At 67.7% G+C, this 57,671-nt stretch carries 48 protein-coding genes, 2 tRNA genes and 1 pseudogene (1 of these 51 running past the window's edge); 21 read left to right on the top strand and 30 right to left on the bottom strand.

The genetic code is table 11. The annotated features are described in order from the left end of the window. The 3 genes in view from gltX to U1701_RS13575 are tightly spaced (at most 23 nt apart) and all read left to right on the top strand, a layout consistent with a single transcriptional unit that may run on beyond the window. Positions 1 to 948: the 3' portion of a glutamate--tRNA ligase gene (gene gltX / locus U1701_RS13585; protein ID WP_443026057.1), read on the top strand. 483 nt of this gene lie to the left of the window's left edge; only the last 948 of its 1,431 coding nucleotides appear in the window; its start codon lies off the left edge, out of view; the stop codon is at positions 946 to 948. Positions 949 to 971: 23 nt separating this feature from the next. Then, complete coding sequence (locus U1701_RS13580; protein WP_332783106.1) at positions 972 to 2,255, top strand: citrate synthase; 1,284 nt, start codon at positions 972 to 974, stop codon at positions 2,253 to 2,255. Then, a complete protein-coding gene (locus U1701_RS13575) occupies positions 2,255 to 2,458 on the top strand; it encodes a hypothetical protein (protein ID WP_332783105.1) in 204 nt (67 codons plus the stop codon). Before U1701_RS13580 ends, U1701_RS13575 begins: the two co-directional genes overlap by 1 nt. On the opposite strand, the gene U1701_RS13570 is transcribed toward U1701_RS13575, so the two are convergent. The 4 genes from U1701_RS13570 to U1701_RS13555 all read right to left on the bottom strand — a co-directional run bounded on the left by U1701_RS13570 (position 2,420) and on the right by U1701_RS13555 (position 6,515). After that, positions 2,420 to 3,817: a sensor histidine kinase gene (locus U1701_RS13570; protein ID WP_332783104.1), complete on the bottom strand. Its 1,398-nt coding sequence runs from the start codon at positions 3,815 to 3,817 to the stop codon at positions 2,420 to 2,422. The genes U1701_RS13575 and U1701_RS13570 overlap by 39 nt on opposite strands. Next, positions 3,814 to 4,872 carry a DUF2336 domain-containing protein gene (locus tag U1701_RS13565; protein ID WP_332783103.1) on the bottom strand — a complete coding sequence of 353 codons (1,059 nt, stop codon included), beginning with the start codon at positions 4,870 to 4,872 and terminating at the stop codon, positions 3,814 to 3,816. Before U1701_RS13565 ends, U1701_RS13570 begins: the two co-directional genes overlap by 4 nt. A 74-nt stretch (positions 4,873 to 4,946) precedes the next feature. Then, entirely contained in the window at positions 4,947 to 6,128 is a 1,182-nt protein-coding gene (locus U1701_RS13560) for a hypothetical protein (RefSeq protein WP_332783102.1), read from the bottom strand. 93 nt (positions 6,129 to 6,221) lie between these two features. Continuing rightward, the gene (locus U1701_RS13555) at positions 6,222 to 6,515 is read right to left on the bottom strand and encodes an Hpt domain-containing protein (RefSeq protein WP_332783101.1); all 294 of its coding nucleotides are present in this window, start codon (positions 6,513 to 6,515) and stop codon (positions 6,222 to 6,224) included. 261 nt (positions 6,516 to 6,776) lie between these two features. On the opposite strand from U1701_RS13555, the gene U1701_RS13550 reads away from it, so the two are divergent. Next, the gene (locus U1701_RS13550) at positions 6,777 to 8,909 is read left to right on the top strand and encodes a coiled-coil domain-containing protein (protein ID WP_332783100.1); all 2,133 of its coding nucleotides are present in this window, start codon (positions 6,777 to 6,779) and stop codon (positions 8,907 to 8,909) included. 142 nt (positions 8,910 to 9,051) lie between these two features. On the opposite strand, the gene U1701_RS13545 is transcribed toward U1701_RS13550, so the two are convergent. The 3 genes from U1701_RS13545 to recR all read right to left on the bottom strand — a co-directional run bounded on the left by U1701_RS13545 (position 9,052) and on the right by recR (position 12,800). Beyond that, entirely contained in the window at positions 9,052 to 11,481 is a 2,430-nt protein-coding gene (locus U1701_RS13545) for a TonB-dependent receptor plug domain-containing protein (RefSeq protein WP_332783099.1), read from the bottom strand. A gap of 146 nt (positions 11,482 to 11,627) precedes the next feature. Further along, positions 11,628 to 12,164 carry a peptide deformylase gene (gene def, locus U1701_RS13540; RefSeq protein ID WP_332783098.1) on the bottom strand — a complete coding sequence of 179 codons (537 nt, stop codon included), beginning with the start codon at positions 12,162 to 12,164 and terminating at the stop codon, positions 11,628 to 11,630. 39 nt (positions 12,165 to 12,203) lie between these two features. After that, positions 12,204 to 12,800 carry a recombination mediator RecR gene (gene recR, locus U1701_RS13535; RefSeq protein WP_332783277.1) on the bottom strand — a complete coding sequence of 199 codons (597 nt, stop codon included), beginning with the start codon at positions 12,798 to 12,800 and terminating at the stop codon, positions 12,204 to 12,206. A gap of 52 nt (positions 12,801 to 12,852) precedes the next feature. Here recR and fmt point away from each other — a divergent pair, with 52 nt between their 5' ends. Next, a complete protein-coding gene (fmt, locus tag U1701_RS13530) occupies positions 12,853 to 13,779 on the top strand; it encodes a methionyl-tRNA formyltransferase (protein ID WP_332783097.1) in 927 nt (308 codons plus the stop codon). Further along, positions 13,776 to 14,534: a tRNA pseudouridine(38-40) synthase TruA gene (gene truA, locus U1701_RS13525; RefSeq protein WP_332783096.1), complete on the top strand. Its 759-nt coding sequence runs from the start codon at positions 13,776 to 13,778 to the stop codon at positions 14,532 to 14,534. Before fmt ends, truA begins: the two co-directional genes overlap by 4 nt. A 65-nt stretch (positions 14,535 to 14,599) precedes the next feature. On the opposite strand, the gene U1701_RS13520 is transcribed toward truA, so the two are convergent. The 13 genes from U1701_RS13520 to U1701_RS13460 form a co-directional block, all read right to left on the bottom strand. Beyond that, positions 14,600 to 15,793 (bottom strand): class I SAM-dependent RNA methyltransferase, encoded by a 1,194-nt coding sequence (locus U1701_RS13520; protein WP_332783095.1) that lies wholly within the window; start codon positions 15,791 to 15,793, stop codon positions 14,600 to 14,602. After that, positions 15,790 to 17,373 (bottom strand): NAD(P)H-hydrate dehydratase, encoded by a 1,584-nt coding sequence (locus U1701_RS13515; RefSeq protein ID WP_443026056.1) that lies wholly within the window; start codon positions 17,371 to 17,373, stop codon positions 15,790 to 15,792. The genes U1701_RS13520 and U1701_RS13515 overlap by 4 nt, the downstream gene beginning before the upstream one ends. Continuing rightward, a complete protein-coding gene (locus U1701_RS13510) occupies positions 17,370 to 17,729 on the bottom strand; it encodes a hypothetical protein (RefSeq protein ID WP_332783094.1) in 360 nt (119 codons plus the stop codon). Before U1701_RS13510 ends, U1701_RS13515 begins: the two co-directional genes overlap by 4 nt. A gap of 7 nt (positions 17,730 to 17,736) precedes the next feature. Next, a complete protein-coding gene (gene ilvD / locus U1701_RS13505) occupies positions 17,737 to 19,458 on the bottom strand; it encodes a dihydroxy-acid dehydratase (protein ID WP_332783093.1) in 1,722 nt (573 codons plus the stop codon). 82 nt (positions 19,459 to 19,540) lie between these two features. After that, complete coding sequence (locus tag U1701_RS13500) at positions 19,541 to 19,891, bottom strand: response regulator (RefSeq protein WP_332783092.1); 351 nt, start codon at positions 19,889 to 19,891, stop codon at positions 19,541 to 19,543. Between the two features lie 49 nt (positions 19,892 to 19,940). Next, entirely contained in the window at positions 19,941 to 22,322 is a 2,382-nt protein-coding gene (locus tag U1701_RS13495; protein WP_332783091.1) for a hybrid sensor histidine kinase/response regulator, read from the bottom strand. A gap of 183 nt (positions 22,323 to 22,505) precedes the next feature. Continuing rightward, positions 22,506 to 24,533 (bottom strand): M13 family metallopeptidase, encoded by a 2,028-nt coding sequence (locus U1701_RS13490; RefSeq protein WP_332783090.1) that lies wholly within the window; start codon positions 24,531 to 24,533, stop codon positions 22,506 to 22,508. A gap of 175 nt (positions 24,534 to 24,708) precedes the next feature. After that, on the bottom strand, positions 24,709 to 26,829 hold the full coding sequence (locus tag U1701_RS13485; protein WP_332783089.1) for a M13 family metallopeptidase: 2,121 nt from the start codon (positions 26,827 to 26,829) through the stop codon (positions 24,709 to 24,711). Positions 26,830 to 26,942: 113 nt separating this feature from the next. After that, on the bottom strand, positions 26,943 to 27,512 hold the full coding sequence (locus U1701_RS13480) for a DUF2062 domain-containing protein (RefSeq protein WP_332783088.1): 570 nt from the start codon (positions 27,510 to 27,512) through the stop codon (positions 26,943 to 26,945). A gap of 4 nt (positions 27,513 to 27,516) precedes the next feature. After that, a complete protein-coding gene (smpB, locus tag U1701_RS13475) occupies positions 27,517 to 27,999 on the bottom strand; it encodes an SsrA-binding protein SmpB (RefSeq protein WP_332783087.1) in 483 nt (160 codons plus the stop codon). Between the two features lie 92 nt (positions 28,000 to 28,091). Further along, a complete protein-coding gene (locus tag U1701_RS13470; RefSeq protein ID WP_332783086.1) occupies positions 28,092 to 28,856 on the bottom strand; it encodes an NYN domain-containing protein in 765 nt (254 codons plus the stop codon). 10 nt (positions 28,857 to 28,866) lie between these two features. Continuing rightward, a complete protein-coding gene (gene greB / locus U1701_RS13465) occupies positions 28,867 to 29,367 on the bottom strand; it encodes a transcription elongation factor GreB (RefSeq protein ID WP_332783085.1) in 501 nt (166 codons plus the stop codon). A 58-nt stretch (positions 29,368 to 29,425) separates the two neighbouring features. Beyond that, complete coding sequence (locus U1701_RS13460; protein ID WP_332783084.1) at positions 29,426 to 31,435, bottom strand: lytic transglycosylase domain-containing protein; 2,010 nt, start codon at positions 31,433 to 31,435, stop codon at positions 29,426 to 29,428. Positions 31,436 to 31,523: 88 nt separating this feature from the next. On the opposite strand from U1701_RS13460, the gene dapA reads away from it, so the two are divergent. Next, positions 31,524 to 32,417, top strand: a complete 894-nt coding sequence (gene dapA, locus U1701_RS13455; RefSeq protein WP_332783083.1) for a 4-hydroxy-tetrahydrodipicolinate synthase — start codon at positions 31,524 to 31,526, stop codon at positions 32,415 to 32,417. On the opposite strand, the gene U1701_RS13450 is transcribed toward dapA, so the two are convergent. Together U1701_RS13450 and ettA are read right to left on the bottom strand one after the other, a co-directional pair. Further along, positions 32,409 to 33,071: a hypothetical protein gene (locus U1701_RS13450; protein ID WP_332783082.1), complete on the bottom strand. Its 663-nt coding sequence runs from the start codon at positions 33,069 to 33,071 to the stop codon at positions 32,409 to 32,411. The two genes, dapA and U1701_RS13450, sit on opposite strands and share 9 nt — an antisense overlap. A 118-nt stretch (positions 33,072 to 33,189) precedes the next feature. Next, positions 33,190 to 34,869 carry an energy-dependent translational throttle protein EttA gene (gene ettA, locus U1701_RS13445; RefSeq protein WP_332783081.1) on the bottom strand — a complete coding sequence of 560 codons (1,680 nt, stop codon included), beginning with the start codon at positions 34,867 to 34,869 and terminating at the stop codon, positions 33,190 to 33,192. 123 nt (positions 34,870 to 34,992) lie between these two features. On the opposite strand from ettA, the gene U1701_RS13440 reads away from it, so the two are divergent. The 7 genes from U1701_RS13440 to U1701_RS13410 all read left to right on the top strand — a co-directional run bounded on the left by U1701_RS13440 (position 34,993) and on the right by U1701_RS13410 (position 40,428). After that, positions 34,993 to 35,253, top strand: coding sequence for a hypothetical protein (locus U1701_RS13440; protein WP_332783080.1), 261 nt, complete (start codon positions 34,993 to 34,995; stop codon positions 35,251 to 35,253). Positions 35,254 to 35,259: 6 nt separating this feature from the next. Beyond that, on the top strand, positions 35,260 to 35,673 hold the full coding sequence (locus U1701_RS13435) for a type II toxin-antitoxin system VapC family toxin (protein ID WP_332783275.1): 414 nt from the start codon (positions 35,260 to 35,262) through the stop codon (positions 35,671 to 35,673). 10 nt (positions 35,674 to 35,683) lie between these two features. Beyond that, complete coding sequence (locus tag U1701_RS13430) at positions 35,684 to 37,090, top strand: M20/M25/M40 family metallo-hydrolase (RefSeq protein ID WP_332783079.1); 1,407 nt, start codon at positions 35,684 to 35,686, stop codon at positions 37,088 to 37,090. A 142-nt stretch (positions 37,091 to 37,232) separates the two neighbouring features. Next, positions 37,233 to 37,499: a hypothetical protein gene (locus U1701_RS13425; protein WP_332783078.1), complete on the top strand. Its 267-nt coding sequence runs from the start codon at positions 37,233 to 37,235 to the stop codon at positions 37,497 to 37,499. 110 nt (positions 37,500 to 37,609) lie between these two features. Further along, positions 37,610 to 37,685: transfer RNA gene (locus U1701_RS13420), tRNA-Ile, on the top strand. Between the two features lie 94 nt (positions 37,686 to 37,779). Beyond that, positions 37,780 to 38,049, top strand: coding sequence for a DUF1488 family protein (locus U1701_RS13415; protein ID WP_332783077.1), 270 nt, complete (start codon positions 37,780 to 37,782; stop codon positions 38,047 to 38,049). 141 nt (positions 38,050 to 38,190) lie between these two features. Continuing rightward, on the top strand, positions 38,191 to 40,428 hold the full coding sequence (locus U1701_RS13410) for a glycoside hydrolase family 3 N-terminal domain-containing protein (RefSeq protein WP_332783076.1): 2,238 nt from the start codon (positions 38,191 to 38,193) through the stop codon (positions 40,426 to 40,428). Positions 40,429 to 40,518: 90 nt separating this feature from the next. On the opposite strand, the gene U1701_RS13405 is transcribed toward U1701_RS13410, so the two are convergent. The 5 genes from U1701_RS13405 to lepA all read right to left on the bottom strand — a co-directional run bounded on the left by U1701_RS13405 (position 40,519) and on the right by lepA (position 48,161). Beyond that, on the bottom strand, positions 40,519 to 41,115 hold the full coding sequence (locus tag U1701_RS13405; RefSeq protein ID WP_332783075.1) for an ATP-binding cassette domain-containing protein: 597 nt from the start codon (positions 41,113 to 41,115) through the stop codon (positions 40,519 to 40,521). Continuing rightward, a complete protein-coding gene (gene modB, locus U1701_RS13400; RefSeq protein WP_332783074.1) occupies positions 41,105 to 41,791 on the bottom strand; it encodes a molybdate ABC transporter permease subunit in 687 nt (228 codons plus the stop codon). The genes U1701_RS13405 and modB overlap by 11 nt, the downstream gene beginning before the upstream one ends. A 1-nt stretch (position 41,792) precedes the next feature. Beyond that, positions 41,793 to 42,542 carry a molybdate ABC transporter substrate-binding protein gene (gene modA / locus U1701_RS13395; RefSeq protein ID WP_332783073.1) on the bottom strand — a complete coding sequence of 250 codons (750 nt, stop codon included), beginning with the start codon at positions 42,540 to 42,542 and terminating at the stop codon, positions 41,793 to 41,795. 304 nt (positions 42,543 to 42,846) lie between these two features. Then, entirely contained in the window at positions 42,847 to 46,200 is a 3,354-nt protein-coding gene (locus tag U1701_RS13390) for a polysaccharide deacetylase family protein (protein WP_332783072.1), read from the bottom strand. A gap of 137 nt (positions 46,201 to 46,337) precedes the next feature. Next, a complete protein-coding gene (lepA, locus tag U1701_RS13385) occupies positions 46,338 to 48,161 on the bottom strand; it encodes a translation elongation factor 4 (protein ID WP_332783071.1) in 1,824 nt (607 codons plus the stop codon). Positions 48,162 to 48,301: 140 nt separating this feature from the next. Here lepA and U1701_RS13380 point away from each other — a divergent pair, with 140 nt between their 5' ends. The 3 genes from U1701_RS13380 to U1701_RS13370 all read left to right on the top strand — a co-directional run bounded on the left by U1701_RS13380 (position 48,302) and on the right by U1701_RS13370 (position 49,936). Then, a complete protein-coding gene (locus U1701_RS13380) occupies positions 48,302 to 49,246 on the top strand; it encodes a CsgG/HfaB family protein (protein WP_332783070.1) in 945 nt (314 codons plus the stop codon). A gap of 84 nt (positions 49,247 to 49,330) precedes the next feature. Continuing rightward, positions 49,331 to 49,407: transfer RNA gene (locus tag U1701_RS13375), tRNA-Pro, on the top strand. Between the two features lie 286 nt (positions 49,408 to 49,693). Further along, entirely contained in the window at positions 49,694 to 49,936 is a 243-nt protein-coding gene (locus U1701_RS13370) for a hypothetical protein (RefSeq protein ID WP_332783069.1), read from the top strand. An 85-nt stretch (positions 49,937 to 50,021) separates the two neighbouring features. Here U1701_RS13370 and U1701_RS13365 read toward each other — a convergent pair whose 3' ends face one another. Then, entirely contained in the window at positions 50,022 to 51,083 is a 1,062-nt protein-coding gene (locus U1701_RS13365; RefSeq protein ID WP_332783068.1) for an SDR family oxidoreductase, read from the bottom strand. An 88-nt stretch (positions 51,084 to 51,171) separates the two neighbouring features. Further along, on the bottom strand, positions 51,172 to 52,575 hold the full coding sequence (locus U1701_RS13360) for an FAD/NAD(P)-binding protein (protein ID WP_332783274.1): 1,404 nt from the start codon (positions 52,573 to 52,575) through the stop codon (positions 51,172 to 51,174). A gap of 155 nt (positions 52,576 to 52,730) precedes the next feature. Here U1701_RS13360 and U1701_RS13355 point away from each other — a divergent pair, with 155 nt between their 5' ends. The 4 genes from U1701_RS13355 (at position 52,731) to U1701_RS13340 (ending at position 57,557) form a co-directional block, all read left to right on the top strand. Then, a complete protein-coding gene (locus U1701_RS13355) occupies positions 52,731 to 55,157 on the top strand; it encodes a DUF3772 domain-containing protein (RefSeq protein WP_332783067.1) in 2,427 nt (808 codons plus the stop codon). 269 nt (positions 55,158 to 55,426) lie between these two features. Next, on the top strand, positions 55,427 to 55,672 hold the full coding sequence (locus U1701_RS13350; protein ID WP_332783066.1) for a hypothetical protein: 246 nt from the start codon (positions 55,427 to 55,429) through the stop codon (positions 55,670 to 55,672). A gap of 407 nt (positions 55,673 to 56,079) precedes the next feature. Then, a complete protein-coding gene (locus U1701_RS13345) occupies positions 56,080 to 57,387 on the top strand; it encodes a UDP-glucose dehydrogenase family protein (RefSeq protein ID WP_332783065.1) in 1,308 nt (435 codons plus the stop codon). 23 nt (positions 57,388 to 57,410) lie between these two features. Continuing rightward, positions 57,411 to 57,557 (top strand): hypothetical protein, encoded by a 147-nt coding sequence (locus U1701_RS13340; protein WP_332783064.1) that lies wholly within the window; start codon positions 57,411 to 57,413, stop codon positions 57,555 to 57,557. A gap of 31 nt (positions 57,558 to 57,588) precedes the next feature. On the opposite strand, the pseudogene U1701_RS13335 reads toward U1701_RS13340, so the two are convergent. Beyond that, positions 57,589 to 57,671 (bottom strand): annotated as a pseudogene (locus U1701_RS13335) (integrase catalytic subunit); the annotation flags it as partial.

The raw sequence follows: 57,671 nt of genomic DNA, 5'->3' as shown, positions 1-57,671 counted from the left end.
GTGACGATCCAGGACCAAGTCCAGGGCTCGGTCACGGTGCAGAATGCCGAGATCGACGACATGATCCTGCTCCGGTCGGACGGCACGCCGACCTATATGCTCGCTGTGGTGGTGGACGACCACGACATGGGCGTGACGCACGTCATCCGCGGCGACGATCACCTCAACAACGCGTTCCGCCAACTGCCGATCTACCGCGCGATGGGCTGGCCCGAGCCGGTGTACGCGCACATCCCGCTGATCCACGGCCCCGACGGCGCCAAGCTGTCGAAGCGTCACGGCGCGGTCGGGATCGAGGCGTATCGCGACGAGATGGGCATCCTGCCCGAAGCGTTCGACAATTATCTGCTCCGGCTGGGTTGGGGGCATGGCGACGACGAGATCATCAGCCGCACCCAGGCGGTCGAATGGTTCGATTTGGCACATGTCGGCAAGAGCCCGTCGCGGTTCGACCTGAAGAAGCTCGAAAATCTCAACGGTCATTACATCCGCGAAGCGGACGACGCGCGTCTGGCGGCATTGGTCGCCGACCGACTCGGCCATACGCTTCCGGACGGCGGTCTGGCGCTGCTCACCCGCGCAATGCCGTCCCTGAAGCCCCGCGCGGCGAATCTGAACGAGCTCGCCGACGGTGCCGGATTCCTGTTTTCCGTGCGTCCGATCGCGATGGATGACGGTGCACGGGGGCTTTTGAGCGACGAAGCGAAAGTGCTTCTGTCCAATCTCCACGCTGCCCTTGACGCGGTGCACAACTGGGATACGGAGGCGCTCGAAGACGCGGTACGGCGTGTGGCCGAGGAGCGGGGCGTCAAGCTCGGCCAGGTCGCACAGCCGCTTCGCGCCGCGCTCACGGGACGCAAGACGTCGCCGGGCATCTTCGATGTGCTCGATCTGCTCGGGCGCGAGGAAAGCCTGGCACGCATCGCCGACCAAAGCGCGTCGGCCTGAAGATTCCAAGGAAGGATAACAGCATGAGCGAGACCGCAACCCTGGCCGTCGACGGCAAGGACGTCGACCTTCCGGTCATGTCCGGTACCGTCGGCCCCGACGTGATCGACATCCGCAAGCTCTATGCGCAGACCGGCGCCTTCACCTACGATCCCGGCTTCACCTCGACCGCGAGCTGCAAGTCCGACATCACCTATATCGACGGCGATGAAGGCGTGTTGCTGCACCGCGGCTACACGATCGGTGAGCTGGCCGAGCAGTCGAACTTCATGGAAGTCTGCTATCTGCTGCTGAACGGCGAACTGCCCAGCGCCGCTGAGCTCGACACATTCACGCACACGATCACGCGCCACACCATGGTGCACGAGCAGCTCGCGACCTTCTTCCGGGGCTTCCGTCGCGATGCGCATCCGATGGCGATCATGTGCGGCGTCGTCGGCGCGCTCAGCGCCTTCTACCACGACTCGACCGACATCCACGATCCGGCCCAGCGCGTCATCGCGTCGCACCGCCTGATCGCCAAGATGCCGACGATCGCCGCGATGGCGTACAAGTACAGCGTCGGACAGCCGTTCCTGTATCCGGACAATTCGCTCAGCTACACGGGCAACTTCCTGCGGATGACGTTCGGCGTTCCGGCCGAGCCCTATGTCGTCAACCCGATCGTCGAAAAGGCGATGGACCGCATCTTCATCCTGCATGCGGATCACGAGCAGAACGCGTCGACCTCGACCGTCCGTCTCGCCGGTTCGTCGGGCGCCAACCCGTTCGCGTGCATCGCCGCCGGCATCGCCTGCCTGTGGGGTCCCGCGCATGGCGGCGCCAACGAAGCCGCGCTCAACATGCTGCGCGAGATCGGCACCGTCGACCGGATTCCCGAGTTCATCGCGCGCGCGAAGGACAAGAACGATCCGTTCCGCCTGATGGGCTTCGGCCACCGCGTGTACAAGAACTACGATCCGCGCGCGGCCGTCATGCAGACGACGGTCAAGGAAGTGCTCGGCGAGCTCGGCGTTACCGATCCCGTGTTCGACGTCGCGATCGAGCTCGAGCGTCTGGCTCTCAGCGATCCGTACTTCATCGAGAAGAAGCTGTTCCCGAACGTCGACTTCTATTCGGGCGTCATCCTCTCGGCGATCGGCTTCCCGACCTCGATGTTCACCGTGCTGTTCGCGCTCGCGCGCACGGTCGGCTGGGTCGCGCAGTGGAACGAGATGATCACCGATCCCGACCAGAAGATCGGCCGCCCGCGCCAGCTGTACAACGGTGCCGGCCCGCGCGACTACACGCCGATCGACGCGCGCTGATGCGTCGCCTCCGGCCGATCCTGATCGTCGTCGGCGTGCTGTGCGCGCTGATGGGGATGCTGTGGATCGGTCAGGGGCTGGGCTACGTCCATTGGCCGCAGTCGAGCTTCATGCTCGATCAGCGGCCATGGGCGGATCGCGGCGCAGTCCTGGCCGTGCTTGGACTAGCGCTGATCCTCGCCGCGCGGCGCATCCGTCGGTAACGTCAGCTTGAACCGCGCGCCCTGCCCGGGCGTGCTCTCGACCGTCAGGTCTCCTTGCATCGCCCGCGCAAGCCGCCGTGCAATATAGAGCCCCAGGCCGTTACCGCCGGCCTCGGATGGATCGACCCGCTCGAACTTCTCGAAGATCCGTGCCTGGTCCTCGGGGGCAATGCCCTTCCCCTGGTCGGCAACGACGACGGATACCGCGCGGTCGCGCGGTTCGACCGCTACGGTCACCTGCGATCCGGCTGGCGAATACCGCACCGCATTGCCGATCAAGTTGACGAGTATCTGCAGCACGCGGCGGAAATCGCCCTGCGCCCATGTGAGTTCGTCCAGGGCCGGTCGTGCGATCGTTACGTCCGCGTTGCCAGCCCGCACGCTCAACAACCCCGCCGCGCGCCGCGCGACGTCGGCAATGTCGATCCGTTCGACAGAGATCGTAAAATCCGGTCGCTCGACCGCCTGCAGATCGACCAGGTCGTTGACGAGCTCGAGCAGATGCCGTCCCGCGCTCGCGATATCGGCGGCATAATCGGCATAATCGGGCTGCACGGGGCCGTCGGCCTGTGCGTTGATGCTGTCGGCATTGGCGACGATCCGCGCGAGCGGCTTGCGCAGCGCGCGGTCGAGCCCGCCGGTAAACGTGGGTGACAATGGCGCCTCCACCGGGGCCGCCGCCGGGACCGCTTCCGGATGTACCATCCGCGCCGCGCCGACGAAGCCCGCGAACGCGCCCGTCCTGTCGTGTCGCACCTCGGCGCTCAGGATTACGGGACGGTCGGACCCGCGCAGTCGCGCCGGTTGCGCGGTCATCGCCCGGCGCCGCGCCAGCGAATCGAGGATCGGCAACGCGCCGTCGGTGCCGCTGTCGAGCGCGAACATCGCGGTCAGCGGCTGGCCGAGCAGCGCGAACGCGTCGAACCCGTGCCGCGGTCCGGCATCGAGCGATACGAAGGTCAGGCACAGCGATGCATCGGTTTCCCACCGCCAGTCGGAATCGCTCAGCAGGAACGCCGCACGTGCCTCGTTCGCGGGGCCGATCGGCCGCCACAGCTGCACCTCGCGCCAGCCGCTCACCGCCAGCCGGATCGTGTCACCATCCGGTTGCGCGCGAACCCACAAATCGATGTCTGCCTCATCGTCCGCGATCACCACGCCGCGCGAGACGATCACGCCTAACCGGCGCGCGAGCCGCGTGATCGTCGCCAGCTGCGGGACCGCGAGCCGCTGCCCCAGTTCGCCCCCGGCACGCTGGTTAAGCGCGATCAACGCCGGATCGGCGGACTGCAACACGCCGTTGGCCCCAACCACCGCATGCGCGACGGGACTCTCGGCAAAAGGATCGAACGCGTTCATCGCGGGTCCGAACGCGCCAACGCGCGCATCGCCGCGCGGAAATCGCGGTGGAGCGCCAGCGGCGCAATTGCGGCACGCGCCTCTGCGACCGTAACCGCCGCGATCGCGTCAAGCGCGTCGGCGAACGCCTCGATATCGCGGCGCGGGTCGGCGTCGGACAACGCCAGCCCGATCCGGGCGATCGTCGGCCGATCCAGATCTGCGGCGCGCAAAGCCAGCCACAGCCGGTCGCCGTCCGGCTCCAGCACGATCCGCCGTGCCTGGTCGAAATCGATGCCGATCGCGTGCGCCAGTACCGCGACGAACAGCGACAGCCGCCGGTCGCCGATCGCCTCGACCAGCAAAGCCGGCAGTTCCTCGGGGCGCGCGTCGATGGCGGCAGCCAGCCGCATCGCCACTGCCTCCGGCCGGTCACCTTCGTCATGGGCGCTCAGACACCGCAACGCCGCGTCGGCGATAGCCTGATCGGTCGCTGCGATGCCGTCACGCAGCCCCTCACGGACCGCGGCGGCGATCCACCAGACCAGCCGGTGGTGGAGCTCGGCGGGCAAGTCGCTGCCCAGCACGATGCCCGCCTCGTTCGCCGCGCGACGGCGGCTCTCGCTGGCGAGCAATGCGTTGGCGGCCGACGCGACGACGCGGTCGGGTACGCTTGCCAGGCGCACGAGCAAGCTCGATTCATCGGGTCCGGCGATCGCGACCGGCAGCGCGTCGGCGATCAGATCGTGACGAACGCGCGCGATCAGTTCGTCCATCAGTTCATCGTCGTGGAGCAGGTTTGCGCGCGTCAGTCGCGCGACGACCCGGCCACCGGGCTTCAGCATCGTTTCGCCACGCGCCGGATCGCCGCCGTTCGCGAGCAATCGCGCGGCATGGCGACGGATATCCGTCTCGATCGCGTCGACGATCCCGCCCAACACACGCGCCAGCGCCAGCCGCGTCCGCTCGTCGAGCCGGGTTTCGGCGTCGAGGAAGAAGTCCGCGATGGACACCGCCAGGCGTGCCTCGGCGCGGACGCGCGCCTGCTCGGCCCGCGACACGGCATCGAAACGCATGGGAGCGGAATCACTCACGGGGTCTTGGCCGACCGACATGCCGTCGTCCTTAGCCTGCTGTCGTTAACGCCAAGCTAAGGCTGACGAAGGCTTTCGACCACTGCCGCGAGCGTCGCGGTCGCATAAATCGCCGCGATGCCGAGCCCGAGCACCGGAAGCCCGAGCAGCGCCAGGACCGCAACGATCGCCAGATAGGCCGACGGACTGCCCCACCACAGCCGGCGCGCACGCTCGACGATCGCACGTTCGCCGATCGCGCCGATCGCAACAACGCCGACGCCAATCGCCAACGCGGTATTTTCGCCCGTATAGCCGCTGATGAGAAAGGCAAAGACCAGCACCGCCAGCGCCGCGACGCCACCGATCGCTAGCGTCTGCACGCGCGCGGCCGGCATCTCGTCGCGCAGACCGCTGAGAACCGACCCTAGTGCCAGCGCGATGCAGCCGGCCAGCGTCACGATCAGCCCCGTCGCGAGCAAGCCAAATCCCTGCACCACCAGGCCGGCGCCCCCCAGCGCGGCGCCCCCCACACCCAGCGTCGTGCCGGCGACGTTGCGATCGACCAGCCCCGGCAACACCGCCCGCGCGATCGGCGCCAGCACGAACCGGTCGAACCAGCCCCGCCGCGCCGACACGATCGTCACCAGCACCGCGCGCCCGCGTTCCTCCAACGTGCGCGCCTGGTGCTCGATGCCGTGCCCGCCGCCGCGCATCGTTTCGGTCGGCAGCAGTATCTGGACGACGCGCTCCTGCACCGCGAGGCGTAGCAGCGTCGATTGCAGGTCATAGTCGTGCGGCAGCGCTGCCACTTCGGCGATCCGCCGCGGATCGATCCGCGCGACGCCTGCCCATGCCATCTGCCCGCCGACGCGTTCGAACCCCGGCCCCGCGTCGTCCTCGGGAACGACCAGCAGCGCCTCGCCGTCTTCCGCCGCGATCGCGGTCACGACCGCCTCGGTAGTGACGAGCCCGTCGCCGAGCATTACGATACGCGCGAGCGGGTGAAGCCGCTCCGTCGCTTCCGCTGCGGAGCGGACGGTATCGACCGACACGCCGCGACGCCCGATCCGCGCGATCGCGCCGAGCAGTTCGGGGGTCAGTCGTGCGACGACGACGATCAACTGGCTGACGCCGGCCGCGACCAGCAGCCGCGCCTGATATTCGATTAAGGTGACACCGCTGAACGGTAGGGTCGCGGCGAGACGATCGGGGCGATCGTCGGCGTCGTGGATTGCAAAGAGAAGCCCGGCTAACATCGCCGTGCTGTTAGGCGGTCGTGGCGGTGGATGCAAAGCGACCCGGTGGCATAATCCACGGTCCTCGCGCACGCCCGGTCCGGAACCCCCGGCCTACAGCCGCGACACCGCCCGCCGCAACTTGCGCAAGCCTTCGAGATCGCGCGGGTCCCCCTCGGCGATCTCGGTCGCCAGCGCCATCAGCCGCACCGCGCCAAAACTCGCTGCCAACCCCTTCAGCCGCCACGCCGCCGCGCGCCATTCCTCGTGGCCGGCGGCCAGCGTCATCGCGGTCAGCGCGCGTTCGGCGCTTTCGGTGAAAGCGAGGCGCAGTTCGGCGATCAGCGCGGGTTCGTCACCCACCGCGGCCGCCAGCGTCGCGTCGATTGCTCCAGGATCATAGGCCATTGTGCACGGCCTACCGCAAAGCGGCTTAACGCAAGGTTATTCGCTTTGAGGTGCTGCGTTCTATGGTAAACCTTCGGGATGAACGGGGGTTCGACCATGATGGGTTTTCGGGCGGAGGCGGAAACGGCCGAGCCGATCAGCGCGTACAGGGTAGTGCAAGACATGGATCACGACGCCCTGCCCCCGTCGGATCTGAATCTTCATGCGTACGACGCCCACGACCCCACAGAAATTGAAACTTCAGACCGGCGCCTGCCGCTGATGATCGTATCTGGCGCGGTGATCCTGTTGTGGCTGGGTGGCATGCTGTGGATGGCGCGCGGCGCGCTCGGCACGCTCGACGCCGTCGCCTTGACGCAGTTCCTGGCGGCGCTGTGCGTCGTGCCCGCGCTGATCGGCATCCTCTGGATACTCGGCATGCGCACCAGCCGTGCGGAGGCGCAGCGGTTCGGCGCCAGCGCGCGCGAGATGCGCGCCGAGGCGGCCAGTCTCGAACGCACCGTCGCGGTGCTGTCGAGCGCGCTCGACGCGAACCGCGCGCAGCTCGCCGAACAGGCGTCGCAGCTGATGATCATCGGCGACGGCGCGACCGAGCAATTGCGCGCTATCAGCCGCGACATGGCCGCCGAGATCGATCAGGCCGATGCCCATGCCCGCGACCTGGCCGACGCGGCAACCGCCGCGCAGACCAACCTGGGAATCCTGATCGCGTCTCTGCCGCGCGCGCAGGCCGATACCGATGCGGTCGCCGACCGGCTCGAACGCACCGGGCTCGCCGCCAGCGAACATGCCGCTGCGCTCGACGCGCAGATCATCGCGCTCGCCGACCGCGGTCGCGAAGCCGACGCGATGGCAAGCGGCGCGGCGCAGCGGCTCGCCGCGCATATCGTCCGCATGGAAGCGACCAGCGAAACCGCCGGTGCGCGGCTGGAGCAGGTCACCGACGGCATGAGCCACGCGGTTGACCAGCTGCTCGATCGTACCGCCGACGCGGTCGACGAGGCGCGCAAGGGGATTGCCGCGCAGGGCGATGCGATGCTGGCGATGGTCGGCGCCAACCAGGCCGCGCTCGACAGCGCGGCGCGCGACAGCGCCGAGGCGCTCGCGAAGCGGATAGCAACCGTCGAGGACGCGATCGAACGCGTCGCGATCCGGCTCGACCTGCAGCGCAGTTCGGGCGAGCGGATCGTCGACGATCTGAACGCCGGGCTCGGCGCGATCGAGACCCGCGTCGAGGCGATGCACCGCCAGGGCGTCGACAAGTCGCAGATGCTCGCCGCGTCGATCAGCGCGCTCGGCGGCTCGGCGGACGCGATGACCGAGGCGCTGCGCGCGGGCGAAGCGATGGCCAACCGCACGATCGGCACCACCGAGACATTACTGATCGCGCTCGATTCCGCCGCGCGCGAGATCGACGAGACGTTGCCCGAGGCACTGACCCGCCTCGACACGCGAATCCTCGCCAGCAAGGACATCGTCGTCGGCGCCAAACCCGAACTGCTAGCGCTCGTCACCGCCGCCGAGAGCACGCACGACGCGATCGCTGCGATTGCGGACGTGGTCGGCGAACAGCGCCGCATACTTGATCAATTGGCGGGAACGCTGCTCGAAACGCTGTCGACCGGGCGCGCGAAGGCGGATGCGCTCGGCCAGATCGTCGACGAGACGATCGCGCGCACCGATCAATTCGCCGAAGACGCCGCGCCGCGTCTGGTCGAAGCGTTGCTGCGCGTCCGCGAAACCGCCACGGTCGCCGCCGACAAGGCGCGCGAGACGCTGGCGCAGGTCATTCCCGAAGCCGCCCATGCGCTCGGCGCGGCGACTGCCGAGGCGATGCGCCGCGCGACGACGGATACCGTCGATCGTCAGGTCCGTGCTCTCGCCGATTCGAGCGATGCCGCGGTCGACGCCGCCACGCGCGCGACCGAGCGGCTCGCGGTGCAGGTCGATGCCATCGTCGCCCAGACCGCGATCGTCGATGCGCGCCTCGACGAGGCCCGCACCGAGCGCGAGGAGGCCGGTCGCGACACCTTTGCGCGGCGCGTGTCGCTGTTGATCGAAGCGCTCAACTCGGCCTCGATCGACATCACCAAGGTGTTCGCCCCCGAAGTGTCGGACAGCGCTTGGGCCGCGTACCTGAAGGGCGACCGCGGTGTCTTCACGCGCCGCGCGGTTCGCCTGCTCGACGCGGCGGAGGCGCGTGAGATCGCCGGTCTCTACGACGACGACGCCGAATTCCGCGAGATGGTGAATCGCTACATCCACGATTTCGAAGCGATGCTCCGCGCGATCCTGGCGCAGCGCGACGGCTCCCCGCTGGGGGTGACGTTGCTGTCGTCCGACATGGGCAAGCTGTACGTCGCGATGGCGCAGGCGATCGAGCGGTTGCGCTAGAGCGCACCACTGCCGTCATCCCAGCGAAGGCTGGGATGACGGGAAGGTGGGTTACGGGCCCGCGCTCAAATGGCGGGCCCGCGCTGGAATGACGCGCCGGCGCAGGGATGACGGAACCAGTGCCAGGGCCGGCTAGCCCCAGTTACCAGCTCAGGCCGACGCGTGCGTAGAGATACCGCCCGTTGAACCCGAACGGCGAGTAATAGGGATAGGCGATGACACCGGTCGTGTTGTTCGCCGGGATCGTCGCGTCCGGATACACGTCGAACAGGTTGCTGACGCCCAGCCCGATCTGCGGGCCGCGCGGCGTCTGATAGCGGATTTCCATGTCGGTGATGACATGCTTGCCGCTGTGCACGTCCCCTGCGGCGGTCGTTCCCGGCTGGTTGACGTCGCCATAATAGGTCGCGCGCACCAGCGCACCGAGCTGGTCGAGCGACCAGTCGATCGACCCCGTCACCTTCTCGCCCGGCGTGCCATCCTCCAGCGTGAGGATGCGGCTACGCGCGAACAAGGTCGGCGCCGGGTTCAGCGTCGAGGTCGAGGTCGGCACACGCGTCACCTTGGTGTCGTTGATGTTGCCCGCGACCGTGAAGTCGAAATTGCCGGCACCCGGCGTCACCAACCGGTAATGCGCCACCGCGTCGATACCCTTTGTGGTCGATGCCAGCCCGTTGATGAAGAACCGCGCCGCGCTCGCGCCGCTGCCGGCGAGCAGCGCGGTGACCTGCGCGTTGCCGGCCGCCGCGATGTTCTCCGACAGCCCCAGCTGGTTGCGGATATGGATGCGGTAGGCGTCGACCGTCAGGTCGAGCCCGCCGGCGCGGATCACCGTCCCGACCGACAGGTTGGTCGACTTTTCCGGCTCCAGTGGCTGCCCGCCCAGCCGCGCCGCGATCGGATCCACCGACGGGAAGGTCCCGGTGTCGATCGGCAACCCGTTCTGGATCACGGTCGCGATCGAGGTGAAATATTGCTGCTGCAATGCCGGCGCGCGGAAGCCGGTCGACGCCGTCCCGCGCAGCGCGAACCAGCGCGCGAAGTCATAGCGCGCCGACAGCTTGCCCGTCGCGGTCGATCCGAAGTCCGAATATTTCTCGCCACGCCCGGCGATGCCGAGCAGCAGCTTGTCGGTCACCTGCGCTTCGACATCGGCGTAGATGCTGCCGTTGCGGCGGCTGCGATCGACTTCGTTGCGCGGCGCGAACCCGCCAAAGCCCTGCGCGCCCGCAGCACCGCCGCCGACCGCCCCGGTGGCGGGAACGCCATAGGATGCCGGCTCGCCCGCCTGGATCTGGAACGTCTCGCGACGTCCTTCCAGGCCGAAGGCGACGTTGAGGCCCTGCAGCACGTCGAACTTGCGGTTGACGTCGAGCCCGGCGACGAGCTGGCCGTACACCAGCGCGCCGTCCGAAAAGTCCGTCGGCGTCGCGGCGCCATAGGCGTAGTTGGCCGAGTTGAGCGTGCGGAAACCGATCTTGTTGCGGCCATAGCTGACGTTCAGGTCGACGTTCCAGTCGGCGACCTCGCCCTTGATCCCGACCGCCGAATTGATGTCGCGCGACTTGGTGTTGATCAGCGGCAGGAAGCCGTCGGTGTAACCCGCTAGATCGGTCTGCGCGTTTTTAAGACGCGGGAACGCGGCGCTGCGCGTGTCGCGGTCCTGATAGCCGAACCAGCCATACAGCTTCCAGGTCCCGGTCAGCGTCGTGCCGGCATTGGCGAAGATGCTGTACTGCTCGACCGACGGGTCGCCGAACCGGCCGGTGACCCGGGTGGGCGTCACCCGCGGATCGAAATCGGCGCGGTTGGTCGCGCTGCGATGGAGATACTCGCCCGACACCGTCAGGAAGCCATCGTCGCCGAAGCCGAGACCCTGCCAGCCGGACACGGTGACGGCATGCTCGCCGGTCGTTCTGCGGCTGCCGCGCGCGGTGTCGATGTCGGTGTTGTAGAAGCCGTAATTGACCGTGGCCCCACCGCCCGAGCGCGCCTCGCGCAGGCGCAGATTGACGACGCCGGCGATCGCGTCCGAACCGTATTGCGCCGAGGCGCCGTCGCGCAGCACCTCGATCCGGTCGAGCGCGACGGTGGGGATGGTGTTGAGATCGACCGAGGCCGAGCCGCGACCGACCGAGCCGCCGACGTTCAGCAACGCCGACGTATGCCCGCGCACGCCGTTGATCAGCACCAAGGTCTGGTCGGGCGACAGGCCGCGCAGCGTCGCCGGCCGGATCGCATCGGTGCCATCAACCGCCGACGGCCGCGGGAAATCGATCGACGGGGCGATCGCGGAGAGTGCCGCACCGAGCTCGGTGGTGCCCTGGCGCTGCAACGCTGCCGCACTCAGCACGTCGACCGGCGATGCGCTGTCGAGCCGCGACCGGCCCGCGGTCCGCGTGCCGGTGACGATGATGTCGTCCTGCTCGTCGGCCAGCGGGCTGGCCGCGGGATCGTTCGCCGCGGTGGTCGCGGCCTCCGCCGGCGCGGTCTGAGCCAGGGTCTGGGCCTGTGCCTGCACGAGCGCAAGAGTCGAAACGGCCAAGGCCAACGCGGTACGATAAACGATCATGGAAAGGGTCCCTGCTGACGACGCTCTTCGGCGCCATATCGCTGCAACGCAGCAGCGATCACGCGACGCAGGTCGTCACGTGCGGGCTTTCCTTCAACGTACAAAAACTACGGCCGGCTAAGCGTTTAGCTATTTCGGCGCGGCAATCACCCCGCGCGGCGCATCTTCGCGAGCTTCTTCATCACCATGTCGCGCTTGAGGCGGCTAATATGGTCGGTGAACAGCACGCCGTTGAGATGGTCGATCTCGTGCTGCATGCAGGTCGAGAGCAAGCCGTCGAGATCTTCCTCGAAGCTCGCGCCGGTCTCGTCCTGCCAGCGCACGCGGCAGGCGGCGGGCCGCGCGACCTCGGCATATTGCTCGGGGATCGAGAGGCAGCCTTCGTTGTAGACCTTGGTCTCGTCGCTGACCGAGAGGATCTCCGGATTGATATAGGCGCGCGGGTCGCGGATCGGGGTTTCCTTGCCGTCCTCGTCGGTCTTCGTCTCTTCCTGCAGGTCGATGACGAGGATGCGCTGATCGACCCCGACCTGGATCGCGGCGAGGCCGATGCCGTGCGCGTCGTACATCGTCTCGATCATGTCGGCAACGAACGCGCGGGTGGTGTCGTCGATCGTCTCGACGGGCTTGGAGACCAGGCGCAGGCGCGGGTCGGGGACTTCTACGATTGGGAGGACGGCCATCCGCGCGAGCTAGGTAACGCGCGGGCGGGCGTCAAGCGGTCAGGATACCGGACGCCGCGCGCGCAGCGCCTGGGCGAGCGTGCCTTCGTCTAGATAGTCGAGTTCGCCACCGACCGGCAGGCCGTGCGCGAGCTGGGTGACGCGGACCGGGAAGCGTTCGATGCGCTCGGCGATGTAGTGGGCGGTGGTCTGCCCCTCCAGCGTCGCGTTCATCGCGAGGACGACCTCGTCGATGCCGCCGGCTTCGATACGGCGGACCAGGCCGTCGATGCTGAGATCTTCCGGGCGGATGCCTTCGAGGGCCGAGAGGCGACCGCCGAGGACGTGGAAGCGACCTGGGAAGAGGCGCGAGCGGTCGAGCGCCCAGAGGTCGGCGACCTCCTCGACGACACACAGCGCGCGCTGGTCGCGGCGCGGGTCGGCGCAGATCGCGCAGGGGTTGGTGGTGTCGACATTGCCGCATTGCGTGCAGTTTTGGAGGCGTTCGTCGACCGCGGTCAGCGCCTCGCGCAACGGGCCGAGCGCCGCCTCGCGCTTCTTGAGCAGATGGAGCACGGCGCGGCGCGCGGAGCGGGGGCCGAGGCCGGGTAGTCGCGCGAGCGCCTGGGTCAGCGCCTCGATCTCGGGGGATGCCATCGAGAACAGATAGGGGGTTGCGCGGGGGGGCGCCAGCGTGTTCGAGAGGCCCATGCGGATCGTTTTCATGGGAACGCCGGACTTCGCTGTGCCGGTTCTGGATGCGCTGGTCGAGGCCGGGCATGCGGTCGTCGCGGCCTATTGCCAGCCGGCGCGGCCGGGCGGGCGGCGCGGGCGCGCGCTGGTGCCGTCGCCGGTACAGGCGCGGGCGGAGGCGCTGGGTATACCGGTACGGTCGCCGGTGTCGTTCAAGGCCTCCCTGCCCGGGGGCGCCGACGCGCGGTCGGCGTTTGCCGCGCTGGAGGCGGACGTCGCGGTGGTCGCGGCTTATGGCCTCATCCTGCCGCGGGCGGTGCTCGAGGCGCCACGCTTCGGATGTTTGAACGTGCATGGCTCGCTGCTGCCGCGGTGGCGGGGGGCGGCGCCGGTGCAGAGGGCAATTCTGGCGGGCGATGCCGAGACGGGCGTCGGCATCATGCAGATGGAGGCCGGGCTCGATACCGGGCCGGTGCGGCTGGAGGGGCGGACGCCGATCGCCGGCAAGACCGCGGGCGAACTGACCGCGGAACTGGCGGTGATGGGGGGGCGGTTGATGGTGGAGGTGATCGGCGACCTGGACGCCTACCCTGCCCGGCCGCAGCCCGAGGAAGGCGTCACCTATGCGGCCAAGATCGACAAGGCGGAGGCGCGGATCGATTTCGCGCAGAGCGCGGTGGCGGTCGAGCGGCTGGTGCGGGCGATGAACCCAGCGCCGGGGGCGTGGTTCGAGGTGGCGGGCGAGCGGGTGAAGATGCTTGCGGCCGACGTGCTGCCGTTCACCTTTCCGGGGGGCGACGGGCTGACGGTCGATGCTGGGCTTACGATCGGGTGCGGCGACGGGGCGATCCGGCCAACGCTCGTCCAGCGCGCCGGGCGCGGCGTGTCGTCGACCGAGGAGTTCCTGCGCGGGTTTCCGGTGGCGTCCGGGACTCAGCTTTGACGCGGTTTGGGCTGACGGTAGAATTCGACGGCCGGCCGTTCATGGGGTGGCAGCGGCAGTCGCACGGGCCCTCGGTGCAGGCGGCGATCGAGGCCGCGGTGCTCGCGGTGACGGGCGAGACGGTCGCCGTGCATGCGGCAGGGCGGACCGATGCGGGGGTGCACGGCCGGGCGATGCGCGCGCATGTCGATATCGACAAGGCGATCGCGCCGTTCCGGCTGATGGAGGCGCTGAACGCGCGGTTGCGGCCGGCGCCGGTGGCGGTGCTGGCGTGCGAGGTCGTGGCGGAGGACTGGCATGCGCGGTTTTCGTGCGTCGGACGGGCGTATGAATATGTCATCATCAATCGGCGGGCGCCGTTGACGGTGGAGGCGGGACTCGCGTGGCAGGTGCCGCAGCCGCTGGATGCGGGGGCGATGGCGGAGGCAGCCGGCGCGTTGATCGGGCTGCACGACTTCACGACGTTTCGGTCGGCGCATTGCCAGTCGGCAAGCCCGGTCAAGACGCTCGACCGGCTGGATGTTGTGCGGGTTGGGGACCGGATTACGATCGCGGCGGCGGCGCGGTCGTTTCTGCATCATCAGGTGCGGTCGATGGTCGGGTGCCTGGCGCTGGTGGGGATGGGGCGGTGGGCGGTTGGCGATGTGGCTGCCGCGCTGGCGGCGAGGGATCGGGCGAAGCTGGGGCTGAATGCGCCGCCGGATGGGTTGTATTTCGTGGAGGCGGTTTATCCCCCTCCGTCACCCCGGGCTTGACCCGGGGTCCCGCTCATCGGCGCGCGAGGCAGAAGCGGGACCCCGGGTCGAGCCCTGGGTGACGGTTAGGCGGCGGGCCGAGTGAACTTTGCCGCGAGCTCGACATGCGTCGACCAGCGGAACTGGCCGACGGGCTGGATCCAGTCGATCTGCCAGCCCGCATCGCACAAATCCTTCGCGTCGCGCGCGAAGGTGGCGGGGTTGCACGAGACATAGGCGATGACCGGCGTCTTGCACTCCGCCAGCGCGACCGCCTGCTCGCGGGCCCCCGAGCGCGGGGGATCGAGGACCACAGCATCGAAGCGGTCGAGTTCGGCGACGGTGAGAGGTCGCCGATAGAGGTCGCGGTGTTCGGGGAAGACCGGGCGGCGGGCGGCGTTGGCGCCGGCCTTCAGCGAGCCGAGCGCGTCACGGCCGGCCTCTGCCGCATAGACCTTGGCGGGAATCGCCATGGTGAAGGTGCCGAGGCCGGCGAACAGGTCGGCGACGGTCGCCGGCTTGCCGATCGCGTCGAGCACGGCGGCGGTTAGCGCGGCTTCGCCATCCACGGTCGCCTGCAGGAACGAAGCGGGCGGCAGCGGCACGGGGACGCCGCCCAGCGTGATCGTGCAGGCGTCGGGCTCCCAGCGCGTCTCGGGGCCCATGCCGTCGTCGAACGCGACGCGGGCGATCTTGTGGGTTTCGCAGAACGCGACGAGCGCTTCGGCGGCGGGGAGGCCGTCGGGCGCGAAGCCGGTGATCAGGATGTCGGGGCCCTGATCGGCGAGCGTCAGGTGGACGTCGCCGCGGCGCTTGAAGTTCAGCTTCCGGAGCAGGACGCGCAACGGGGCGACCAGCGCGAACAGGCGCGGGTCGAGGATCCAGCATTCCTTGATGTCGACGATCGCGTGCGACTTTTCCTCCGCGAAGCCGAGCGTGATGCGGCCGCCCTTGGCCTCGGCGTGGAGCGTGGCGCGGCGGCGGGTGCGTGGGGGCGAGATATGCGGCGCGCGGATCGTGGTGGCGATCCCCTGCCCGTCCAGCGCCGAGGCGATGCGGTCGGTGACGAATTCGGCATAGCTCTGGTCGTCGAGCTGCTGAAGCTGGCAGCCGCCGCAGGTCGGGAAGTGGATGCAGGGCGGCACCTGGTGGTGCGGGCCGTGCGTCAGCGTGCCGTCGGCGGCGAGCGTGTCGCCGGGCGCCGAGAGGGCTGCGTGGCGGCCGTCGGCGGTGATGCCGTCGCCGCGCGCGGCGATGCGGATGATGGTGTCGTCGGTCATAGGGATGCGCGGGCTTTTTGCAGGGCGACGGCGAGATCGTCGGCGATGAAGGCGGGGCCGAGGCGGCGGGCGGCGTCGGCGTGGAGCCAGACACCGGCGGCGGCGGCTTCGAACGGGTCGAGGCCGGCGGCCAGCATCGCGCCGATCGCGCCGGCGAGGACGTCGCCGGTGCCGGCGGTACTGAGCCAGTCGCTGGCAGCGGGGGCGATGCGGACGCGGCCGTCGGGCGCGGCGATGACGGTGTCGGCGCCCTTGAAGACGATAACGGCGTTGGCGGCCTTGGCGGCGGCGCGGGTGCGGATGATCTTGTCGGCGTCGGACTTGCCGAAGAGCACGTCGAACTCGCCCGTATGGGGCGTTAGGATCGCGGGGGCGTCGAGGGTGGCGATGCGGTCGGGGGTGAGCAGGCGGAGGGCGTCGCCGTCGATGACGAGCGGGTGGTTGGTGGCTAGCGCGGAGTCGAGCAGCGATCGGGCATAGTCGCTGCGGCCGAGGCCGGTGCCAATGATCAGCGCGCCGATGCGGTCGTTTTCGAGCGCGTGGTCGCTGAGGGGCGCGCGGACGAGCGCGTGGGGGGGGCCGCTCGTGTCGCCGAGCAGGGTCGCATAGCCGGCGCCGGCGTGCATCGCGGCGAGGGCTGCGAGCTCGGACGCGCCTGGCATCGCGCCCGCGATGATCGCGACCATGCCGCGGGTGTATTTGTGCGCGTCGGGGCCCGGGCGGGCGAGCAGCGGGGGAGAGAGGACGTGCGTTTCGCTGGCGATGGGGATGCCGATGTCGAGCACGCGAATATCGCCGCAGTAGCGGGCGGCGGGTTGGAGGAGGTGGGAGGGTTTGGCTGCGCCGAGTGCGAGGGTGACGTCGAAGACGGGGGGCTTGCTGAGAGCGGCGCCGGTATCGGTGGCGAGACCGCTGGGGAGGTCGATGGCGATCGTCAGATTTGCGGTCGTGGAGAGGTGGTGGAGCTTTTCGGCAATAGGCCGTTCCCCCACGGAGGCGGGGGTCCAGGGTTGCCGTGCGCTGGCGCTGCTGGACTCTAGCTGGGCCCCCGCTTCCGCGGGGGAACGGTTTAGGGGTGGGCGTTCGCCTGCAACGCGCCCTTCCCCGGCGGAGGCCGGGGCCCAGTTGGGTGAACCGTGCGCGCTATCGATGGCGTTGCCCAACTGGGCCCCGGCCTTCGCCGGGGAAGTGTTCGGGGTGTCGAGGGGGCGGGTCAGGCCTGTTCCGAAAAGCGCGTCGATTAGAACGGGCGCCGGTGTCGCCTCGGCGAAGGCTTCGACCGGGCCGGACCACCCTGCCCTTGCCGCCTCCGCCGCGTCGGTCTTCGGCTCGCCGAGCGCCGCGACCCGCACCGTCGCCCCGCCTGCCGCCAGCACCCGCGCGACGACATAGCCGTCACCGCCATTGTTGCCGGGGCCGCAGATTATCAGGATTTCGTTGTTGCCGGCCAGCCGCCGGATGGCCGCGGCGATCGCGGTGCCGGCGCGGTCCATCAGCACGGTGACGCTCTCGCCGCTCGCGTCTTCCGCGGCGCGCATCTGCGCGGCGGTGACGATCGGCGTGCCGTCGATACGGATCACCGCGCGCCCTTGATCGTCGCGGGCAGGCGGTAGCGGCCGCCGCCAAGCGCGACCTCGATGCCGTCGGTGCCGACGACGGTGACCTTCGCTACTTCGGCGCCATCGGCGGCGATCACGCCGCGGCCGTCCGTCGTCACCTGCAACCGGTGGAACGCGCCGTCGGGGTGGCGGAGGGTGAGCAGCAGCCCGCCCTCGCTTTGCGTCTGCTCGATCGTGCAGTCGCGTTTGAGCGTGGCACCGCCCTGCGCGCAGAGGATGCGCCCCTCTTCGGCGGCGTCGGTGCGCGTCTGCGCCTCGACCTGGGCCAGGCTGTTGGCGGGTTGCTCGCGCCCGCAGGACGCAAGCAGGAAGAACACTACCGCGCTAGATATCCGCGTAGACATGGGTTTCGGCAGCGGCTCCGGGATGGGTGACCGCGCCCTTGTAGGCCGGACCCACCGTCTTCGCATAGCGCCACAATGCGCCCGACTGGTAATCGTTGGCGCGCGGTACCCAGGTCTTGCGGCGCTCGGCCATCACGTCGTCGGCGACGTCGAGGTCGATCGTGCCCGCCTCGGCGTCGATGCGGATGATGTCGCCGTCCTCGACCAGCGCGATCGGGCCGCCATCGGCCGCCTCCGGCCCCACATGGCCGATGCAGAAGCCGCGCGTGCCGCCCGAGAAACGCCCGTCGGTGATCAACGCGACGCTCTCGCCCATCCCCAGGCCGTAGAGCGCGGCGGTGGTCGACAGCATCTCGCGCATGCCGGGACCGCCCTTGGGCCCTTCGTAGCGGATGACGATGACCTCGCCTTCGTTGATCAGGCGGTTCTCGACCGCGGCGAAGCAATCCTCCTCGCAGTCGAACACGCGCGCCGGGCCGGCGAACTGCAGGCGGTGGAGACCGGCAACCTTCACGATCGCGCCGTCGGGCGCGAGGCTGCCGCGCAGGCCCACGACGCCGCCGGTCGGGCTGAGCGGGGTGGCGATGTCGTAGATGACCTTCTGGTCGGGGTTCCACGTCACCTGGTCGATATTCTCGCCGAGCGTCTTGCCGGTCACGGTCTTGCAGTTGCCGTCGAGCAGGCCGCCGCCGAGCATCGTCTTCATCAGCATGTAGACGCCGCCGGCCTCGTACATGTCCTTGGCGACATACTTACCGCCGGGCTTGAGATCGGCAATGTAGGGCGTGGTCTTGAAGATCTCGGCGACGTCGAACAGGTCGAAGTCGATGCCGGCCTCGCTCGCCATCGCGGGCAGGTGCAGCGCGGCGTTGGTCGAGCCGCCGGTCGCCGCCACGACGCGCGCGGCGTTGATGAAGGCTTCGCGCGTGCAGATGTCGCGCGGGCGGAGATTGTCGGCGAGGCATTCCATGACCTGCGCGCCGGCTGCGACGGCGATCTGCTCGCGCGTGCTGTAGGGCGCGGGGACCATGTTGGAATTGGGCAGCGACAAGCCGATCGCCTCGGCGACGCAGGCCATGGTGTTGGCGGTGTACTGACCGCCGCACGCGCCGTGGCCGGGACAGGCGACTTTCTCGAGCGCGTGGACCTCGGACAACGGGCAGGCGCCAGCGGCGTATTTGCCGACCACCTCGAACACGTCGACCACGGTGACGTCGCGGTCCTGGTAGCGGCCGGGCATGATCGAGCCGCCATAGACGAAGATGCCGGGGACGTTGAGGCGGAGCATCGCCATCATCATGCCGGGGAGCGACTTGTCGCAGCCGGCGAAGGCGACGATCGCGTCGTAGCAATGGCCGCGGACGCTGAGTTCGACCGAATCGGCGATGACTTCGCGGCTGACGAGGCTCGACTTCATGCCCTGATGGCCCATCGCGATGCCATCGGTGACGGTGATGGTGTTGAAGCGGCGCGGCATGCCGCCGCCCTGGATCACGCCCTTCTGCGCGGCGTCGGCCTGCGCATCGAGCGTGGTGTTGCAGGGGGCGGAGTTGTTGCCGGCAGAGGCGAGCGCGACGAAGGGCCGTGCGATTTCCTCCTCGTTCAGGCCCATTGCGTAATAATAGCTGCGGTGCGGGGCGCGCTCGGGGCCGACGGAGACGTGACGGCTCGGAAGCCGGGATTTGTCGAATGTGCGGGTCATGGCGCACGCCTATGTCGCGAGACGAGGTTCCGACGCAAGAGTGTTGCGTCGATTTCGCTCCCCCTGTGGAGAGCGAATTAGTTTACAGCCCCTCAAGCGCCTTCGCGACGCCGTCCATCGTGAACGGCTTCTGCAGCCGCGGCCGATCGCGGAACCGCGGGTCGACACCGTCGTCGCCGCCGCCGGTCGCGAACACGAACGGGACGCCGCGGTCGGCGAGCGCCTCGGCGACCGCGGTGCTGTTCTCGCCGCCGCGGAGGTTGACGTCCAGGATCGCGCCGTCGACGCCGCCCGCCTCGATCCGCGCGAGCGCGCCGGCGACCGTGTCGACGCTGCCCGCGACGCCCTTGTCCAACACCTCAAGGAAATCCTCGAGCATCATGGCGATCAGGGGTTCGTCTTCGACGATCAGAATCTGCGGCAATGCGGTCATTGGCTTTCCCTAATCGCGATTGTTGCGCAACGCCAACAAGTTGTTCGATTCACCGCCCGGCCAGCACGTCCCGTGCCGCTTCGGCGAGTTGCTGGACCGAAAACGGCTTTGGCAGGAACGCGACATTGTCGAGGTCGATCGACCGGCGCAGCTGTTCCTCGGCATAGCCCGACATGAACAGCACGGGCAGGTCGGGATATTTCTCGCGTGCGCGGCGGACCATCGTCGGGCCGTCCATCGTCGGCATCACCACGTCGCTGATCAGCAGGTCGGGGCGACCGTTCTTTTCCAGCACCTGAAGCCCGATCTCGCCATTTTCCGCGGTCAGCACGCTATAGCCCTGCCGCGTCAGCGCGCGCTCGGCGACCGAGCGGACCATGTCCTCGTCCTCGACCAGCAGGATAGTGCCTGTACCCCACAGGTCGGCCGGCTTGGTAGCGGGCTTTGGGGCTGCGAGCCGCGGCGCCGCGGGCGCGGCGTGGACCGGCAGGTACATGGTGAAGGTCGCGCCCTGCCCCGGCTTCGAATCGGCGAAGATATAGCCGCCCGACTGTTTGACGATGCCATAGACGGTCGACAGGCCTAGCCCCGTCCCCTTGCCGAATTCCTTGGTGGTGAAGAAGGGTTCGAAGATTTTCGGCAAGATCTCGGGCGCGATGCCCGCGCCGGTGTCGTGGACGACCAGCGCGGTATAATCGGCGACCGGCAGGATGTCGGAGCCCAATTGCCGCACATCCGCCGACGATATCGCGCGCGTGCTGATCGACAGCGTGCCGCCGCCGCGCGGATCGGCCGCGAGGATCGCGTCGCGCGCGTTGACCGCCAGGTTGACGACGACCTGTTCCAGCTGGCCTGGATCGGCGCGCACTGGGCCCAGGTTGCGGCCATGGGTCATGTCCAGGCGGACATTCTCGCCCATCAGGCGCTTCAGCAGGTTGGAGACCTCCGAGACGACGTCGGGCAGCTGCAGGATCTGCGGGCGCAGCGTCTGCTGGCGGCTGAACGCTAGCAGCTGGCGCGTCAGGCTGGCGGCACGGTTGGAGTTGGTGCGGATCTGCTGGATGTCGTCGTAATCGCTGTCGCCGGGCGAATGGCGCATCATCATCAGGTCGCAGTGGCCGATGATCGCGGTCAGGATGTTGTTGAAGTCGTGCGCGACTCCGCCGGCGAGCTGGCCGACCGCCTGCATCTTGGTGGCCTGCGCGACCTCGCGCTTCAGCCGCGATTCCTCGCTATTGTCCTTGAGACTCAGCAGGACCGCCGCGTCGCCCAGGCCGCGCGCGCCGGCGATGGTCAGCGCGACGGGTTCGTCGGGATGATCCTTCAGCCGGACCGCCATGTCGGTCGAATGCGTCGCACCGCTCGCGAAGCGGCGGATCGCGTCGGCCACCGCGGCCTTGTCCTCGCGCACCACCAGATCGCCCGGATAGAGCGGCGGCGCGACCGCGTTGACCCCGGCGGCACGCAGAAACGCGTCGTTCATCTGCTGGAAGCGCCCCTCGCGGTCGACCAGCGCCATGCCGAACGGCATCAGGCTGACGAGGCTGCGGACATGCGCCGCCGCGTTCGCGCCGATCGCCGGCGCGTTCTCCTCGTCGTCGAGCAGGATCACCAGCACCGGGGCGTCGTCACCCTCGACGAACGGCACCTGCAGGACGCGGAGCGGCGTGCCCGCCAGCCCTTCGCGCTCGAAGCGGACAAGGCCACGGCTGTCGGTGATCAGGAACCGTGCGAAATCGCGGCCTTCGACCTGCCCGGTATCGTCGCCGAGCGCGCGGACGCGGAGCACGCGGTTGGCGGAACGCACGCGACCGTCGGGCGCGATCAGCGCGATCATGATGCCGCTGCCGCCGAGCCGGTCGCCGGTCGGCCCGGTAATCAGCGTGTTCGCGGTTTCGATCAGGTCGTGTTCCTGCGCGGTCACGAACCGCCAGACGAGCATGTCCGCATCGTCGCCCGCCCGGGCGACGAGCGCGGACAGCTGAATGCCGGGAGCGGGAATGCGGTCCGCGCGCGCGAACCCGTCGCGCCATGCCGTACGCCCGGCATCGCTCAGCGCGGCGATACCGGCGTCGTCGAGCGGCAGGCCCGGCGGCGTCGGAAAGCCGCCGAACACGCGTTCATAAGCGTCATTGGCACACACCAGTCTGCCGGCGCGATCGGTGACCGCGACCGCATCGGTGCTGGCTTCGGTAACGGTCCGGGCGAAATCCCAGTCGATCGCGCGCGGCGTCGCGCCTTCCGTCGCCCCGATCGTCCGCCACGCGATCACCGCGCCGCCGACGATGATCCCGGCGGCCAGGAACCCCGCCGCGGCGACGATGCTCTGCACCATCACCAGCACGAGCACCGCGGCCGTAATCGCCGCGGCCCCGGCGATCAGCGCGGCGGTACGGACGGGAGTCCGATCGATCTGGGGTAAGGAGGCCATCGCCACGGTCTTCCGATGTCGAAGGGCGAAGCGTCAAGCGGGATCGGCGGATATGGGTGCGATCGGCGCCGAGCGGCTGCCCCCGTTCTCCCGCGAAGGCGGGAGTCCAGGGTTACAGGGGGCAGCATCCGTGGCGTCTGGACCCCCGCTTTCGCGGGAGAACAGGAGCCCGCATGTCCACCCTTACCAGATCCGCACGCGCTGTTCGGGCGTGAGGAACAGCTTCTGCCCGGGCGTCGGCTTGTAGGCCGCGTACCAGGGGTCGAGGTTGCGCACGACTGACGCGCGCTGCTCGGACGGCGAGTGCGGATCCGTCAGCAACCGCTGGCGCAGGTTCGCCTCCCGGTAGCTGCGGCGCCAAACCTGCGCCCAGCCGAGATAGAAGCGCTGGTCGCCCGAGAACCCGTCGATCACCGCCGGCGTCTTGCCGCCGAGCGCCTTGTGATAGGCGTCGTACGCGACCGTCAGGCCCGCCAGATCGGCGATGTTCTCGCCCATCGTCAACTGGCCCTTCACGTGCAGGCCCGGCAGCGGCTCGTATGCGTCATATTGCGCGCCGAGCTTGCCGGTCAGGGCGTTGAAGTTGGCGACGTCCTTGGGCGTCCACCAGTCGGTCAACTGGCCCTTGGCATCATACTTCGCGCCCTGGTCGTCGAAATGATGGCTGAGTTCGTGGCCGATCACAGCGCCGATGCCGCCATAATTGACCGCAGGATCGGCCTTCGGATCGAAGAACGGCGGCTGCAGGATCGCGGCCGGGAACACGATCTCGACCATGCCGAAATTGGCATAGGCGTTCACCGTCATCGGGGTCATGCCCCATTCCCAACGCTGCAGCGGCTTGCCGAGATGGCCGACATTGTCCTGATGCGCCCATTCGTTCGCGCGCCATTCGTTGCCGAACGCGTCGCCTGCCGTGATCGTCAGGTTGTCGTAGCTTTTCCACTGGCTCGGATAGCCGATCTTCGGGGTGAAGGCGGCCAGCTTGGCGTGCGCCTTGACCTTGGTTTCGGGCGCCATCCACTCGAGCGTGTCGATCCGCTTGCCCATCGCGGCGAGCACGTTCTTGACGAGCGTGTCGGCCGCAGCTTTGGTCTCGGGGGGGAAATATTGCGCGACGTAGAGCTTGCTGACCTCGTCGCCGAGCGCGCCGCTGGTGAACTGCACGCCGCGCTTCCAGCGGGCTTCCTGCTCGGGCGTGCCCGACAGGACGGTGCCGTTGAACGCGAACTGTTCGTCGTCGAACGCCTTCGGCAGCACGTCGGCATAGCCGTCGAGCGAGCGCAGGATCAGCTGATCCTGCAGCACGCCGATCGGGGCCGCGGCGACGAGCTTGGCGATACCGGCGATCGCGCTCGGCTGCGCCACGATCAGCGTATCGACGGGCGCGCCGACGCCCTTGAAATAGGTGGCGAAGTCGAAGCCCGGCACGGCCTTTGCGAGGTCGGCGACGGACATCTTGTTGTAGGTCTTGGTGGCGTCGCGGCTGTCGACGCGGGTCCAGCTGACGCGGGCGATCTCGGTCTCGAACGCGACCAGCGCAGCGGCGCGGGCGGCGGCGTTAGGCTCGGCCGCCAGCGTCAGCATCTTGGCGATGTGCGCCTGATACGCCGCCTTGGTCTCGACGAGCTTCGCGTCGGTGCCGAGGTAATAGTCGCGGTCGGGCAGGCCGAGGCCCGACTGGCCGAGTGACAGCGCATAAACCTCAGGCTGCTTGTCGTCCTGGCCAACATAGGCGCCGAACGGGCCGCCGATACCGGCGCGCGAGGCTTCGGCGGCCAGCGCGGGATAGGTTGCGCGCGTCGCACCCTTCACCTTGGTGAGCCAGGGCTGGATCGGGGCGAGACCCTTCGCGTCGATCGCGGGGCGATCGAGGAAGGTGGCGTAGGCGCGGCCGATCTTCGAGTTCGGATCCTTGGCGGCGGTGTCGAGGATACCGCGGGTGCGGCTTTCCGACAGGTCCGACAGGAAGTTGAACGCGCCGTAATTCGCCTTGTCCGCGGGGATCGGCGTGGTCTTCGCCCAGGTGCCGTTGGCGTAGAGATAGAAATTGTCACCGGGCTGGACGGTACGATCCATGCCCTTCTCGTCGAAGCCGAATGTGCCGTATTGCGCGCCGGTGCTCTTGGCGGTGGAGCTTTGCGACGTTGCGGCGGTGACGCCTACGATGGCGGTGGCGGCGAGCAGGCTCGCGGCGATGAGGGACTTCATGGGGTTCTCCTGAATATTTGTCGTGCGCCGGGTCGGCCGGCACCACTTCCCCGGCGAGGCCGGGGTCCAGTTGGGAAGGCAGATGTAACAGCGGACCGTGCCTGGTTACCTCTGTCCCCCAAATGGGCCCGGCCTTCGCCGGGGTGGTGCATGCTGAGCGGCATGCGCGTGAGGCTTACCAGATGCGGACGCGCGCTTCGGGGGCGAGGTAGCTCTTCTCACCCGGCTTGGCGCCGAACGCGGCGTACCAGGGATCGAGGTTGCGGACCGTCAGCACGCGCTGATGCCCCGGCGAATGCGGATCCGACAGCAGTGCCTGCTGCAGCGCCGCGTCGCGGAACTTGGTGCGCCACACGCCGGCCCACCCGTAATAGAAGCGCTGGTCGCCGGTGGTGCCGTCGATGATCGGCGCTGGCTTGCCACCGAGCGACTTGTGATAGGCGTCGTACGCCACCGTCAGGCCGGCGAGATCGGCGATGTTCTCGCCGAGCGTCAGGCCGCCCTGGATGTGCTGGCCGGGCAGCGGTTCGTACGCGTCGTACTGCTTGACCAGCGCGTCGGTGAAGACCTTGAACTGCGCGACGTCCTTCGCGGTCCACCAGTCGGTGAGCTTGCCGTTGAGGTCGTATTTGCGGCCCTGGTCGTCGAAATGATGGCTGATCTCGTGGCCGATCACCGCGCCGATGCCGCCATAATTGACCGCAGGGTCGGCCTTCGGATCGAAGAACGGTGGCTGCAGGATCGCCGCCGGGAACACGACCTCGTTCATCGTCGGGTTCGCATAGGCGTTGATCGTCATCGGCGTCATGAACCATTCGCCGCGGTCGATCGGCTGGCCCAGCTTCTTGAGGTCGCGATCATATTCGAACGCGTTGGCGCGCGCGACGTTGCCGACCAGGTCGCCGGGCTGGACTTGCAGCGCCGAATAGTCGCGCCATTTATCGGGATAGCCGATCTTCGGCGTGAACGCGGCGAGCTTGGCGAGTGCCTTGGTCTTGGTTTCGGGCGCCATCCAGGCGAGGTTGCGCAAGCGGTCGCCCATCGCGGCGATGACGTTCTTCACCAGCTGGTCGGCGGTCGCCTTTGCCTCTGGCGGGAAGTACTGCGCGACATATTGCTGGCCGATCGCCTCGCCCATCGCACCCGACACCGTCGACACGCCGCGCTTCCAGCGCGGCTGCTGCTCGGGCGTGCCCGACAACGTGGTGCCGTAGAAGGCGAAATTGGTCTTGTCGAAGTCGCTCGAGAGATACGGCGCGAACGAGCGCAGCACCTTCAGCGCGGCGAAATCCTGCAGCACGGCGAGCGGCGTATCGGCATAGACCTTGGCCTCGCCGGTCAGCGCGCTCGGCTGCGCGACGATGTAGAACGGACGACCGGCGACACCCATCGCGGTCATATACTGCGCCCAGGGGAAGCCCGGCGCCTTCGCGGCGAAGTCCGCGGCGGTCCATTTGTTGTAAGTCTTGTCCGCGTCGCGGCTCTCGATGCGCGTCCAATGCGCGGTCGCCAGCGCCTTCTCCATCCCGAACACCGCCGCGGCACGCGTCGCGGCATTCGGTTCACCGGCGAGCGTCAGCATCTGCGCCAGATACGCCTGGTACGCGGTACGCACGGTGGCGAGCTTGGCGTCGTCCTTCAGATAATAATCGCGGTCGGGAAGGCCCAGGCCGCTCTGGCCGAAGCTGACCGCGTAGTTGGTCGGATCCTTGTCGTCCTGCCCGACGCCGACGCCGACCAGGCCCCCTGCCCCCTGGCGTTGCAGCCGGGCGATCTCGGTCGCCAGCGCGGCCTTGTCCTTGGTGGCCTTGAGCGCCGCCAGCCACGGCTTGACGGGCGCGGCGCCCTTCGCGTCGATCGCAGCCTGGTCCATGAAGCTTGTATAGAACACGCCGACCTTGTCGTTCGGCGTCTTCGCCGCGGCGTCGAGGATCGTACGCGTGCGCGCAAGCGACAGGTCCTGGAGGACGTGGAACATGCCGTAGGACGAGCGGTCCTGCGGGATCGGCGTCGCCTTCACCCATCCCCCGTTGGTGTAATCGAAGAAGTCGGTACCCGGCGTCACGGTCAGGTCACGGCCTGCCATGTCGAAGCCGAAATCGCCGATTTGCGGTTTGCTGGCGTCCTTGGCAGCCACGGGGCCGGTGGCAGCCTGCGCGACCGTGGTCGTCGGGTTGGCGGTTTGCTGGGCCGTTTGCTGGGCCGTGTGCTGGGTCGTGTGCTGGGTCGTCTGGGCGATCGCGATCGTCGAGACGGTAGAGGCGAGCAGAAGTACGGTCAGGATCGGCGTGCGCATCAAAGAACCTCGGACTGAAATCGGAATGCGCCGTGTTCTACGCCGATAACACGGTTCGTCAATTCGAGGATTGGGTTTGCCGTAATCCACAATCGTCCCCCGCAAAGAAGGGATTATAGACCGTTCTGGACCCCACCACGGTGCCGATGCCGCCATTTCCGCGCGATCCAGATGCGCCAGCCCAGCGCGCTGAGCGCATAGCCCGCCACCGCCGAGACCACGGCGATCACGATCAGCCCCAGCGCGGTCGCCGGGCCGGCCTGCATCAGCCACGGGATCCAACCCGTCTGCGCGGCGGCATCGGCCACCGGCTGGCCAGGGACGTGAGCGTCGAGGCGCAACAGCCACCGCCCTATCCAATAGGCGAGCACCCAGATCGGTGGCGTGGTCAGCGGGTTCGTCACGAAGGTCGTCAGCGCGGCGGTCGGCACGTTGGCGCGGAACGGCAGCGCGAACAGCGCCGCGACTGCGGTCTGCGCAACGGGGACCAGGATGCCGGCGACCATGCCCAGCGCGACCCCGCGCGGCACCGACCGGCGGGTAAAGCGCCACAATTCGGGCGCGAGCACGCGATGCGCGACCGGGCGCAGCAGCCGGTTGCGCTCCATCGATTCACGCGTCGGCAGATTGCGCTTGCTCCACGCGGCGAAGCGTTGCCACCCCGTCATTGCCGGCGCGGTCATCGGCTCAGCCGCGATCCCGCATGATGCGGCCCTGTTCGCGCTTCCAGTCCTGTTCCTTCACCGAATCGCGCTTGTCGTGGTTCTGCTTGCCCTTGGCGAGCGCAAGTTCGACCTTCGCACGGCCCTTGGAATTGAAGTAGATCATCAACGGCACCAACGTCATGCCCTGGCGCGCGACGGCGCCGTGCATCTTGTTGATCTCGCGTTCGTGCAGCAGCAGCTTCCGGGGCCGCTTGGGCTCGTGGTTGAAGCGGTTGCCGTGGCTGAATTCGGGGATGTTCGAATTGACCAGCTGAACGGTGCTGCCCTTCACCTCGGCATAGGCCTCAGCGATCGATCCCTCTCCGCCACGCAGCGCCTTCACCTCGGTGCCGGTCAGCGCGATGCCCGCCTCGAACACCTGCTCGATGTAATAATCATACCGCGCGCGCCGGTTTTCGGCGACGATCTTGGTCTTCTCGAATGTGGGGGGCTTTGGACGCGACATCCCGGCGATGTAGGCGCGCAAGGGGGTTAGGGGAAGGTGCCGCGTGAACCGCCCCACCGGCCCCGTCACCCTGCGCAAGCAGTCGAGAGTGCTTAGCGCAACCGCTTGACGAACACACGACCGCCTTCGCGCGTCTCGGACTGGAAATTGGGGATCATCGCGATCAGATCCTGCAGCCGCGAATAGCCGTAGTTGCGGGTGTCGAAGCTCGATCGGTTGCCCGCGAGCTGGCCCATCGCCGACAGGCTGACATAACCGCGCTCGTCGCGCTTGCTGGCCCCATAGGCGTCGATCAGCAGCTTGATGACGTCGGCGCCGATCTCCTGTTTTGGCTTGTGGCGCGGTGCCGCGACCCGCGCCGCGGGCGCCGATCCGATGATCGACGGCGGCAGCGGCAAGGGGACCGGCTCGGACTCGTCGTCGAGCGCGCCGACGTCGATGAAACGCGTGCACGCCTGGCGAAACCCCTCGGGCGTACGGCTGGTGCCAAAGCCATAGACCGGCACGCCGTCCTGGCGGATGCGCGTCGCCAGCGGCATGAAGTCGCTGTCCGACGACATGATCCCGAACCCGTCGATCCGCCCGCGGAACAGCAGGTCCATCGCGTCGATCGTCATCTTCATGTCGGTCGCGTTCTTGCCCTTGGTCAGGTCGAACTGCTGCTGCGGCTCGATGCCGTGCTTGATCGACATGTCGCGCCACGCCTTGAGCGCGGGCTTCGACCAGTTGCCATAGACACGGCGCACGTTGACCGTGCCGAGTTCGGCAAGCACCGTCAGGACGGGGTCGAGCGTGGCGGCGGAGGCGTTGTCGGCGTCGATTAGCAAGGCGACGTTGCGGGTCGTGATCTGGGTCATGGCCGCGACGCTAGCGGTCCGCCGTGCCAGCGTCCACGGGATAGCCGATCGCGATCACCTCATAATGACGCTCGCCAGCCGGCAGGTCGACTCGGCGCACGTCGCCGACCCCCGCGCCGCGCAGCGCGCGCGCGAACGGCGAGTTCCAGCCGATCCGCCCTGCGCCCGCATCGGTCTCGTCGTCGCCGACCAGGGTCAGCACGCGCTCGGCATCATTGTCGTCCGCAACGGTCACGCAGGCCCCGAACCAGATCCTGCTGCGGTCTTCCTGCGCGGCCGGATCGACGACCTTCGCCGCCTTCATCCGCTTCGACAGCCAGCCAAGCCGCCGGTCGATCTCGCGCAGCCGTTTGCGGCCATAAATGTAATCGCCGTTTTCGGATCGGTCGCCGTTGCCCGCGGCCCACGAGATCACTTCGACCAGCGCGGGGCGCTCATGGCTGAGCAGCTGCTCATACTCGGTACGCAAAGTCGCATAGCCGGCAGGCGTGATGTAGTTCGGGCGGTCCATGCGAGATCATTAGCCCAACCCGTCACCCCAACGAAGGCTGAGGCAATGGGAGGACAGGTCAACCCGGCCGGTTCTTGCCGAGATACCAGGACAGCTTCGCCGCCCCCCGGCTGGTCGACCGCGGCGGATTGAGCAGGTCGTACACCACCGCATTCTCGAGCACGCGCTGCACATAGTTGCGCGTCTCCTGGAACGGGATCGCCTCGATCCAGTCGACCATGTCGACGGCGCCGGTGCGCGGGTCGCCGTTGGCGCGCAGCCATTTGTTCACGTTGCCGCCGCCGGCGTTATACGCCGCGACCGCGAGCGGATAGCTGCCGTAATTGGCGTAGACACGCTGGAAGTAACTCGACCCCAGCATGATCGACATGTTCGGATCGGTGGTCAGCGCCGCCTGTGAGTAAGCGAGCCCAATCTTGCCCGATTGCTCCCGCGCGGTGCCCGGCATCAGCTGCATCAGCCCGCGCGCACCTGCATGGCTGACCGCGGCGCGATCGAACTGGCTTTCCTGGCGCGAGATCGCGTGGATCATCGTCCAGTTGCTCTCGTAGCCTGCAGGCACCGGGACAGTCGGGAAGCCCATCGCCGAATAGTCGCTGAGGCCGTTGGTCATCGCGCTGCGGCCGACCATCACGCCCAGATCGGGCCGGTTGATCGCGCGCGACAGTTCATCGGCAAGCCGGTGGTCGGTCTCGGTGGTCGCATCGGCGGCGATCTGCCGGACGAACGCGGTCTGATCCTGCCAGTCGCCGATCCGGCCGAGGAACTTCACCGCGCGCACCGTCTCGCGCGCGTCGAACGCGGCGCGGACCGCGGGCGGGATCGCGACCGACGGGATCGCCGGCGGCGCGGCCAGCCGCCCGCCGGTGCGCTCGATCGCGAGCTGGCCGTAGAATTGATCGCGGTACCCCGCCGCCTGCCCGTAGAACGCAGCGGCCTGCGGCGACAAAGCGGCCGCCTCGGCGGCACGGCCCGCCCAATAATAACCCTTGGCGCGGACCTGCGGCGCGCGCGAGCCGCGTGCATAGCGGTCGAACAGCGTCATCGCGTCCGCCGGCCGGCGCAGCTGCTTTAATGCCGCCTGCCCGCCTAGCCAGGCAAGGTTGGTATATTCGTCGCGCTCGGCATAGGATTTGGTCGAGACGTCGGTGCCCGCAGGATAGGCATCGTCGATCTGCCGCGCGATGTCATAGGCGGTCTGCCACTGCGAATCCGCCGTCGCGCCACGCGCGTTGGTGGCCAGCACCTCATACCATTCCCCGGCGTTGGCGGGACGCGTGGTCAGCGACCGCGGCCGTGCCAGCCACGCGCGCGCGCTGGGGCTCGCGCCCGAATTGCGCAGCCAGATCGCGCGGTCCGCGACATAGCCGGCGTCGTTGCGATACAGTTCCTGCGTCGACGCCGACAGATCCGATGCGTTCGGCGCGTTGGTGCGAAACGCGAGCCGCGCCACGAACACCGGGCGGCGGCCCGGACTGACATAGGCGAGTTGGCGCTGCGCTGCGCCCGTCTGGCCGGCCCACAGCAGCGCGTCCATTCGCGCATCCTGATCGTCGGGAGTCAGCGCGCCCGGGAAGCCCATCGTCACAGCCGCCTCGTCCGACGCGCTGAGCCCGGGCGAACGCCACGCGGTGCGTGCCGCCATATAGGCCTGGTCGCGCGCGCCGGTCGCCATCAGCGCGCGGGCATAGGCAAGCCCGCCCGACGCCGACAGCGGCGGATAACGGCGAAAATAGGCGACGACGCTGCCCGGTGCGCCGGTCGCAGCCTGGCGCTCCGCGGCGCGGCGGTTCGCGGTTTCGTTGGGCCAGCCGGGATGCGCCATCACGAACCCGGCATAGCTGTCGAATGGCAGCGCATCGGTCTGCTGCAGAGCACGCCACTGGGCGATGGCGGAGGCGATCGCGCCGTCGGCGGTGTTCGGGGCAACCGGCGCCTCCGCCTGCGGCCCCATATTCGTCATCTGCGTGCGATAGCGGTCGAGCTGATCCTGCCCGGCTCCCGACGCCGAGATGGTTCCGGCCGCCACGGCCAGGAGAATGCTCGATTTCAACGCAGAAGCTACCATGTGGACATCATACCGCCGCAACCCGTATCTGTCCTGAACGAAATCCCGAAAACCAGACCCTCAGCGCAACAGGATCGCACCTCCCTCCATGTTTACCGGTTCCATCCCCGCGCTCGTCACGCCGTTCGCCTCCGACCGCAGCTTCGACGAGCCCGCCTATCGCGACTTCATCGAATGGCAGATCGCCGAAGGCTCGTCGGGATTGGTTGCCTGCGGCACGACGGGCGAAGCCGCGACGCTGTCGTACGACGAGCATTTCCACGTCGTCCGCGTCTGCGTCGACCAGGCGCGGGGCCGCGTGCCGGTGATCGCCGGCGCAGGCTCGAACGACACCCGCGTCGCCGCGAACAATTTGCGCGCCGCGAAGGATGCCGGTGCCGATGCCGTGCTGATGGTGCCACCCTATTACAATCGTCCGGGCCAGGAGGGCATCTTCCAGCATTTCGCCGCGCTGGGCGAGAGCGCGCCGTTGCCGATCATCCTCTACAACGTGCCGTCGCGCACCGTCACCGACATCCAGCCGGCAACGCTCGAACGGATCGTCGCGGCCTATCCAGCGATCTTCGTCGGGGTGAAGGATGCCAGCGGCGTGCTGGCACGCGTGTCGCAGCATCGCGCCGCCTGCGGCGCGGACTTCGTGCAGCTCTCGGGCAACGACGATCTCGCGCTCGCGTTCAACGCGATGGGCGGGGTGGGCTGCATCTCGGTCAGCGCCAACGTCGCGCCGCGGCTATGCGCGGAGTTCCAGGCGGCGTGCCAGGCGGGCGATTTCGTCAAGGCGCTCGGGTATCAAGACCGGCTCTACCCGCTGCACGACGCGCTGTTCACCGACGCGTCGCCCGGTCCGGTCAAATACGCGATGACCAAGATGCGCGAAGGATTCCCAGGCACGCTGCGGTTGCCGATGACGCCGGCGTCTGAAGTGTCCCGCGCCGCCGTCGACGCGGCGCTGAAGCACGCCAGCCTTCTTCCGTCAGGCTGACGGCGCGAGCACCAGGTCCAGTGGGCGCGTCGACCGGCTGTTCCCGTCGAAGGCGAACTCGGCATAGCGTCCGCCCCGCTCGACCCAGTGCAGGAACAGGTGCGCGGACCAGCCATTGGGGTTCGGCGTGACGCGTCCATGGCGGCGATGCACGCCTTGGTAGAGTATGCCGTCCCCGGGCATCATTTCGGTTGCGACAAAGGCGTCGGCGTCGAATCCCTCGGTGACGACCGGCTGCGGGACCGCGATGTGACCGGTGCCGATGTCGAGCGGCCACGGCACCCCGTCGCTGTAATCGAGCGTCAACGACAAGCTATGTTCGCACGACGGCCGATCGGTATGGACGCGGCAGATGTCGCCCTCGCGGTAGATGCGGAAATAGCTGTACGACGGCAACAGGTCGCGCCCCAGCGCGTCCGCCACGAACGGCGTCAGGCCCCAGAGAAGGCCCAACATCGGCGGATAGTGATAGCCATAGACCTCGATGGCTTCGCGGCTGAGCAACGCCGACCCCTGCGTCCGCGACCCCAGCGGGGTCCCCGCCGCGGTCATATCCTCGTCGAGCCGGTGCAAGAACGCATTGGCAACTTCGGGAGCGAGAAGCCCTGGCACGAGCGCGTAGCCATTTCGGTCGTAGAGGGTCCGTACGTCCATGAGGCTGAGCTAGCCGAGCGACGGCTGGCCGGCAACATCAGCGTTCCGGCAGATCGCGTGCACGGGCCCGCTCCCGGCGGCGCGCCGCCGGGAGCCTGGCCGAGGCGCTACTCCTCGCTCAGCGCGTGAGCTTCTTGTAGGCGAGCCGCGTCGGACGATCGGCGGCGTCGCCGAGGCGACGGCGCTTGTCTTCCTCATACGACGCATAATTGCCCTCGAACCACTCGACATGGCTGTCGCCCTCGAACGCGAGGATGTGCGTCGCGAGGCGATCGAGGAAGAAGCGGTCATGGCTGATCACCACCGCGCAACCCGCGAAGGTCTCCAGCGCCTCTTCGAGCGCGCGCAGCGTCTCGACGTCGAGATCGTTGGTCGGCTCGTCGAGCAGGAGGACGTTGCCACCCTCCTTGAGCATCTTGGCCATGTGGACGCGGTTGCGTTCACCGCCCGAAAGCTGGCCGACCTTCTTCTGCTGATCCTGCCCGCGGAAGTTGAACGCGCCGACATAGGCACGCGTGCCCATCTCCTGCTTGCCGAAACGGAAAATCTCAAGCTCGTCGGAGATTTCCTGCCAGACGTTCTTGTTCGGATCGAGATCGTCGCGGCTCTGGTCGACATAGCCGAGCTTGACGGTCGAGCCGACCTCAATCGTGCCCTCGTCCGGGGTTTCCTGGCCGGTGATGAGCTTGAACAGCGTCGACTTGCCCGCGCCGTTGGGGCCGATCACGCCGACGATGCCGCCCGGCGGCAGCGTGAAGTCCAGGCCGTCGAACAGCAATTTGTCGCCGTACGACTTGGTCAGACCCTTGGCCTCGATCACCTTGCCGCCGAGGCGTGCGGGCAGCTGAATCAGGATCGCGGCCTTGCCGGCGACGCGGTTCTCCTGCTTCTCCATCAGCTCGTCGAACGCGCGGATACGCGCCTTGGACTTGGTCTGGCGGGCCTTGGGGGTCTGGCGCATCCAGGCGAGCTCGTCGGCGATCGCCTTCTGCTTGCCCTGCTCCTCGCGCTCCTCCTGGCTGAGGCGCAGTGCCTTCTTCTCCAAATAACCGGAGTAGTTGCTCTCATAGGTGTAGTAGCGGCCGCGATCGAGCTCGAGCACCCAGTTAACGACGTTGTCGAGGAAGTAGCGGTCATGCGTCACGAGGATGACGTTGCCGGTATATTCCTTGAGGTAGTTCTCCAGCCACGACACACTTTCGGCGTCGAGATGGTTGGTCGGCTCGTCGAGCAGCAGGATCTGCGGCTTCTCCAGCAACAGCTTGCAGAGTGCGACGCGACGCTTCTCGCCACCCGACAGATTGTCGACCGAGGAATCGCCCGGCGGGCAACGCAGGGCTTCCATCGCCTGTTCGAGCTGGCTGTCGAGCGACCAGCCGTCGACCGCGTCGATCTTGGCCTGGAGATCGCCCATTTCTTCCATCAGCGCGTCGAAGTCGGTATCGTCCTTGGGATCGCCCATCTCGGCCGAGATCGCGTTGAAGCGATCGACCAGGTCGGCGATCGGGCGCACGCCGTCCTTGACGTTGCCCATGACGTCCTTAGTCGGATCGAGCTGCGGCTCCTGTGCGAGATAGCCGACATTAACGCCCTCGGCGGCCCAGGCCTCGCCGGTGAAATCGGGGTCCATGCCCGCCATGATCTTCATCAGCGTCGACTTGCCCGACCCGTTGGGGCCGATGATCGCGATCTTGGCCGACGGAATGAACTGCAGGTGGATGTTGTTGAGGACGGGCTTCGCGGCCCCCGGGAAGGTCTTCGACAGACCCTTCATCACATAGGTGTACTGGACGGCCATGAGGGTGCCGGGCTCCGTGTCTAGAAAGGCGTGGGATTTGGCGACGCAGATAGCGGTCCGGCAGAGCGTTGGCAACGCGGGGACGTTTGGGGTATTCTGGCGGTCGGTGACGGAGCGACTGCGATGGAGCGGTACGAACTGACGGGCGACGACACACGACTGGCGGCGATGGTCGCGGCGGCCGAGGGCGGCGAGGATGTGACGATCACGCGCGATGGTGCAGTCGTGGCGCGGGTGGTGGTGGCACCTGCGGTTTCCGTCGAGCCCGAGCCGCGCCGATCGATCGATCTCGAACAGCTTCGCGCATTGCGCGCGACGATATCCTGGCGCGAACCGGATGCCGCCGCACTGATCCGCGAAATGCGCGAGGCCGACGATCTTTGACGGCGTATTTCGACCAGCGCGTTCGCCATGATCGTCTTGCAAGATCCCGGTTTCGCGGCGGTGAAAGACTGGATTCGCGACGCAGCGCCCGATCCCGTGGTCTGCGATTTCGGTTGGGGCGAGTTCGTGTCGGCCGTTGGACTCAGGATCCGGTCACATTGGATTGTGCGGTCGGCCGGGGATCGAGTGCTCGCCGTCGCAAGCCAAGTTTCGATGCGGTGGCGTAGGATCGAGATTTGCTCCGACGATATCGCGGTGGCGACCGGGTTCGTAGCGCGATACGATCTCGCGCTGAGATTGCCCGACGCCATTCCCGTCGCGCTTGCGCAACGGCTTGCGTGCACGCTTGTTACCACCGATCATCAGCAACTGCGCGCCGCGCGATCGCTCGGTATCCACGCCGTAGACCCGACCAACTGAGGATCTCGATTTGACCAAGCTGCCCTTACTAATGCTGTCCACGGCTCTCCTTGCCGCCCCCGCCCCTGCCCTCGCACAGCGCACCGCCGCCCCGGCGACCGCCGGCGATCCGAAAGTGGCGATGCTGCGCGACAAGGCGTTGAGCGACGATACCGCCTATGAGATCGTCGAGGGGCTTACGACCGAAGTCGGCCCGCGGATGACGGGCACCGAGGCGGCGCCGCGGGCACGCGCCTGGTCGGTCGCGAAGCTGAAGGCGATGGGGTTCAAGAACGTCCGGATCGAACCGTACCAGTTGCCGATCTGGTCGCGCGGCACCGAGAGCGCGACGCTGATCGCGCCCTACACCCTGCCGCTGCACGTCGTCGGCCTGGGCAATTCCGGCGCGACTCCCGCGGGCGGGCTGACGCTGCCGATCGTGTATTTCGCGACCTATAACGATCTGGCGCTTGCGCCCGAGGGCAGCCTCAAGGGCAAGATCGCGTTCGTGTCGAACGCGATGCAGCCGACGCAGGACGGGTCGAGTTACGGATCGCAAGGGACTGCGCGCTTCGTCGGTCCCAACGTCGCGGCCAAGAAAGGCGCGGCGGCGATCGTGATCCGGTCGATCGGCACCGATCATGGCCGCGGGCCGCATGCGGGCAACACCAATTTCGACCCCGGCGTCACGCCGATCCCCGCCGCTGCGGTGTCGGTGGCTGACGCCGAGCATCTCGAGCGGCTGGTCAAGCTCGGCAAACCGGTGACGCTGCGCCTCGTGCTCGAAAGCCGCCAGGTCGGCATGCGCGAATCGGGCAACGTGGTCGCCGAAGTGCCGGGTACCGATCCCAAGGCGGGGATCGTGCTGGTCGGCGGGCATCTCGACAGCTGGGATCTCGGCACCGGTGCGATCGACGATGGCGCTGGCGTGGCGATCACCGCGGCCGCCGCCAAGATCGTGATGGACGCGCCCGGCACGCTGCGCCGCACGATCCGCGTCGTCTGGTTCGGCGACGAGGAGAGCGGCGGCTTTGGCGGCGCGGCCTATGCCAAGGCACATGCCGGCGAGCGCCATGCGACTGCGGCCGAATCCGATTTCGGCGCGGACAACGTCTGGCGGTTCGAGAGCAGCCTGCCCGACTCCGCCAAGCCGGTGGTCGACCGGCTGGCGGTGGCGCTGGCGCCGCTGGGAATCATTCGCGGCGCCGACGTGCCGCACGGCGGCACCGATGTCGGGCCGATCATCGCGACCGGCGTGGCGGGCGTGGATCTGAACCAGTCCGGCCAGCGCTATTTCGACTGGCACCATACGCCCGAGGACACGCTGGACCGGATCGATCCCGCGCAGCTGAAACAGAACGTCGCGGCATGGACCGCGATGCTCGCCACGGTGGCAAATGCGCCCGAGGAAATCGGACCGATCGCCCCGAAAAACTGACCAGTGGAGGGATCGATCCGGTCTTCGGACCGTCGCAATGCGAAATTTAGCGGATTGACCGGGGCGGGTCGTTCGCTATTTGCGGCGCTTCGCGACGGCAATCGGGTCGGCCGCGAAGTGAACTATGCTTGGGAGCATTCGAATGAAGAAGATCGTTCTGATCGCTGCTGCCGCCGGCCTGATGTCCGTCGCAGCCTGCAACAAGTCGCCTGAAGCTGCCGCTGTTGAGAACAACGCGGACATGCTGGCGGACAACATGGAAATGCAGGCCGACAACATGGACGCGATGGCCGACAACTCGTCGAACACCGTTGCTTCGGACGTTCTCGAGAACGCTGCCGACAACATGAACGCCGGTGCTGACAACGTTCGCGACGCTGCGGACGAGAAGGCCGACAACATGCAGTAATTCGTGTTCTGGGTGTCCGCACCCGGTACGAATTGCATGTCGAAAGGGCGCTCCCTCGCGGGGGCGCCCTTTTTCTTTGCGGGTCGGTGCGCTAACGCCGACCGCAGGTGGGGCCTGTAGCTCAATGGTTAGAGCTGGCCGCTCATAACGGCTAGGTTGCGGGTTCGAGTCCTGCCGGGCCCACCAAACACCGCCTGATCTGGATCAGCCTCTCATCGGCGCTTGCGCGACCGTGCGCCCACGGGCAGGAGGCCGAGCACCATTTCCAGGAGTTCCCGACATGCCCAGCCGCCTCGACATCGACCAAGCCAGCCTCACCGACAACGACCGCCAGAAGCAGGTCGAATTCACCGGGGAGATCGACGGCGAAGACCGTGATTTCGCCGTCAAATACGCGGTTCTGAAGGAACTGAGCGGCGACGAGCCCGAGGACGATGCGCTCGAGCTGTTCGAACGGTTCAGCGACGAGATTGTCGACATCTGCGCCGAGGCCGCAACCGCCAAGCCGAGCGCCGCGTTGATCACGATCGACGAAGGCGACCTGGAATAGGTCCTAAGACGCAGGGGCCGACCGAACCACGGTCGGCCCCTGCGTCACGCCGCGCCAACGCGCGGCATCCAGAACGTGCGACGGCGCTCTCCGCGGATACGGTGCGGGCGTCCACCGCGACGAAGACCGCAGGAGCATGATATGTCGCATCTCGAACACCGCGCGGATCGCCGCCAGGTCCTCAAGGCGGGCGCGACCATCGCGGGTCTCTCGCTCGGTGGCCCCGCACTGGCGCAGAGCGACCGCGTCGAAACGCTGATCGCGCGGATGACGCCAGCCGAGAAGGCCGGGCAGCTCAGCTGCTTCTCCGACCAGATCCGGCCGATCGGGGTGCCGTTCAACCCCGGTCTCGCCAACGGCGGCGCCACCGAACAGCTCGCGCGGATCAAGACCGGCGCGATCGGGATGCTGTTCAACGGCGTCGGCTATGCGGGCGCGAAGGCGGCGCAGGATGCGGCAATGGCGACGCGGCTGAAGATCCCGCTGATCTTCGGCGGCGATGTGATCCATGGCCTGCGCACCGCCTATCCGTTGCCCATCGCCGAGGCGTGCGCGTTCGACCCCGATCTGGCAATGCGCACCGCGCGCGCCGCCGCGCTGGAAAGCACCGCGCTCGGCATCCACTGGACCTTCGCGCCGATGGTCGACGTCGCGCGCGACCAGCGCTGGGGCCGCGTCGCGGAAGGATCGGGCGAGGACCCCTATCTGGGCATCGCGCTCGCCAAGGCGCGCGTGAAGGGGTTTCAGGGCGACGACCTGCGCGATCCGACCCGCGTCGCCGCCTGCGCCAAGCATTTTGCCGCCTATGGCGCGGTCTCGGGCGGGCAGGATTACAACTTCACCGAGATTTCGCCGGCGACGCTGAACGAGGTGCATCTGGCGCCGTTCAAGGCGTGCGTCGACGCCGGCGTCGCGACGCTGATGAGCGCGTTCAACGATATCGACGGCGTGCCGTCGAGCGGCAATCACTGGCTGATGACCGACCTGCTGCGCGGCCAGTGGCGGTTCAAGGGCATGGTCGTCGGCGACTATACCGCCGACGAGGAGCTGATCGCGCATGGCTATGCTGCCGATGGCCGCGACGCCGCCAAGAAGGCGTTCATGGCGGGGATGGACATGGCGATGCAGTCCAACCTGTTCAATCTGTGGCTGCCCGACCTGGTCGCCAAGGGCGAGGTGCCGATGGCGCGGCTCGACGAGGCGGTGCGCCGCGTGCTCCTGCTGAAAGACGCGATCGGCCTGTTCGCCAACCCCTATCGATCGGTCAGCAAATCGGCGGAGCGCAGCAGCGTGTCCACCCCGGCGATGTTGAAGCTCAGCCGCGAGTCGGGCGCGCGGTCGGTCGTCTTGCTGAAGAACGACGGCGATCTGTTGCCGCTCAAGAAGAACCCCGGCCGCGTGGCACTGATCGGGCCGTTCGGCGAGGACCGGCAGAACGTCGTCGGCACCTGGGCGTTCATGGCGGACGAGAAGCTCAACGTCTCGATCGCACAGGGGCTTCGCACACGCGGGCTGACCGTCAACGCGGTGGCGGGGTCGGGTATCGAGGCCCCCCTACCCGGCGGGATCGAGGCGGCGGTCGCGGCCGCCCAAGCCGCCGACATCGTGCTGCTCGCGGTCGGCGAATCGCAGCTGATGTCGGGCGAGGCGCAGTCGCGGACCGAGATCACCGTCCCCGCACCGCAGATGGCCCTGGCCGAAGCGGTCGCCGCGACCGGGAAGCCCGTCGTCGTGCTGCTGCGCCATGGCCGCGCACTCGCGCTGCACGGCGCGGTCAAGAACGCGCCGGCGATCCTGGCGACGTGGTTCCTCGGGTCGGAGAGCGGCAACGCGATCGCCGACGTGCTGTTCGGCGACGTCAATCCGTCCGCCAAACTGTCCGCGAGCTTCCCGAACGAAAGCGGACAGGAGCCGTATTTCTACAACCACAAGAATACCGGCCGTCCCGCGCCCGATACCGGATCGCAGGAGTACAAGTCGCGCTACCGCGAGACCAAGAATGCGGCGCTGTACCCGTTCGGCCATGGGCTGAGCTACACCAGCTTCCGCATCGCCGCGGTCACGGTGCCGGCACGGATGACGGATCGGCTGGAGGTCTCGGCGAGCGTGACCAACACCGGCACGCGCAGCGGCGATACGGTGGTGCAGCTCTACATCCACGATCGCGTCGCCAGCCGGACCCGGCCGATGCGCGAACTCAAAGGGTTCGCGCGCGTCTCGCTGAAGCCGGGCGAGACCAAGCCAGTGCGCTTCACGCTGACGCGCGACGACCTTCGGTTCTGGGGTGACGACGGCTGGGTGATCGAGCCGGGGATGTTCGACCTGTGGGTCGCGGCGAGTTCGGTCGACGGCGAGAAGCAGGCGTTCGAGCTGGTCTGATCGTCATCCCGGGCTTGTCCCGGGATTCAGAGTTACGCACGTCGCGCTCCGTTACCCTGGATCCCGGGACAAGCCCGGGATGACGAAGGGTTACATCCGCACGATCTGCGTCCCGATCCGCTCGGCCTCCTCGGGGTCGTGTGTCACCATCAGGATCGGCAGCTTCACCACGTCGCGGACATGCTCGATCGCCCGCATCACCTCGTCCCGCCGCGGCCGGTCGAGCGACGACAGCGGTTCGTCGAGCAGCAGGAAGCGCGGGTTGCTGAGCAGCGCGCGGCCGATCGCAACGCGTTGCGCTTCCCCGCCCGACAGCGACCGCGGCCAGCGATCGAGCAGATGCGCAATGCCAAGAAACGCAAGCCTGTCCTCGAACGACGGCTGCCCCCGCACGCCGTAGAGCAGGTTCGCGCGGACGCGCATGTGCGGGAAGAGACGCCCGGTCTGGAACACATACCCCGCCCGGCGACGCTCCGGGGGCAGGTCGATGCCGTCGCCGAACAGCGTCTCGCCATCGACGACGATATGTCCGCGATCGGGGCGGAGGAGTCCGGCAACCATGTTGAGCACGCTCGTCTTGCCGACCCCCGAGGGGCCGAACAACACCGTTGCCCCCTCCCCGACCCGTGCGGTCAACGCGATATCGGCGTCGCCGAGCCGCTTGGTGACGGCGATGTCAAAGGGCATGGAGCCCCCTTCCCGCGCGGCGAGTGAGCAGTTCGGACGCGACCAGCGCGACCAGGGACAGCGCGACCGAGATCGCCGACAGCCGCCAGACCATCGCGTCGCCGCCCGGCTGTTGCAGCGCCGAATAGATCGCGAGCGGCAGCGTCTGCGTCTGGCCCGGCACGTTCGAGACGAAGGTGATCGTTGCGCCAAACTCGCCGATCGAGCGCGCGAAACCGAGCACCGCGCCCGCGAGTACGCCCGGGATGCTGAGCGGCAGCGTGATCGTCCAGAACACCCGTGCCCTGCCCGCGCCGAGCGTCCGCGCCGCCTGTTCGAGCCTGCGGTCGACCGCCTCGATCGACAGCCGCATAGCGCGGACCATCAGCGGCAGCGCCATCACCCCCGCAGCGATCGCCGCGCCGGTCCAGCGGAACAACACGGTGATTCCGAACCCGCCGAGCCACCCGCCGACGGGTCCGTTGGGGGCAAAGGCGAGCAGCAGGATCCACCCCGTCACCACCGGCGGCACCACCAGCGGCAGATGGATCACCGCGTCGACCAGAATCTTGCCCGGGAACCGGACACGCGCGAGCAGCCAGGCGAGCGCGAACGCGATCGGCAGGGTGACCGCAATCGCCACGCCGCCGACCTTGAGCGACAGCGCCACGATCGCCCATTCGGCAGCGCTCAGCATCTCACCGCGCGCTGAAACCGTAGCGCACGAAGATCGCCTTGCCTTCGCGCGAGACGAGGAAGCGGCGGAACGCTTCGCCTTGCGGGTTGATCGATGTCTTCAGGCGCGCGATCGGATAGGTGATCGGGGGGTGCGAACTAGCCGGGAAGACGCCCGCGATGCGAACCTTGGCCGAGGCCTTGGCATCGGTCGCGTAGACGATGCCGAGCGGGGCGGCGCCGCGTTCGACCAGCGCCAGCGTCGCGCGGACGTTCTCCGCGCGGACGACCTTGGGCTTCACCTGCGCCCAGACGCCGAGCCGTTCGAGCGCCTGCTCGCCGTATTGGCCCGCCGGCACGGGGGTGTCGGCCATTGCGAGCGGCCCGGCGGTCAGCACCTTGGCGAGCGCGGCGGGCGGTCGAACCGGGATGCGGACCGTGCTCCCCGCAGGCGCCGCGACGACCAGCCGGTTGCCGATGAAGGTGACGCGCGTGCTGGCGACGATCAGGGTCTTCTTGGCGAGCGCGTTCATCCAGTCTTCGTCCGCTGAGACGAACAGGTCGGCAGGCGCGCCGGCCTCGACCTGGCGCGCGAGCGCGGACGAGGCGGCGAACGATATGACGGGTTTGGGGTGCCCCTTCTTCGCCCAGACATCAGCGGCGGCGGTCATCGATTCCTGCAGCGAGGCGGCGGCGAGGACCAACGGCGCCTGCTGCGCGGTGGCGGCAGTTGGTAGAGAAAGGGACAGGAGCGCGTAGGGGAGGAACTTCATCGATGGTCTCGATCGGTCTGGCGGTGTCCCGCGGTATATAGGCCGAACGCGGAAGGCTAGCGGGTGGCGCGCGGCGATCGTGGAAAGTCACAAAAGTCACACCCGAGAGGGTGTTTTTCGATGCCGCTAGAACCGGCAATGTCGTCGCGCCATCCTCAACCCTGGGTCGTCACCCCAGCGAAGGCTGGGGTCTCTCGCGGCTCCTGTTCCGCGCCTGCCTCATGAGATCCCAGCCTTCGCTGGGATGACGGGACGGGCATGAGTCCGACGCTGGCAAATTGCGCGTCTGTAGGACAGCGTTTTCTCAGGCGGCCGTCACCCGACCCGTCCGCGCCAGCTTCCCCCACCCCACCAGCGGCCCGCGCAGCGCCTGCGCGATCGCCTTGAGCACGACATAGTACATCACCTGGCGATAGCCGATCCGCTGCGGGATCAGCAGCCAGAGCAGCCGCCACCGTTCCTTGCGCTCCAGCGCGAATGCGATGGTCGCGGCCAGCAAGTCGATCGCGGTGAAGATCAGCCAATAGGCGAGCATCGTATAGACGTCGTGGCTGGTCTGTTCCCAGCCATGCGCGCGCACCGCCAGATAGGTGAAAAGGAAACTGACCAGCAGCGCCAGATCGATGATCGGCGAGATCGAGGCGAGCACGATCTGGAACAGGATCGCCTGCGGCAGGCCGACCCAGCCGAGCCCCTTCGGATGCGAGCCGAAGATCGCCGATCGATGCTTGTACAGGCATTGCAACGTGCCATAGGCCCAGCGGAACCGCTGCTTGGCGAGCGCGCGGAGGTTTTCCGGCGCCTCGGTCCAGGCGATCGCGAACTGGTCGTATTTGACCACCCAGCCGGCGCGCTGGATCGCGATCGTCAGGTCCTGGTCCTCGGCGAGCGTGTCGTCGGGATAGCCGCCGACCTGCCGGATCGCCGACAACCGCCACGCGCCCACCGCGCCCGGCACCACAGTCATCGCGTTCAAGCGGTGGAGCGCGCGGCGTTCGAGATTCTGGGCGGTGATATATTCAAGTGCCTGCCATTTGGTGACGAGGTTGACGCGGTTGCCGACCTTCGCGTTGCCCGCGACCGCACCGAGCGTCGGATCGTCGAACCAGCGCGCGAGGCGTGCGATCGTGGTTGGTTCGAACTGCGTGTCGGCGTCGAGCGCGATGACGATCTCGCCCTTCGCCTCCTCCAGCCCGCGGTTGAGCGCGCGCGCCTTGCCGCCGTTCTGGAGGGTCAGCAGGCGGACGCGCGGGTCGGCGGCGAAGGCTTCGGTCACCACGCGGCTGGTGCCGTCGCTGGAGCCGTCGTCGATGACGATCACCTCGATCCGGACCTCGGTCGAGGCGAGCACGCCGTGGACCGCGCGGACGATGACGCGTTCCTCGTTGAACGCGGGGATCATGACGGTAACGAAACGATCCTGGTCGATCGGGGGGAACACCGTCTTCAATTCGCGGCGTGCCTGGATCAGCGCCAGCGCCGACAACGCCAGCGCGCGCAGGATGCCGATCGTGATCGCGATCCCGAAGATCCAGCGCAGCGCAACGACGAACCCGCCGAGCGTGCTGAACAGCGCGAGATCCGCCATCGCCGCGACGCGGTCGCTCGAGGAGATCACCGGCATCGCGGCGTCGCGCGACAGGCCGGCAAGCGTCGAGACCGGCACGAAGCTGTAGCCCATCGCGCGCAGTCGTTCGATGATGATCGGTAGCGCGGCGACGGTCTGCGCGCGGTTGCCGCCGGCGTCGTGGAGCAGGATGACGTTGCCGCTGCGGTCTGGGTTGCCCGCCTGGACCCCGGCGATGGTGCGGTCGACGATCGCCTGTACGCCGGGCCGCTTCCAATCGTCGGGATCGACGTGGAGACCGACCGAGATGTACCCGCGCTTCTGCGCCTCCAGCGCAGGCACGATTTCGTCCGCGGTCGATGGCTCGGCATCGCCGAAATAGGGTGCGCGGAACAGCCGTAGCGAGCGGCCGGTGAACGCCTGGAACAGCCGCTGCGTGGTGTTCAGTTCGTATTTCACCTGGCGCGGCGAAACGGTCGCCAGGTTGGGATGCGTATAGGTATGGCTGCCGATCTCATGCCCCTCCGCCACCATTCGCGTCAGCAGCCCGCGCTGCGTCAGCGCGTTCTCGCCGATCATGAAGAAGGTGGCGGGCGCGTGCTCGCGCTTCAGGACGTCGAGGATCTGCGGGGTCCATTCGGCGTCGGGGCCGTCGTCGAACGTCAGCGCGAGCTGATGCGGGCGATAGCCCGTCCGATCGACGACATAGGGTGACGGCATCCGCGTGAAGGTGACGTCGGCGATGCTGCCGTCCTTGGCGGGCACCGCGTCGCGGATGCCGGTAACCGGGGTAGCGGCGATCTTCAGTATCTCGCCCGCTCCCTCGATGTCGACGTTGGTACCCGCCGGCATTGCGTCGATCGCGTCGGGCACGGGAAGGGTCCGGTGATCGCGACCGAAGATGGACCAGATGCCGGGATCCTCTGACCCCAGCCGCCACAAGGCGACGCTGCCTAGCCCCGCCTTCTGGAGGAACGCGATCTGATTGTACGCCGACGCGGCGTCGAGCAGCCAGACCTGGTGGCGGCTGCTGCCCTCCGAATAGGCGAAGCTGCTGTTACCGCTGGTCTTGTCGAAGGTCGGGACGGTGCCCGAATCGGCGGCGTTCTGCCACGCCTCCTCGACGTCGAGCGCATCGCCCGACCCGTCGTGCCAGTCGTAGGCGTAGGAGCCGATCGCGACGACCAGCTTGGCAGGCGGGATGCCGCGTGCGGCGTCGGCCACGGTGCGCGCGAACCAGCGTTGCGACGCGATCGGCCCCGCCGCCCCGCTGGTCTCATGCTCGTCGTACGCCATCAGGAAGATCTTGTCGGTGACGCGCGCATAGGCCGGCAGGTCCCAGTCGGAATTGGCCACCGGGGCGGCGATCGCGACCACCCAGCCGCGCGGCGCAAACCGCGCCTTCGCTTCGGCGAGGAACCGCCGGTAATCGCCTTGCGCGTTTGCGGGCAGATTTTCGAAATCGAAGAATGCGCCGCCTGCGTGGTTCGCGGCGAGGAACGGCACGAGCCGGTCGAGAAACGCGGCGCGCGCACGCGGATCGGCGAACATCGCGGCGCTGCCGGGCCCGTCCCAATCGCCGTTCACCGCGTTCTGCACCATCGGCAGGATTACCGGGCGATGCACCGCCTTGTTGAGGATCGCGCGGCCCGCGGTGTCGCGGAACACGGTGATGTGATGATCGGCGCCGGTGACCGAGATCCAGCCCGGGATCAGCCAGTCCAGCTGTTCGACGTGGCGCGCAAGGCTGGCGGCGCTCGACTGATCCCAGGGCGCGTGGAAAGCGATCGCGAGCGCCGGGTTGCCGGCGCGCGCGGTCTGTCCGGGTTTCACGGGCACGCCGAACAACCGCTTCGCGTAATAATCGATGTCACGCCGCGTGCGGCCGATGATGCCGCGCGGCGCGGGTAGTCGGTGGAGCGCAGCGTGTTCGGGCTCGATCGGCAGCAGCGGCGCCGCGGGCACCACGCCGATCGACACGACGAACACCACCGCGGCGAGCACGAACAGCGCGACGAAGGCGGCGACGGCCAAGGCAAAGCGCCGGCGTCGGCGACCGCTGGCGTCGAAGAAGACAGGACGTTGGGACATGGAACTCCGCGCGATCGACCGGTCGGTCACTACCACCCAGAATACGCGCCGCGCTCCTTACAAATCCTTCACGTCGTTGCAACTTCAGCCCATTCGGTCACCCCAGCGTTCGGTAGGACGACGAATAACGCCGTAGCTTAGGAGTCGTCGCCCATCCGCAGCGCGGCGATGAATGCCTCCTGCGGGATGCTGACGCTGCCGTATTCGCGCATCTTCGCCTTCCCCTTCTTCTGCTTTTCGAGCAGCTTCTTCTTGCGGGTCGCGTCGCCGCCATAGCATTTGGCGGTGACGTCCTTGCGCATCGCGCTGATCGTCTCGCGCGCGATCACCTTGCCGCCGATCGCCGCCTGGATCGGGATCTTGAACAGATGCCGCGGTATCAGCTCCTTTAGCCGCTCGACCATGCCGCGGCCGCGGACTTCGGCGGTGCCGCGGTGGACGATCATGCTGAGCGCGTCGACGGGTTCCTCGTTGACGAGGATGCCCATCTTGACGAGGTCGCCCTCGCGGTAGCCGATCTGGTGATAGTCGAAGCTGGCATAGCCCTTCGACATCGATTTCAGCCGGTCGTAGAAATCGAACACGACTTCGTTGAGCGGCAGTTCGTAGGTCGCCTGCGCGCGGCCACCGACATAGGTCAGGTTCTTCTGGATGCCGCGTCGGTCCTGGCAGAGCTTGAGGACGCTGCCGAGATATTCGTCGGGGACGTAGATCGTCGCCTCGATCCATGGCTCGCTGATCGTCGCGATCTTGTTCGGCTCGGGCATGTCGGCGGGGTTGTGCAGCTCGATATGCGTCGTGCCCGCCGGATCGGGGTGGCTCAGCTCGATCTCATATACGACGGAAGGCGCGGTGGTGATCAGGTCCAGATCATACTCACGCGTCAACCGCTCCTGGATGATTTCCAGATGCAGCAGGCCGAGGAACCCGCAACGGAAGCCGAAGCCAAGCGCCGCGGACGTCTCCATCTCGAACGAGAAGCTGGCGTCGTTCAGGCGAAGCTTCGAGATCGATTCGCGCAATTTCTCGAACTCCGCGGCGTCGACCGGGAACATCCCGCAGAACACCACCGGCTGGACTTCCTTGAAGCCCGGCAAGGCTTCGAGCGCGGGGCGCTTGGCGTCGGTGATGGTGTCGCCGACGCGGGTCTGGGCGACTTCTTTGATCTGCGCGGTGATGAAGCCCATCTCGCCGGTACCGAGCTCGGTCAGCTGCTCGATCTTGGGGCGGAAACAGCCGACGCGGTCGACGAGGTGCATCGTCCCCGTCTGCATGAACTTGATCTGCTGGCCCTTCTTCAGGATGCCGTCGATCACGCGGACGAGGATGACGACGCCGAGATACGGGTCGTACCAGCTGTCGACCAGCATCGCCTTGAGCGGTGCTTCGGGGTCGCCCTTGGGCGGCGGAATCTTCGTCACGATCGCCTCGAGGATGTCGGCGATGCCGATCCCCGATTTGGCCGATGCCAGCACCGCCTCCGACGCGTCGATGCCGATGACGTCCTCGATTTCCTTGCGCACCTTTTCGGGTTCGGCGGCGGGGAGGTCGATCTTGTTGATCACCGGCACGATCTCATGGTCGTGCTCGATCGACTGATAGACGTTGGCGAGCGTCTGCGCCTCGACCCCCTGCGCCGCGTCGACCACCAGCAACGCGCCCTCGCACGCGGCAAGGCTGCGCGAGACCTCATAGGCGAAGTCCACATGGCCCGGCGTGTCCATCAGGTTGAGGACGTAGTCGAGCCCGTCCTTGGCCTTGTAGGCCAGGCGCACGGTCTGCGCCTTGATCGTGATCCCGCGTTCCTTCTCGATGTCCATATTGTCGAGCACCTGCTCGGACATCTCGCGTTCGGTCAGCCCTCCGGTCTGCTGGATCAGACGGTCGGCGAGCGTCGACTTGCCATGGTCGATATGCGCGATGATCGAGAAATTGCGGATGCGGTCGAGCGGCGTGGTCACTGGTTATCGTTCTTTGCGAAAAGGAGGTGACGCAGCCGTTAGCATCGCGCGCCGCGAATGCCAAAGCGCCGCATGGCGAACGGCTTTCCTCGACTGCAATCGGTCGGTAAACGTGGATCAACATTTCCGGGGGGATTTCCATGATTCGAGTCGCTACCGTCACGCTTGCCGCCATGCTGTTGCTGCCGACGGCGGCGAACGCGCAGGCCCGCGCCTCCAAGGGCCAGCAGTTGCAGGTTCAGGCGGCCAACGACGTGCCGCGCTGCACGCGCAAGCTCGGCACCCTGTCGATCGCCGATGGCGACGATCCCTATGCCTGGACGCAGAACAGCCTGGCGCCGCCGTCGAAGGTGTTGCGCGCGCTCGTCCAGCGGTCGGGCTGCTTCAACCTCGTCGACCGCGGGACCGGGCTCAACGCCGCCAGCCGCGAACGCGCGATCGGCGAAGGGCTCGGCCTGCAACGCCGCTCGAACGTCGGCCAGGGCCAGATCAAGGCGGCGGACTATGTCCTCGTCGCCGAGATCCAGGGCGCCAACAGCAACGTCAGCGGCAGCGGCGCGGCGGGTGCGGTCGGCGGGCTGCTCGGCGGACGCGTCGGCGGGCTGCTCGGCGGCATCAAGAGCAAGAAGATGGAGGCGAACACGGTCCTGTCGCTGACCAACGTCCGCACCACCGAGACGCTCGCGGTCGAGGAAGGCTATGCCGCCAAGAACAACCTGGCGTTCGGCGCCGGCGGATTCTTCGCGGTCGGCGGCGCGGTCGGCGGCGGCTATGACAACACCGATATCGGCCGGATCGTGACGCTGAGCTTCATCCAGGCCTATTCGAAGCTGGTGACGGGGCTGGGCCTGGTGACGCCGGGCAGCGCCGGCACCGCCGAGGCCGCGCCGACCAAGACCTTCACCGCGATGGGCCCGGTGGCGATGCGCGCGAGCAGTGTCGCGACCGCGAAGGTGATCCGGACCCTGCCCGCCGGGTCGATCGTCTATCCGACCGGGACGAAGGCCGGGCTGTGGTGGGAGGTCGCCGACGAGAACGACAATGTCGGCTGGGTGCTCAACACCAAATTGGCTCCCTCGAACTGACGCTTGCGTGGGGGCAAAGCTCTGGCTATAGCCGCGCCTCCAAGCACGGACGTGCCGCCTGTCGGCGCCTGTTCCGGACTCCGTCGGGGAGTAGCTCAGCCTGGTAGAGCACTGTCTTCGGGAGGCAGGGGCCGGAGGTTCGAATCCTCTCTTCCCGACCATTCTTTCTGTCATCGCTGATACGCGGGCCGCACTCCGACGAGCCGTCGTTCCCCTCGCTCGCGTTGCCGGTTCGCCGATCACATTCTAGGCCGCCGCGACTGATCAGCGAGAGTACAGCATGCCGATGCATGCCTCCGCTATACTGAGGTCTGTCCTAAGCCGGCGCTCCGCCGACGAAACCCGCGCGCATTTAGGACAGAATCGCTTTCCTGATTGCCCCGGCAAGTATCAACTTGTATTACCGATGGTTAGGTGACGATTTTTGTCAGCTACTGGAGATGATACATGCGTAAAACCATTCTTGCCCTGTCGGCAGTCGCATTCGCGGCGATGCCTGTTGCCGCTACTGCGGCTGAGCATCCCGCAGCAAGCCTGTCGGTAGCCAAGTCGGTCCGCGCGGCAACTCCGACTGCCAAGAAGAGCAAGGCCGGCGGCACTGGGATGTTGATCATCGCAGCGGCAGCGGTCGCGGTCGGCGGCGGTCTGTACCTCGCGATCGACGGCGGCGACAACTCGGACAGCAACTGACGTACAGGGCAGCGCGTGTTCGCTGCCCTGTAAGCCTTTAGCCGTATCGGTTGACGCAAGGCGCCGACCGATACGGCCATTGGCATTACGGTATCAGCCGCGCGGCGCGCAGCTCGGCGAAAAGGTCGAAGAACGCGTCGTCGGTCGGCTGATAGGCGGTGAAGCCCATCCGCCGGCTCTTCGACATGTCGGTGACGACCTCGATCGGGCGCCCCAGATCGGCGTCGGTATGCCAGGGCGATGACAGCCGCGACAGATTGGCCTCGACGAGCCCTTCGCGCGCGGCGATGGTCGACCACAAGGCCGCATCATCCGCCATCTGGGTTTCGAGCGGACGCACCGTCCCGTCGAACTCCGCCGCCTCGACCCCGAACCATTCGGCGATCCGGCCCCACATCCAACTCCAGCGAAACACGTCGCCGTTGACGACGTTGAACGCCTCGTTGCGCGCCGCCGGCGTCGTTGCCGCCCACACCAGGTGCCGCGCCAGCTGACGCGCGTCGGTCATGTCGGTCAGGCCGTTCCACTGCGCGGCCGACCCCGGGAACACGAACGGCCGTCCGGTCTCGCGGCACAAGGTGGCGTAGACGGCCAGCGTGGTGCCCATATTCATCGCATTACCGACCGCCTTGCCGATCACCGTGTGCGGCCGGTGAATGCTCCACGAAAAGCCGTCGCGCGCCGCGGCGGCGAACACCTCGTCCTCCTGCGCGTAATAGAAATTCTCGACGTCCAGCCGCCCCTGCTCTTCGCGGAACGGAGTCTGTGGCAGCGTGCCCTTCCCATAGGCTTCGAACGGCCCGAGATAATGTTTGAGCCCGGTGACCAGCGCGACATGGCGCGGCGGATTGCTGCCCTGCAGACCATCGAGCAGGTTGCGGACCATCGCCGCGTTGACGCGGATGTTCTCCGCCTCGCTGTCCTGGCGCAGCCAGGTGGTGATGAACACCGCGTCGGGCTTCAGCCCCTGCAGCGCCGCCGCGGTTCCGGCCGCATCCTGCAGGTCGGCGACGACCGGCGTGACGCCCGCCTGATTGCCCGGGCGGCGCGCCAGACCATGTACGGTCCAGCCGTCCGCCTGCAGAACCTGGGTGGTCGCGCTGCCGACGATGCCGCTTGCACCGACGACCAAAGCCGTTTTGGCCATGTCTTGCTCCGATAGATGAGGGGCGGCCGTGCGCGGCCGCTATTGGGTTTTCAGCGGGCCAACGACCCGCACCGCGCACGGTTCCTGATCAGAGCCCCTCGCCGCCCACCCATTGCGCGTTCGACAGGCGGCGCGCGAGATCCCAGCTCTGCTGGCGGATATCGGGCACCGCGACGACTTCCCACAGTCCACCGCGAGTCATCGGACCGATGCACAGCAGCCGATCGTCGGCTTTGCCGTCCGCTCGAATCGCGCGCGACTGCGAATCGACGTCGACCCCGAGCCGCAACGGATCCGGACGGATCGCGCCGGTGGCCAGCAGCTGCTGCACGAGCGGTTCGTCGGAGCGCAGCAGGTCGCCCTGCGGACCGGTGCAGTTGACGATCCGTGCCGCGCGGGTGACGACCTGGTCACAGGCCCCGCGCGGACGCCAGCGCAGATCGGCCTGCGCCCCCTGGCCCACCGCCGCGACCAGCTTGCCCGCCGCGAACCGCAGGCGGCCCTCGGCGACCAGCGCATCGACGCGGTCCGCGACGCGCGGTGCCAGGCGGTGGCGATGGACGTCCCAATAGGGCCGCAGGTGACGCAGAAACCGCGCGCGATCGGTCTGCGACGCTGCCCCCCACATCATCTGCGTCACCGGCCGCAGCTCGTCGACTGCGGCACGCCAGCCGACCGCCGCGGCACGCGCGCGGACATGGACGATCAAATCGGCCAGCCCGCCCTGCGGTTTGTCGGTCACGCCACGCGTCGCCGGTGCCCCGTCGACATGGCGGCGCGGCGAGAGCCCGCGACGCGACAGCGACAGGATCGTGCCGGCAAACCCGCGTGCGTCGAGCAGCAGCGCCGCGTCTATCGCGGTCAGCCCGGTTCCGACTAGGACGACGGTGTCGCTGGCCTGCAGGTTCTCACCGATGTCCGACGCCCAGGGATCGGCGCGGTACACGCCCGGCGGCAGCGTGTCCGGGGACAGGCCCGGTGGCGTGTGCGGCGGCAGATTGCCCAACGCCAGCACCGCGCTGTCCGCGACGATTCGCGCACCGTCGGCCATCGTCAGCGTGATCCGCTTGCCGGAGTCGAGCGCGCAGACCTCTCCCTCGGCCAGCGTCAGCCGGCCGTCGGCGCGTGCGATGGTCGCATCGAGCATCGCGCGCAGATAGCGGCCATAGGTGGTGCGCGGGACGAACGTGGTGCGGTCGCCTTCGCCGCGTTCACCCAGCCAGCGGACGAAATGATCGGGATCGTCGGGCAACGCGCTCATGTTGCCGGCACGAACGTTGAGCAAATGGCTCGGATGCGCTGCGCTGTAGGCGACGCCCCGCGCCAGCTGCCGCGATCGCCGTTCGATCAACGTCGCCCGCGGCCCGCCGTGCCGCATCAGGTTGATCGCGAGCAGCGTGCCCGAAAAGCCGCCGCCGACGATGACGACATGATCCTCGGGGCCCGCGATCCGCGCGCCGCCGCCACCCGTACCGTCTCCGCGCGCGTCCATGTTCACGTTCATGTTCACGTCCATGCTGGTCTCCCGATCGCCGCTGGATAGCGGGATCGTCCGACGCAGGCTATCTGTGCGGCGGCAAGGCGCCGTGGCTGCCGTCCCGTCGGAAGGGGCCGCATTTCGCCGAACTGCGTGTATAGAGGCCGGCGATGACGCACCGACCGATGACGCGCGTCCGGCTGATCTGGCTGGCGCTATTCTCCCTGCTCCTGGCCCAGCCCGCGAGCGCACAGACCGCGCAGACCGATCCCGTCGGCACCGCGGTCGCGGCGCTCGGCCAGGCCGCAAAGGACGTGCAGGTCGCCGATCGGATGCTCGACACGCGGCTCGACGAGGACGGTCAGCGTGCGCTCAAGGCGCGGTTGGCAGCGGCGCGCAGGACCGCGTCGGACAGCGCGGATACGCTTCAGGAGCAGATCACGCTGGTGGATGCCCGCGTCGCGCAACTCGGTGCGGTGACCCCGGGCGTGGCCGAGGCGCCCGATATCGCCGCGCAACGCCGGCTGCTCGCACAACAGCGTTCGACGATCGATTCCGCGATCAAGCGCGGCCGGTTGCTGGCGATCGAATCGACTCAGATCGAGGACGAGCTCGACGCGACGATCTCTGCGCGCCGCGGGCGGCGGCTGGCGCAACAACTGCCGTCAGTGCTGACGCCTAGCTTCTGGGGACCGCTTGCCGCCGCGATCCCGGGCGACGCCGTGCGGATCGGCCATCTATCGCAAACCGGCTTTGTCACTGCGGTTGCGGGCGCGCGCGCGCATGGCTGGCTCGCGTTGCTCGGCACGGTGATCGCGATTCTGATCCTCGGGCCCGCCCGGCTGTGGCTACGCGCGCTCGGCCGTCGCTATGCGATCGACAATGTCCCCGGTCACCGGGTGCGGCGGTCGGGGTTCGCGCTCTGGCGCCTGGTGATCGGCACCGCGACTCCGGGGATCGCCGCGGTGGCGTTCGTCTGGGGGCTGCGCGCCGCGGGCATGGTCGATCCGCGCTGGGCGCCGATTGTCGACACGCTGGTGCCGGCGACGTTCGTCGCGGCGTTCGTCACCGCGCTCGCCGGGGCGCTGCTGCTGCGCAACCAGCCGTCGTGGCGCCTGCTGCCGATCGACGACGAACTCGCGGCGGCGCTTCGCCCGTGGAGCTGGTGGCTGGCCGCGCTCGCCTTCGTCGATCCGTTGCTGCTGGCGCTCAACGACGCCGCCCGCGCCAGCCGCGCCGCGCACACCGCAGCCGATACCGCAGAGGCGGTCCTGACGCTGGCGGTGGCGATCGGCGTGCTGGTGACGATCATGCGCAAACGCCGCGCCGCGCGCGCTGCGTTGGCGGCAGAAGGCGGCGATGCCGCGGGGGGCTTCGCGCACCCGACGATCGCTCTGGTGGTGCTCGTCGTCTCGGCCGCGACGATCGGCGCCGCCATTGCGATCCTTGGCGGCTATATCGGGCTGTCGCTATGGCTGATGCGCTCGGTGATCTTCTGGCCGGCGATCGTCAGCGGCGCACTGTACATCCTGCTCACCGTCGCCGACGACGTCGCGACCAGCCTGTTTGCCGCATCGAGCCGCCCCGGCATCTTGATCGGCCGAAGCGTCGGCATCCGCCCCAGCGCGATCGACCAGTTCGGCGTGCTGCTCTCGGGGATCGTCAGGCTGGTGCTCGTGGTGTTCGGTCTGGGCGCGATCCTCACGCCGTTCGGCGCCGGGTTCGGGTCGTTCTTCTCGCAACTCACGACATTGTCCAATGGTCTGACAATCGGCCAGGTGACGATATCGCCCGGCGCGGTCCTGCGCGCGCTGGCGGTGTTCGGCGTCGGGCTCGCGCTCGCGCGCGGCTTCCTCGGCTGGCTCAACACGCGCTACCTCCCGACCACCGAACTCGATGACAGCGCGCGCAACTCGGTCGGCCTGGTCGCGCGCTATATCGGCATCCTGATCGCGGTGCTGTGGGGGCTCGCCGCGCTAGGCATCGGGCTGGAACGGATCGCGCTTCTGCTGTCGGCGCTGTCGGTCGGGATCGGATTCGGCCTGCAGGCGATCACGCAGAATTTCGTCTCGGGGCTGATCCTGCTCGCCGAACGTCCGGTCAAGATCGGCGACCTGATCCGCATCGGCAACGACGAGGGCGATGTTAAGCGAATCAGCGTGCGCTCGACCGAGATCGTGCTCGGCGATCATTCGACGCTGATCGTTCCGAATTCCAAACTGATCACCGAAACGGTGCTCAACAAGACGCTGTCGAACCCCCTCGGCCGCGTGCAGATCCTGTTCACGGTGCCGCTCAATACCGATCCGGCCCCGGTCCGCGACATCGTCCTGCAGGCGTTTGCCGATAGCGAGGCGATCCTGACCGATCCGGCTCCGGTGGTGTTCCTCGACGGGATCGCCGACGGCCGGATCGGCTTCAACGCGATGGCGCATGTCGCCGGCCCGCGCGACGCCTATCCGGCGCGCAGCGGCGTGCTGATGCAGATCCTGCAGCGATTCGCCGCCGACGGGGTCGATATCGGCACACCCAACACCCGCCTCGAACTCATCGACCGTCCGCGTCCAACCACCCCCACGGGTGAAACCCAACTCTAAGGTTCCCCCAATCCCCGCCCGTCAATCTCCACGCTTCGCCGACCTGCGCCACGGCACCGTCATCGTTCTGCGGATTTCGCCGATGTGACGTCATTCCAATGCTTTGCAAACCCGACCACGCTGCAAGCGGACCTACCGACCGTCAGCACGCGCGGCGGGTCCAGCGACGGCGGGGAACCACATGCTATCACTTCCGGGTGTAATTTGATGTGTTTTCGGGGTAAGCGGCTGCAGCGGGTGACCTATCCGCGACAAAAAGGGAATGTCCTATGACCATCAAGACCATCACGATGGCCGCAGCCGGCCTGGCAATGATCGCCAGCCCCGTCGCAGCCAGCGCTGCTGCTGCCAATCCCGCCGCAAACCTGTCCGTCTCGAAGTCGGTTCGCGCCGGTTCGGCAACGACGGCGAAGAACAAGGCTGCTGGCGGCGGTATCGCTCTCGCAATTCTCGCAGGCGTCGCTGCGATCGGCGTCATCGCCATCGTCAACGACGACAACAGCGACAGCAACTAATCGGGCGGGGCCGGTGCTTCGGCAACCGGCCCCACTTCCTGCTTCGCTTCGCGCGCGGCGGAATCATATGTGTAATGACGATCATACCCGGACCGCTGCCAGCGCACGCAGCGCGTGCATCGCCGCCATATCGGCGGCTTTCCTGACCTTGTGATAGCCGCGATTCAAGCAAGAGCGGTGGTCCAAGCTTTGCGACGATCGCGGTCGCCCACGACATGACGATTGCCTCGGACCGGTTTCGACCGTGTTGACAGAACCCGCTGACCGACAGGATGGCGACGGGCATCGTGTTCCGCTCCGCCGACGCTAATTTCTTCCAATGACGATGCAAATCGGCTCGCGCGCGCAAGCACCCTTGCGTCGCGGTCGATTACTTCGGATAGCGCAGAGCGTGTCGAGGAGGCCCTATGCGCATTACGATGATTGGTTCTGGCTATGTCGGCTTGGTATCGGGGGCCTGCTTTTCGGACTTCGGCCACGATGTTACTTGCGTCGACAAGGACGAGGGCAAGATCGACGCGTTGCGCGCCGGTCGGATGCCGATCTATGAGCCCGGACTCGATCAACTTGTTGCGACGAACGTCGCGGCCGGGCGTCTCAATTTCACGACCGACCTGAAAAGCGCGGTTGCCGGTGCCGATGCGATCTTTATCGCCGTCGGAACGCCGTCGCGCCGCGGCGACGGGCACGCTGACCTGAGCTACGTCTTCGCGGCCACGCGCGAGGTTGCAGCCGCCGTCACCGGGCCGACGGTAGTGGTGACAAAATCGACGGTGCCCGTCGGCACCGGCGACCGTGTGGAAGCGATCCTTCGCGAGATCAGGCCCGAGGTCGAGATCGCCGTGGTGTCGAACCCCGAATTTCTCCGCGAAGGCGCGGCGATCGGCGACTTCAAACGTCCCGATCGGATCGTCGTCGGCACCGACGACGATCGTGCGCAGCAGGTGATGCGCGACGTGTATCGACCGCTCTACCTTGGCGAATCCCCGATCCTGTTCACGGGGCGGCGGACGAGCGAACTGATCAAATATGCGGCCAACGCGTTCCTCGCGACCAAGATCACCTTCATCAACGAAATCGCCGACCTTTGCGAGGCAGTGGGCGCGGACGTGCAGGACGTTGCGCGCGGGATCGGACTCGACAACCGCATCGGCAAGAAGTTCCTGCACGCCGGTCCAGGCTATGGCGGCTCGTGCTTCCCGAAGGATACCCTTGCCCTGCTGAAGACGGCGGAGGATTATCGAACGCCGGTGCACATCGTCGAGGCGGTGGTGAAGGTGAACGACAGTCGCAAGCGCGCGATGGGCCGCAAGGTGATCGACGCACTCGGCGCCGCACCGCGCGGCAAGACGGTTGCGTTGCTGGGCCTGACGTTCAAGCCCAACACCGACGACATGCGCGACGCGCCCAGCATCGCGATCGCGACGGCGCTGGCGGATGCCGGGGTAATCGTCCGCGCTTATGATCCCGAAGGCATGGCCGCGGCCAAGACGATGATGCCCGAGCTGATCTGCTGCGGCGACGCCTATGAAGCCGCAGACGGTGCCGACGCGGTCGTCGTGGTGACCGAGTGGGACGCGTTTCGCGCGCTCGATCTGCAACGTCTCAAGGACCTGATGGCCGCACCCGTTCTGGTCGATCTGCGCAACGTGTACGATCGGGCGGCTATCGAGCAGATGGGGTTTGCCTATACCGCCGTCGGCCGCCCCGGATAGTTCGCGAAAACGGAGAAACGGCTATGGACGACCATGCCAGCGACGTGCTGCGCGAACTCATGAACCGCCAGGTTTACGATCCGCTATCGCGCGCGCAAGCAGAAGAGATCGCAGAGAGCTGGCGACGGATCGGGGTCGACAATGGACTCGAACCCACCGCACTCGATTGAGTAGCCCCCACGGGGTGGTCCGGGCAGTTAGTTAGTGCATTGTTGTCGCCGCCGCCATTGCCGGGCGTAGGTGGAGCGAAGTGGAACCGGAGGCCGGCAATGGTGGTGTCGCCG

Origin of the sequence: Sphingomonas rhamnosi, from assembly GCF_036663615.1 — a bacterium.
Lineage (GTDB): Bacteria > Pseudomonadota > Alphaproteobacteria > Sphingomonadales > Sphingomonadaceae > Sphingomonas.
This window is presented reverse-complemented; position numbering and strand designations above follow the sequence as displayed.

Bases quoted from the DNA above. Each gene is read 5' to 3' on its own strand.
- modA (WP_332783073.1), bottom strand. From the start codon at position 42,542: ATGAAGTTCCTCCCCTACGCGCTCCTGTCCCTTTCTCTACCAACTGCC.
- ettA (WP_332783081.1), bottom strand. From the start codon at position 34,869: ATGGCCGTCCAGTACACCTATGTGATGAAGGGTCTGTCGAAGACCTTC.
- U1701_RS13520 (WP_332783095.1), bottom strand. From the start codon at position 15,793: ATGACCGACGACACCATCATCCGCATCGCCGCGCGCGGCGACGGCATC.
- U1701_RS13490 (WP_332783090.1), bottom strand. From the start codon at position 24,533: ATGAAGTCCCTCATCGCCGCGAGCCTGCTCGCCGCCACCGCCATCGTA.
- U1701_RS13545 (WP_332783099.1), bottom strand. From the start codon at position 11,481: ATGATCGTTTATCGTACCGCGTTGGCCTTGGCCGTTTCGACTCTTGCG.
- ilvD (WP_332783093.1), bottom strand. From the start codon at position 19,458: ATGACCCGCACATTCGACAAATCCCGGCTTCCGAGCCGTCACGTCTCC.
- U1701_RS13425 (WP_332783078.1), top strand. From the start codon at position 37,233: ATGAAGAAGATCGTTCTGATCGCTGCTGCCGCCGGCCTGATGTCCGTC.
- U1701_RS13345 (WP_332783065.1), top strand. From the start codon at position 56,080: ATGCGCATTACGATGATTGGTTCTGGCTATGTCGGCTTGGTATCGGGG.
- U1701_RS13575 (WP_332783105.1), top strand. From the start codon at position 2,255: ATGCGTCGCCTCCGGCCGATCCTGATCGTCGTCGGCGTGCTGTGCGCG.
- U1701_RS13495 (WP_332783091.1), bottom strand. From the start codon at position 22,322: ATGGCCTCCTTACCCCAGATCGATCGGACTCCCGTCCGTACCGCCGCG.
- U1701_RS13440 (WP_332783080.1), top strand. From the start codon at position 34,993: ATGGAGCGGTACGAACTGACGGGCGACGACACACGACTGGCGGCGATG.
- U1701_RS13355 (WP_332783067.1), top strand. From the start codon at position 52,731: ATGACGCACCGACCGATGACGCGCGTCCGGCTGATCTGGCTGGCGCTA.
- U1701_RS13500 (WP_332783092.1), bottom strand. From the start codon at position 19,891: ATGACCGCATTGCCGCAGATTCTGATCGTCGAAGACGAACCCCTGATC.
- greB (WP_332783085.1), bottom strand. From the start codon at position 29,367: ATGGACCGCCCGAACTACATCACGCCTGCCGGCTATGCGACTTTGCGT.
- U1701_RS13485 (WP_332783089.1), bottom strand. From the start codon at position 26,829: ATGCGCACGCCGATCCTGACCGTACTTCTGCTCGCCTCTACCGTCTCG.
- U1701_RS13460 (WP_332783084.1), bottom strand. From the start codon at position 31,435: ATGGTAGCTTCTGCGTTGAAATCGAGCATTCTCCTGGCCGTGGCGGCC.
- U1701_RS13470 (WP_332783086.1), bottom strand. From the start codon at position 28,856: ATGACCCAGATCACGACCCGCAACGTCGCCTTGCTAATCGACGCCGAC.
- recR (WP_332783277.1), bottom strand. From the start codon at position 12,800: ATGGCATCCCCCGAGATCGAGGCGCTGACCCAGGCGCTCGCGCGACTA.
- smpB (WP_332783087.1), bottom strand. From the start codon at position 27,999: ATGTCGCGTCCAAAGCCCCCCACATTCGAGAAGACCAAGATCGTCGCC.
- U1701_RS13340 (WP_332783064.1), top strand. From the start codon at position 57,411: ATGGACGACCATGCCAGCGACGTGCTGCGCGAACTCATGAACCGCCAG.
- U1701_RS13380 (WP_332783070.1), top strand. From the start codon at position 48,302: ATGATTCGAGTCGCTACCGTCACGCTTGCCGCCATGCTGTTGCTGCCG.
- dapA (WP_332783083.1), top strand. From the start codon at position 31,524: ATGTTTACCGGTTCCATCCCCGCGCTCGTCACGCCGTTCGCCTCCGAC.
- U1701_RS13415 (WP_332783077.1), top strand. From the start codon at position 37,780: ATGCCCAGCCGCCTCGACATCGACCAAGCCAGCCTCACCGACAACGAC.
- U1701_RS13550 (WP_332783100.1), top strand. From the start codon at position 6,777: ATGATCGTATCTGGCGCGGTGATCCTGTTGTGGCTGGGTGGCATGCTG.
- U1701_RS13560 (WP_332783102.1), bottom strand. From the start codon at position 6,128: ATGTTAGCCGGGCTTCTCTTTGCAATCCACGACGCCGACGATCGCCCC.
- U1701_RS13480 (WP_332783088.1), bottom strand. From the start codon at position 27,512: ATGACCGCGCCGGCAATGACGGGGTGGCAACGCTTCGCCGCGTGGAGC.
- U1701_RS13370 (WP_332783069.1), top strand. From the start codon at position 49,694: ATGCGTAAAACCATTCTTGCCCTGTCGGCAGTCGCATTCGCGGCGATG.
- U1701_RS13410 (WP_332783076.1), top strand. From the start codon at position 38,191: ATGTCGCATCTCGAACACCGCGCGGATCGCCGCCAGGTCCTCAAGGCG.
- U1701_RS13555 (WP_332783101.1), bottom strand. From the start codon at position 6,515: ATGGCCTATGATCCTGGAGCAATCGACGCGACGCTGGCGGCCGCGGTG.
- fmt (WP_332783097.1), top strand. From the start codon at position 12,853: ATGCGGATCGTTTTCATGGGAACGCCGGACTTCGCTGTGCCGGTTCTG.
- U1701_RS13450 (WP_332783082.1), bottom strand. From the start codon at position 33,071: ATGGACGTACGGACCCTCTACGACCGAAATGGCTACGCGCTCGTGCCA.
- U1701_RS13580 (WP_332783106.1), top strand. From the start codon at position 972: ATGAGCGAGACCGCAACCCTGGCCGTCGACGGCAAGGACGTCGACCTT.
- def (WP_332783098.1), bottom strand. From the start codon at position 12,164: ATGGCCGTCCTCCCAATCGTAGAAGTCCCCGACCCGCGCCTGCGCCTG.
- U1701_RS13360 (WP_332783274.1), bottom strand. From the start codon at position 52,575: ATGGACGCGCGCGGAGACGGTACGGGTGGCGGCGGCGCGCGGATCGCG.
- U1701_RS13350 (WP_332783066.1), top strand. From the start codon at position 55,427: ATGACCATCAAGACCATCACGATGGCCGCAGCCGGCCTGGCAATGATC.
- U1701_RS13390 (WP_332783072.1), bottom strand. From the start codon at position 46,200: ATGTCCCAACGTCCTGTCTTCTTCGACGCCAGCGGTCGCCGACGCCGG.
- U1701_RS13365 (WP_332783068.1), bottom strand. From the start codon at position 51,083: ATGGCCAAAACGGCTTTGGTCGTCGGTGCAAGCGGCATCGTCGGCAGC.
- U1701_RS13570 (WP_332783104.1), bottom strand. From the start codon at position 3,817: ATGAACGCGTTCGATCCTTTTGCCGAGAGTCCCGTCGCGCATGCGGTG.
- U1701_RS13405 (WP_332783075.1), bottom strand. From the start codon at position 41,115: ATGCCCTTTGACATCGCCGTCACCAAGCGGCTCGGCGACGCCGATATC.
- U1701_RS13565 (WP_332783103.1), bottom strand. From the start codon at position 4,872: ATGCGTTTCGATGCCGTGTCGCGGGCCGAGCAGGCGCGCGTCCGCGCC.
- modB (WP_332783074.1), bottom strand. From the start codon at position 41,791: ATGCTGAGCGCTGCCGAATGGGCGATCGTGGCGCTGTCGCTCAAGGTC.